Here is a 43322-nt window from a genome sequence, read left to right on the forward strand (position 1 = left end):
CGCGGGCCGGCCCGCGGGCCAGGGTGCCCGCCGTGCCGACCGCCTCGATGCGGTCGCCACCCAGCCTCACGTCCACCGTCCGCCCGTCGGTGAGCCGCGCTCCGCAGAGCACGAGGGCGCCCTGGTCGGGGGCGGGGGGAGGCTGTCGCTGACTGTCGGGCATCGGGCGCTCGGACTCCAGAGGCGGGGGGACACGGAGCAAGATCACGCAGCGTGTCCGAGCGTAGGGTCGGCGGCCGTGCGGACGGCGCAGGAGGGCAATAGTCGTACCGGCGTGGCACGGGGCTTCCGGAGGTGCCGGAGCGGCCCCGGAGGCCTGGGAGACGGCCCGCGATGGGCGGCCGGATACGGATTTGGGCGATCGGCGGCGGACCGTGTAATGTCTTCCTCGCTCGCCCCAATAGCTCAGTCGGCAGAGCGTCTCCATGGTAAGGAGAAGGTCAACGGTTCGATTCCGTTTTGGGGCTCTGGTGTGAGAGGTACCCGTCGCGAGGCGGGTTCCGATCTCATCAAAGCGGTGTAGCTCAGTCGGTAGAGCAAGCGGCTCATAATCGCTGTGTCACCGGTTCAAGTCCGGTCACCGCTACTGACAGTAGCCGATTGCGGGGTCGGTCCTTCGATCGGCTACTCTTACATGCGTTGAACTAGCCCATCCGTTCGTCCTAGGAGCACTCACGTGGCTGCCACCGACGTCCGCCCGAAGATCACGCTGGCCTGCGTGGAGTGCAAGGAGCGGAACTACATCACCAAGAAGAACCGGCGTAACAACCCGGACCGTCTTGAGATGAAGAAGCACTGCCCGCGTTGCAATGCGCACACCGCGCACCGCGAAACGCGATAAATCAGGCTCGTACTTGAGGCCGCCCCCAGCAGTATGGGGGGCGGCCTCAAGTCGTTTTTCCCAAGCACTCCGCTAGACCAGGAGGTACCGGGCCCATGGCGCTCGACCAGTCCTTCGTGGGGCGTACCTACCCGCCCACCGAGCCCTACGAGGTGGGCCGGGAGAAGATCCGCGAGTTCGCCGAGGCAGTCGGCGAAACCAACCCGGCGTACCGCGACCCGGAGGCCGCGAAGGCCTACGGGCACGCCGACGTGATCGCCCCGCCGACCTTCGTGTTCTCCATCACCTTCCGCGCCGCCGGACAGGTCGTCGAGGACCCCCAGCTCGGCCTGGACTACAGCCGTGTGGTGCACGGCGACCAGAAGTTCGCCTACACCCGCCCGGTGCGCGCCGGTGACCGGCTCACCGTCACCTCCACCATCGAGGCCATCAAGTCCATGGCGGGCAACGACATCCTGGACATCCGGGGTGAGGTGCACGACGCGTCCGGCGAGCACGTGGTGACCGCCTGGACCAAGCTGGTGGCCCGCGCGGCCGAGGAGGTCTGAGCAGCGATGACCGCGAAGATCGCGTACGACGACGTCGAGGTCGGCACCGAACTCCCGGCGCAGACCTTCCCCGTGACCCGCGCCACCCTCGTGCGCTACGCGGGCGCCTCCGGGGACTTCAACCCCATCCACTGGAACGAGCGGTTCGCCAAGGAGGTGGGCCTGCCGGACGTCATCGCGCACGGCATGTTCACCATGGCCGAGGCCGTCCGCGTCGTCACCGACTGGACCGGGGACCCCGCCGCCGTCGTGGAGTACGGCGTCCGCTTCACCAAGCCGGTCGTCGTGCCCGACGACGACAAGGGCGCGCTGATCGAGGTCGCGGCCAAGGTCGCAGCCAAGCTGGACGACAACACCGTCCGCGTCGACCTCACCGCGACCTGCGCGGGCCAGAAGGTGCTCGGCATGTCCCGGGCGGTCGTCCGGCTGGCCTGACCGACAGCGGCAGCAGTACAGCGGCAGAAGTGAGGGGCGTCCGGCAATGGCGGGCGCCCCTTACCGTTCCCCCCGGCCCCGTAGTCTTGCCTCCGTGCACGTACTCCACGACGCCCCCCTGGCCCCGCTGACCACCTTCCAGCTGGGCGGTCCCGCGACCCGGCTGGTCACCGCCACCACCGACGCCGAGGTGATCGACGCCGTCCGCGAGGCCGACGACAGCGGCACCCCGCTGCTGATCATCGGTGGCGGCTCCAACCTGGTCATCGGCGACAAGGGCTTCGACGGCACAGCCCTGCGCATCGCCACCCGTGGCGTCGAACTGCGCGGCACCACCCTGGAGCTGGCCGCCGGCGAGGTCTGGACCGACGCCGTCGCCCGCACCGTCGAGGCCGGGCTCGCCGGGATCGAGTGCCTGGCCGGCATCCCCGGCTCGGCGGGCGCCACCCCGATCCAGAACGTCGGCGCGTACGGCCAGGAGGTCTCCTCCACCATCACCGAGGTGACCGCCTACGACCGCCGAGCGGGGGAGACCGTCACGCTCACCGGCGAGGAGTGCGCCTTCTCCTACCGCCACAGCCGCTTCAAGGCCGACCCCGAGCGCTACGTCGTGCTCCGCGTCCGCTTCGAACTCCAGGACGCGGGCGGCCTGTCGGCGCCGGTCCGGTACGCGGAGACCGCGCGCGTGCTCGGCGTCGAGCCCGGCGACCGGGTGCCGCTGGCCGACGCCCGCGAGACCGTGCTGAGGCTGCGCGCGGGCAAGGGCATGGTCCTCGACCCCGAGGACCACGACACCTGGTCGGCCGGCTCCTTCTTCACCAACCCGATCCTGGACGAGGAGCGGTTCGCCGCCTTCCGGGAGCGGGTGCGCGAGCACCTCGGCGCGGACGCCGTACCGCCCGCCTACCCGGCAGGGGAGGGGCTCACGAAGACCTCCGCGGCCTGGCTGATCGACAAGGCCGGCTTCACCAAGGGGTACGGCACCGGACCCGCGCGCATCTCCACCAAGCACACCCTGGCCCTCACCAACCGGGGTGAGGCCACCACCGAGGACCTGCTCGCGCTGGCCCGCGAGGTCGTCGCCGGGGTCCAGGACGTCTTCGGCGTGACCCTGGTCAACGAGCCGGTGACCGTGGGCGTCAGCCTCTAGGGCCTCTCGTTTGGATCTTGCCGGGCTCGCGGGTTCTGGCACCACGCCTCGCGGCGTTGTCGTCGGTTGCCATGGCTCCGCCATGTCGCCCTCCTCCGCCTTGCGATGCACGGCACCAGACCCCGCTCCCTGATCCGGCCTGATCCAAACGAAAGACCCTAGTACGCCCCGGCTAGTACGCCACCCCGACGCCCCGCCGGACCGTCGCCGGGTCGCCGAGCGCCGCCAGCATCGCGTGCGCCACGTCGGCGCGGCCGATGGTCCGGCCGCCGCGCGGGAAGCCGCCGACCACCTTGCGGTAGCGACCGGTCAGGGGCCGGTCGAGCAGGCGCGGCGGGCGCACCGAGGTCCACTCGGCGGTGCTGCGGGCCAGCTCGGCCTCCGCCTCGCGCAGATCGGCGTAGACGTCCTTGAGGACCGCCGACACCACGGACCGCAGCGCGCGGTCCAGGGGTCCGTCGTCCTTAGGGGCCGGGCCCACCGGGGCGGCGCTGACGATCACCAGCCGGCGCACGTCCTCCGCCGCCATGGCGGCCAGCACCGCGCGGGTCAGCCGGGCCGTCACCCCCGCGGCCCTGCGGGACCGCGCCCCCAGCCCCGACAGGACCGCGTCCCGGCCCGCGACGGCGCCGCGCAGCGCCTCCGGGTCGGACAGGTCGGCCCGGACCACGTGCAGCCGCTCCCCGGTGACGGTGAGCCGGGCGGGGTCCCGGACGACGGCCGTCACCTCGTGCCCCGCCTCCAGGGCCTGCCGGACGATCTCGCCGCCCACACCGCCGGTGGCGCCGAACACGGTCAGCCTCATGCGCTCACCGGCTCGGACAGCCACGTGTCCACGCCCGCCAGCAGACGCTCCTTCGTCTCCGTGGGCGCCGCCGAGCCGCGCACCGACTGCCGGGCCAGCTCGGCGAGTTCGGCGTCGGTGAAGGCGTGGTGACGGCGGGCGATCTCGTACTGCGCCGCCAGCCGGGAACCGAACAGGAGGGGGTCGTCGGCGCCGAGGGCCAGCGGGACGCCGCTCTCGAACAGAGTGCGCAGGGGGACGTCCTCGGGCTTCTCGTAGACACCGAGGGCCACGTTGGAGGCCGGGCAGACCTCGCAGGTGATGCCCCGGTCCGCGAGCCGCTTCAGCAGGCGCGGGTCCTCCGCGGCGCGCACCCCGTGCCCGATCCGGGTGGCGTGCAGGTCGTCCAGGCAGTCGCGCACCGACGCCGGGCCGGTCAGCTCACCGCCGTGCGGCGTCGACAGCAGGCCGCCCTCGCGGGCGATGTGGAAGGCCCGGTCGAAGTCGCGGGCCATGCCGCGCCGCTCGTCGTTGGAAAGGCCGAAGCCGACGACGCCCCGGTCCGCGTACCGCACCGCGAGACGGGCCAGGGTGCGGGCGTCCAGCGGGTGCTTCATCCGGTTCGCGGCCACCAGCACCCGCATCCCGAGCCCGGTGTCGCGGGAGGCGGTGTCCACCGCGTCCAGGATGATCTCCAGCGCCGGGATCAGCCCGCCCAGCCGGGGGGCGTACGAGGTCGGGTCCACCTGGATCTCCAGCCAGCCCGAACCGTCCCGGACGTCCTCCTCGGCGGCCTCGCGGACCAGTCGTTGGATGTCCTCGGGCTCACGCACGCACGAGCGCGCCGCGTCGTACAGCCGCTGGAAGCGGAACCAGCCGCGCTCGTCGGTGGCCCGCAGTTTCGGCGGCTCGCCGCTGGTGAGGGCCTCGATCAGGGTCTCGGGCAGCCGGACGCCGTATTTGTCGGCCAGCTCCAGGACGGTGCCGGGGCGCATCGAGCCGGTGAAGTGCAGATGCAGATGGGCCTTGGGAAGCTCCGAGAGATCACGTACACGCTCCATCCAGAGATCCTGCCGCACCGGGAGGCCACACCGGTAGCCGGTTCCCCTTTAGTGGTCTTGCTCGCACACAGAAGCGGGGCGCGGCCTGCTCAGTCGAACAGGCCGCGCCCCGCTGGAGAAGGACCTCAGTCCCGCGCCTCCGCCAGCAGCTTCTGCATCCGGCTGACGCCCTCGATCAGGTCCTCGTCACCCAGCGCGTACGACAGCCGCAGGTAGCCCGGCGTGCCGAACGCCTCACCGGGGACGACCGCGACCTCGGCCTCCTCCAGGATCAGCGCGGCCAGCTCGACCGTGGTCGCGGGGCGCTTGCCCCGGATCTCCTTGCCCAGGAGGTCCTTCACCGACGGGTAGACGTAGAAGGCACCCTCGGGCTCCGGGCACAGCACGCCGTCGATCTCGTTCAGCATCCGCACGATGGTCCGGCGGCGCCGGTCGAACGCCTCGCGCATCTCCGCCACGGCCTTCAGGTCGCCGGAGACGGCGGCCAGCGCGGCGGCCTGCGCCACGTTGGAGACGTTGGAGGTGGCGTGCGACTGGAGGTTGGTCGCGGCCTTGACCACGTCCTTGGGACCGATGACCCAGCCCACCCGCCAGCCGGTCATGGCGTACGTCTTGGCGACACCGTTGACCACGATGCACTTGTCCCGCAGCTCGGGCAGGATCGCGGGCAGCGAGGTGAACGTGGCGTCGCCGTAGACCAGGTGCTCGTAGATCTCGTCGGTCAGCACCCACAGGCCGTGCTCGACGGCCCAGCGGCCGATGGCCTCCGCCTCGGCCTCGCTGTAGACCGCGCCGGTCGGGTTGGACGGCGAGACGAAGAGGACGACCTTCGTCTTCTCCGTGCGGGCGGCCTCCAGCTGCTCGACGGTGACGCGGTAGCCGGTCGTCTCGTCCGCCACGACCTCCACCGGGACCCCGCCCGCGAGCCGGATCGACTCCGGGTAGGTGGTCCAGTACGGGGCCGGGACGATGACCTCGTCGCCCGGGTCGAGGATCGCGGCGAACGCCTCGTAGATGGCCTGCTTGCCGCCGTTGGTCACCAGGATCTGCGAGGCGTCGACCTCGTAGCCCGAGTCCCGCAGGGTCTTCGCGGCGATGGCCGCCTTCAGCTCGGGCAGGCCGCCGGCCGGGGTGTAGCGGTGGAACTTCGGGTTCCGGCAGGCCTCTACGGCCGCCTCGACGATGTAGTCCGGGGTCGGGAAGTCGGGTTCACCGGCGCCGAAGCCGATCACCGGACGCCCGGCGGCCTTGAGGGCCTTGGCCTTGGCGTCCACGGCGAGGGTGGCGGACTCGGAGATCGCGCCGACTCGGGCGGAGACCCGGCGCTCGGTGGGAGGGGTTGCAGCGCTCATGGGCCCATCGTTCCAGACCGGAAACACAGCGGGCACACGGGTTTCACAGACTGAACAGCCCCGGGCGGCCGGCGGAACAAGGGTCCGAATCCGGGCCGCGGCCTGGACGATCTTCCACTCCGGGCGCCCGGCCGGGCACTTTCTGTTCGACGCCGGGCCGTGGAGCACGTACACTCATCCCTCGTTGGCCTCCAGCAGCCACCGCGTGTCCGCTCCACACTGGGCGGTCGGGCGGATGCGGTAGGTTGGGGGACACCAAAGGGTCGTAGCTCAATTGGTAGAGCACCGGTCTCCAAAACCGGCGGTTGGGGGTTCAAGTCCCTCCGGCCCTGCTACACACACCGCCAGGATGTGTGCGCATGTACGTACAGCAATGCACCGCCGTGCGGCTCTGAATTCACCGGGCGCGGCACGGCCACGATTCCGGGATCAGGTGAGGACGCATGACGGACGCCGTGGGCTCCATCGACACGCCTGATGCCCAGGACGAGCTGTCGGATGCCAAGAAGCCCCGCAAGGGCGGCAAGCGTGCCAAGAAGGGCCCGCTGAAGCGTCTTGCCACCTTCTACCGCCAGATCATCGCGGAACTCCGCAAGGTCGTCTGGCCGACCCGCAATCAGCTGACGTCGTACACGACCGTCGTGATCGTCTTCGTCGTCATCATGATTGGCTTGGTCACCGTGATTGACTATGGCCTCAACCACGCGGCCAAGTACGTCTTCGGCTGAGCCAAGAGCGAAGGGCGCCGTGGTACCGGCGCCTTTTTTCGCATGTTCCACCCCTATGTATCCAGGAAGAAGCAGCCATCGTGTCTGACCCGAACCTGAACGACGCCACCGAGCCTCGCCGAGAAACCGCCGAGGCGGTGGACGCCGAGCTCGACATCGTCGAGGGCGCGGACGAGCAGGACGAGTTCGAGGCTGCCGAGGCCGCTGCGGGCGAGCCCGCCGAAGCGGTCACCGAGGTCGAAGAGGACGTCGTCGAGACCGACGAGGCGGACGAGGCCGGCGATGTCGCCGAGACCGAGGACGCCGTCGAGGTCGTCGAGGAGGAGCCGGCCGAGCCGGTCGACCCCGTCGCCGCGCTCCGCGAGGAGCTGCGCACGCTGCCCGGCGAGTGGTACGTCATCCACACCTACGCCGGTTACGAGAACCGCGTGAAGACGAACCTGGAGCAGCGCGCCGTCTCGCTGAACGTCGAGGACTACATCTTCCAGGCCGAGGTGCCGCAGGAAGAGGTCGTCCAGATCAAGAACGGCGACCGCAAGACGATCAAGCAGAACAAGCTGCCGGGTTACGTCCTGGTCCGCATGGACCTGACGAACGAGTCCTGGGGCGTCGTCCGCAACACCCCCGGCGTCACCGGCTTCGTCGGCAACGCCTACGACCCCTACCCGCTGACCCTGGACGAGATCGTCAAGATGCTCGCCCCGGAGGCCGAGGAGAAGGCCGCCCGCGAGGCCGCCGAGGCCGAGGGCAAGCCCGCCCCGCAGCGCAAGGTCGAGGTCCAGGTGCTGGACTTCGAGGTCGGCGACTCGGTCACCGTCACCGACGGCCCCTTCGCCACCCTTCAGGCCACGATCAACGAGATCAACGCCGACTCGAAGAAGGTCAAGGGCCTCGTCGAGATCTTCGGCCGCGAGACCCCGGTCGAGCTGAGCTTCGACCAGATCCAGAAGAACTAGTTTTTCTGGTCACACGCTTCCGTGCAGGTCAGACGGGCTCTCGTAGCCGGTCTGACCTGCACGGTTTTTAGCCGCACATCTATACCCGCTATCGTTGTGCGGTATGCCTGCGTCCGGGTTGGTCCCCTTACGCGGGCAGGACCCGAATCGAAAGGACCCGGAGAGCTATGCCTCCCAAGAAGAAGAAGGTCACGGGGCTCATCAAGCTCCAGATCAACGCCGGTGCGGCGAACCCGGCCCCGCCGGTCGGCCCCGCGCTCGGTCAGCACGGCGTCAACATCATGGAGTTCTGCAAGGCCTACAACGCCGCGACCGAGTCGCAGCGTGGCTGGGTCATCCCGGTGGAGATCACGGTCTACGAGGACCGTTCCTTCACCTTCGTGACCAAGACCCCGCCGGCCGCGAAGATGATCCTCAAGGCCGCTGGTGTCGAGAAGGGCTCCGGCGAGCCGCACAAGACCAAGGTCGCGAAGATCACCGACGCGCAGGTCCGCGAGATCGCCACCACGAAGATGCCCGACCTCAACGCCAATGACCTGGACGCCGCGGCGAAGATCATCGCCGGTACCGCGCGCTCCATGGGCATCACGGTCGAGGGCTGAGCCCCACCTTCGTAGTTCCCCGCGGCTGCCGAACGGGCGGTCGCACGTGGTAGGGCCTGCTCGGCCCGTACACCACGACTCCTTTTTCAGAACACACAGGAGCAAGTTGTGAGCAAGCGCAGCAAGGCTCTCCGCGCTGCGGACGCCAAGGTCGACCGGGAGAAGCTGTACGCCCCGCTCGAGGCCGTCCGTCTCGCCAAGGAGACCTCCACGACCAAGTTCGACGGCACCGTCGAGGTCGCCTTCCGCCTGGGTGTCGACCCGCGCAAGGCCGACCAGATGGTCCGTGGCACCGTGAACCTCCCGCACGGCACTGGTAAGACCGCTCGGGTCCTGGTCTTCGCGACCGGTGACCGTGCCGAGGCCGCGCGTGCCGCCGGCGCCGACATCGTCGGTGCCGACGAGCTGATCGACGAGGTGGCGAAGGGCCGTCTGGACTTCGACGCCGTCGTCGCCACCCCGGACCTCATGGGCAAGGTCGGCCGCCTCGGCCGCGTCCTCGGCCCGCGTGGTCTGATGCCGAACCCGAAGACCGGCACCGTGACCCCGGACGTGGCCAAGGCCGTGACCGAGATCAAGGGCGGCAAGATCGAGTTCCGCGTCGACAAGCACTCGAACCTGCACTTCATCATCGGCAAGACGTCGTTCGACGACGACAAGCTGGTGGAGAACTACGGCGCGGCGCTGGAGGAGATCCTCCGCCTGAAGCCGTCCGCCGCCAAGGGTCGCTACATCAAGAAGGCCGCCATCAGCACCACGATGGGCCCCGGCATCCTGGTGGACCAGAACCGCACCCGCAACCTCCTCGTCGAGGAGGACCCGGCCGCCGTCTGAGCCTTCGCTCACCGGTAGCCGCGTCTGCGACGCGTGACGCAGGTCGAGGACCCCGCACCCCCTCCGGGTGCGGGGTCCTCCCCTTTTCCGCCTCCCCTCCCGGCCGGGAGCACCGCTGGGTTACGGTGCGGACAGGCGCGTAGAGGGGTGGGGGACCGGATGAGGAGCACGAACGTCCGCCGGGCGGGGTTCGCGGCGATGGCGCTGGCCCTGTCGACCCCGGCCGCGTGCGGCGAGGCCCACGACGCCGGCCAGGCCCGCTCGCTGGCCGCCCTGCGCTCCGCGGAGCACTCCACCGACCGCGCCGAGTCGGTCCGGGTGCGCTCCACGCTCAGCTACGGCAAGGCCGTCTCCCTGTCCTCGGACGGCGCCCTGCGCTGGCACGACGGGGTCACCGGCCACCTCACCATCCGCTACACCGGCGGCACCCTGGCGGCCGCGATGCGCAAGGCAGGCACCCCGTCCCTCCGGGCCCGCTACCTCCCGGACGCCTACTACGCGCGCATGAGCGACGCCTTCGCCAAGCGGGCCGGCGGCAGGCACTGGATCAAGTACGGGTACGCCGACCTGGCGCGCGGAGGCGACGGCTTCGGGATGTATCTGAAGGACCAGATGCGCAACACCACCCCCAACCAGTCGGTGAAGATGCTGCTGGCCTCCGGGGACGTGCGCCGGGTGGGCACCGAGCGGGTCCGGGGCGCCCGGGCCACGCACTACCGGGGCCGGGTCCGGGTGGCCGACCTGGCGGGCCGGGACAGCGGGCTCAGCGCGCGCGAGCTGGCCGGGCTGAAGCGGCAGCTCGACCAGGCCGGGGTGCGCACGGAGTCCGTCGACCTGTGGATCGACCACCGGAACCTGCTGGTGAAGAAGGTGGAGCGGGCCGACACCGCCCAGGGCAGCCTGGTCAGCACCGCCTACTACCGTGACTACGGGGTCCGTATCGCCGCCGAGGCGCCCCCGGCCTCCGACACCCGTGACTTCACGGAGCTGGCTGGCTCCAAGGGAGCCGCGGATAGCCGCTGAGCACCGGATTTGCCCGTCGGTGCCCGAGTCACGTACTCTCCTCGAGAAGCCAAAGACCGCTGGTCGTTGCCGCACGCTCACCTGAGGGTGTGGTGGCCGAAGGACCTACTGCAAAGTGGGCGACCCGCGCAGGTGTCAGTGGAAGAACTCCCGGAGCAGACGCGCTCACGCGTAGGCGCCCGGTCGAGTCCGCCCCGAGCGCCTGCGCCGGGGCGTTTCGTTTTTCCCAGTCTCCTCCTTCGGGTCCGCGCGGTCAGAATCACCCGGAAGGAGGCCGAGGCTCTATGGCGAGGCCCGACAAGGCTGCCGCAGTGTCCGAGTTGACGGAAGCGTTCCGCAACTCCACCGCTGCCGTGCTTACCGAGTACCGCGGTCTCACCGTGGCGCAGGTCAAGACCCTGCGCCGGTCGCTCGGTGAGAACGCCAAGTACGCCGTGGTGAAGAACACGCTGACCAAGATTGCGGCCAACGAGGCCGGGATCACCACGCTGGACGACCTGTTCAACGGTCCGACGGCTGTCGCCTTCGTCACCGGTGACCCGGTGGAGTCGGCGAAGGGTCTCCGTGACTTCGCCAAGGACAACCCGAATCTCGTCATCAAGGGCGGTGTCCTTGACGGCAAGGCGCTGTCCGCCGACGAGATCAAGAAGCTTGCGGACCTCGAGTCCCGCGAGGTTCTGCTCAGCAAGCTGGCCGGTGCCTTCAAGGGCAAGCAGTCCCAGGCTGCTCAGCTCTTCCAGGCGCTGCCCTCGAAGCTCGTCCGCACCGTGGACGCGCTCCGTGCCAAGCAGGCCGAGCAGGGCGGTGCCGAGTAATTCGGCTCGCTTTCTGACCCTTGCCGCATGAGGCGGCCGGGGTCGCAGCGGGCCGACGTACGCCCGCCACATCCAGTACATACGGCACCCGCCGATCGAGTGGAAGGACCGCCATCATGGCGAAGCTCACCCAGGACGAGCTGCTTGCCCAGTTCGAGGAGATGACCCTCATCGAGCTCTCCGAGTTCGTGAAGGCCTTCGAGGAGAAGTTCGACGTCACCGCCGCCGCCGCGGTCGCCGTTGCCGGCCCGGCCGCCCCCGGCGCCCCGGCCGAGGCTGCCGAGGAGCAGGACGAGTTCGACGTCGTCCTCACCGGCGCCGGCGACAAGAAGATCCAGGTCATCAAGGTCGTGCGCGAGCTGACCTCCCTGGGTCTGAAGGAGGCCAAGGACCTCGTCGACGGCGCCCCGAAGCCGGTCCTCGAGAAGGTCTCCAAGGAGGCCGCGGAGAAGGCTGCCGAGTCCCTCAAGGGCGCCGGCGCCTCCGTCGAGGTCAAGTAACACCTCACGGGGTTCAGCGAACCTCACCCGCGTGAGCGCGGCCTGAAGAGGCTGTAACGCGAACGCACCGAAGAGCGATCATCCATCCGGGTGGTCGCTCTTCGGCGTATCCGCGGGGGGACCACGGTTGCCTTGCACTCGTCGTGGCGGGGGGTATGGTGATCTTCGTTGTGTCTCCGGAAGGCCCCGTTCCGGCTGGGGGGCCTTGACGAACCGCACGCAGCGCGCAATTCTCAGGACGCGTCGTCACAACGATCCGAATCCGAGGCATGGATCGACGGCGAAGAGGGCAGGATCATCCTGCGTCGAGGGCAACGGGCCGAGGGCGTCGAAGACGAGGGCGTTGAGAAAAACGAGGGTCTCCGAAACCGGGACTGGACATCAGTGTGCCAAGTGGCTACACTGACCCTTTGCGCTGCCTGTTAGCTGTCCCCTGCCCGTCACCAGGGGTCTGCCCTCACTCGAGCACCGACGCCGAACTTCCCTGACCTGGGGTTTCCCGTCGTGAGCCTGAGAGAGGGACCGGTACGCGCGTAGTGAGTCCGAGCCCTCGGAAGGACCCCCTCTTGGCCGCCTCGCGCACTGCCTCGACCGCGAATACGAACAACGGCGCCAGCACTGCCCCGCTGCGCATCTCCTTTGCAAAGATCAAGGAGCCCCTCGAGGTTCCGAACCTTCTTGCGCTCCAGACCGAGAGCTTCGACTGGCTGCTCGGCAACGACGCCTGGAAGGCTCGCGTCGAGAAGGCTCTCGAGAACGGTCAGGACGTTCCCACCAAGTCCGGTCTGGAGGAGATCTTCGAGGAGATCTCCCCGATCGAGGACTTCTCCGGGTCGATGTCGCTGACGTTCCGCGACCACCGCTTCGAGCCGCCGAAGAACTCCATCGACGAGTGCAAGGACCGCGACTTCACGTACGCCGCGCCGCTCTTCGTCACCGCCGAGTTCACCAACAACGAGACCGGCGAGATCAAGTCCCAGACCGTCTTCATGGGCGACTTCCCGCTCATGACGAACAAGGGCACCTTCGTCATCAACGGCACCGAGCGTGTCGTGGTGTCGCAGCTCGTCCGCTCGCCGGGTGTCTACTTCGACTCCTCCATCGACAAGACGTCCGACAAGGACATCTTCTCCGCCAAGATCATCCCGTCCCGGGGTGCCTGGCTGGAGATGGAGATCGACAAGCGCGACATGGTCGGTGTCCGCATCGACCGCAAGCGCAAGCAGTCGGTCACCGTTCTGCTCAAGGCGCTCGGCTGGACGACCGAGCAGATCCTCGAGGAGTTCGGCGAGTACGAGTCCATGCGCGCCACCCTGGAGAAGGACCACACCCAGGGCCAGGACGACGCGCTGCTCGACATCTACCGCAAGCTGCGTCCGGGCGAGCCCCCCACGCGTGAGGCCGCGCAGACGCTGCTCGAGAACCTCTACTTCAACCCCAAGCGCTACGACCTCGCCAAGGTCGGCCGCTACAAGGTGAACAAGAAGCTCGGCGCCGACGCCCCGCTCAGCGCGGGTGTGCTCACCACCGAGGACGTCATCTCGACGATCAAGTACCTGGTCAAGCTGCACGCCGGTGAGACCGAGACGGTCGGCGACAGCGGTCAGTCGATCGTCGTCGAGACCGACGACATCGACCACTTCGGCAACCGTCGCCTGCGCAGCGTCGGTGAGCTGATCCAGAACCAGGTCCGTACGGGTCTCGCCCGTATGGAGCGGGTCGTGCGCGAGCGCATGACCACCCAGGACGTCGAGGCGATCACGCCGCAGACCCTGATCAACATCCGGCCGGTCGTCGCCTCCATCAAGGAGTTCTTCGGCACCAGCCAGCTGTCGCAGTTCATGGACCAGAACAACCCGCTGTCGGGTCTCACCCACAAGCGCCGTCTGTCGGCGCTCGGTCCGGGTGGTCTCTCCCGTGAGCGGGCCGGCTTCGAGGTCCGTGACGTGCACCCCTCGCACTACGGCCGCATGTGCCCGATCGAGACGCCCGAAGGCCCGAACATCGGTCTGATCGGCTCGCTCGCCTCCTACGGCCGGGTCAACGCGTTCGGTTTCGTCGAGACCCCGTACCGCAAGGTCGTCGACGGCCAGGTCACCGACGAGGTGGACTACCTGACCGCCGACGAGGAGGACCGCTTCGTCATCGCGCAGGCCAACGCCACGCTCAGTGACGACATGCGGTTCGAGGAGGCCCGCGTCCTGGTCCGCCGTCGTGGCGGAGAGGTCGACTACGTCCCCGGTGACGAGGTCGACTACATGGACGTGTCGCCGCGCCAGATGGTGTCCGTCGCCACCGCGATGATCCCGTTCCTCGAGCACGACGACGCCAACCGTGCCCTCATGGGCGCGAACATGATGCGCCAGGCCGTGCCGCTCATCAAGAGCGAGGCCCCGCTCGTCGGCACCGGCATGGAGTACCGCTCCGCCGTCGACGCCGGCGACGTGGTCAAGGCCGAGAAGGCGGGTGTGGTCCAGGAGGTCTCCGCGGACTACGTCACCACCGCCAACGACGACGGCACGTACATCACGTACCGCCTGCACAAGTTCTCGCGCTCCAACCAGGGCACGTCGGTCAACCAGAAGGTCATCGTCAACGAGGGCGACCGGATCATCGAGGGCCAGGTCCTCGCCGACGGTCCGGCCACCGAGAACGGTGAGATGGCCCTCGGCAAGAACCTGCTCGTGGCGTTCATGCCGTGGGAGGGTCACAACTACGAGGACGCGATCATCCTGTCGCAGCGCCTCGTGCAGGACGACGTCCTCTCCTCGATCCACATCGAGGAGCACGAGGTCGACGCCCGTGACACCAAGCTCGGCCCCGAGGAGATCACCCGGGACATCCCGAACGTCTCCGAGGAGGTCCTGGCCGACCTCGACGAGCGCGGCATCATCCGCATCGGCGCCGAGGTCACCGCGGGCGACATCCTCGTCGGCAAGGTCACGCCCAAGGGTGAGACCGAGCTGACGCCGGAGGAGCGTCTGCTCCGCGCGATCTTCGGTGAGAAGGCCCGTGAGGTCCGCGACACCTCCCTGAAGGTGCCGCACGGCGAGACCGGCAAGATCATCGGTGTCCGCGTCTTCGACCGCGAAGAGGGCGACGAGCTGCCGCCGGGCGTGAACCAGCTGGTCCGCGTCTACGTCGCGCAGAAGCGCAAGATCACCGACGGTGACAAGCTCGCCGGCCGCCACGGCAACAAGGGTGTCATCTCCAAGATCCTGCCGATCGAGGACATGCCGTTCCTGGAGGACGGCACCCCGGTCGACATCATCCTCAACCCGCTGGGTGTCCCGTCCCGAATGAACCCGGGACAGGTCCTGGAGATCCACCTCGGCTGGCTCGCCAGCCGCGGCTGGGACGTCTCCGGGCTCGGCGAGGACTGGGCGCAGCGCCTGCAGGTCATCGGCGCCGACCAGGTCGACCCCGGCACCAACGTCGCCACCCCGGTGTTCGACGGCGCGCGCGAGGACGAGCTGGCGGGTCTGCTGCAGCACACCATCCCGAACCGCGACGGCGAGCGGATGGTGCAGCCGACCGGCAAGGCGAGGCTGTTCGACGGCCGCTCCGGTGAGCCGTTCCCGGACCCGATCTCCATCGGGTACATGTACATCCTCAAGCTGCACCACCTGGTCGACGACAAGCTGCACGCCCGCTCGACCGGTCCGTACTCGATGATCACCCAGCAGCCGCTGGGTGGTAAGGCCCAGTTCGGTGGCCAGCGCTTCGGTGAGATGGAGGTGTGGGCGCTGGAGGCTTACGGCGCCGCCTACGCCCTCCAGGAGCTGCTGACCATCAAGTCCGACGACGTGACCGGCCGCGTGAAGGTCTACGAGGCCATCGTCAAGGGCGAGAACATCCCCGAGCCCGGCATCCCCGAGTCCTTCAAGGTGCTCATCAAGGAGATGCAGTCGCTCTGCCTCAACGTGGAGGTGCTGTCCAGCGACGGCATGTCCATCGAGATGCGTGACACCGACGAGGACGTCTTCCGCGCTGCGGAGGAGCTCGGCATCGACCTGTCCCGGCGCGAGCCGAGCAGCGTCGAAGAGGTCTGACGGGAGTCCGGCGGGGTCCTCTCTCCGAGGACCCCGCCGACCCCCAGGCCCCCGTTTCAGACCACAGACTTACGACACTGAGAGGGATTGACGCATAGTGCTCGACGTCAACTTCTTCGACGAGCTCCGGATCGGCCTGGCCACCGCGGACGACATCCGCCAGTGGAGCCACGGCGAGGTCAAGAAGCCCGAGACCATCAACTACCGCACCCTCAAGCCCGAGAAGGACGGACTCTTCTGCGAGAAGATCTTCGGTCCTACCCGGGACTGGGAGTGCTACTGCGGCAAGTACAAGCGTGTCCGCTTCAAGGGCATCATCTGTGAGCGCTGTGGCGTCGAGGTCACGCGCGCCAAGGTGCGCCGTGAGCGGATGGGCCACATCGAGCTCGCCGCTCCCGTCACCCACATCTGGTACTTCAAGGGCGTTCCGTCGCGGCTGGGCTACCTGCTCGACCTCGCCCCGAAGGACCTCGAGAAGGTCATCTACTTCGCCGCGTACATGATCACGTACGTCGACGAGGAGCGCCGTCAGCGCGACCTGCCGTCGCTGGAGGCCCACGTCTCCGTCGAGCGTCAGCAGATCGAGAACCGCCGCGACTCCGACCTGGAGGCCCGCGCCAAGAAGCTCGAGACCGACCTGGCCGAGCTGGAGGCCGAGGGCGCCAAGGCGGACGTGCGCCGCAAGGTGCGCGAGGGCGCCGAGCGCGAGATGAAGCAGCTCCGTGACCGCGCGCAGCGCGAGATCGACCGCCTCGACGAGGTGTGGAACCGCTTCAAGAACCTCAAGGTCCAGGACCTCGAGGGCGACGAGCTGCTCTACCGCGAGCTGCGTGACCGCTTCGGCACGTACTTCGACGGTTCGATGGGTGCCGCGGCGCTGCAGAAGCGCCTGGAGTCCTTCGACCTGGAGGAGGAGGCCGAGCGCCTCCGCGAGATCATCCGTACCGGCAAGGGCCAGAAGAAGACCCGTGCGCTCAAGCGCCTCAAGGTCGTCTCCGCGTTCCTGCAGACCTCCAACAGCCCCAAGGGCATGGTCCTGGACTGCGTCCCGGTCATCCCGCCGGACCTGCGTCCGATGGTGCAGCTGGACGGTGGCCGCTTCGCGACCTCCGACCTGAACGACCTGTACCGCCGTGTCATCAACCGCAACAACCGCCTGAAGCGGCTTCTCGACCTCGGTGCGCCCGAGATCATCGTGAACAACGAGAAGCGCATGCTCCAGGAGGCCGTGGACGCCCTCTTCGACAACGGTCGTCGTGGTCGCCCGGTCACCGGTCCCGGCAACCGCCCGCTGAAGTCCCTGAGCGACATGCTCAAGGGCAAGCAGGGTCGTTTCCGTCAGAACCTGCTCGGCAAGCGAGTCGACTACTCGGCGCGTTCCGTCATCGTCGTCGGCCCGCAGCTCAAGCTGCACCAGTGCGGTCTGCCCAAGGCGATGGCGCTGGAGCTCTTCAAGCCGTTCGTGATGAAGCGCCTGGTCGACCTGAACCACGCGCAGAACATCAAGAGCGCCAAGCGCATGGTGGAGCGCGGCCGCACGGTCGTGTACGACGTCCTCGAAGAGGTCATCGCCGAGCACCCGGTTCTGCTGAACCGTGCTCCCACCCTGCACCGCCTCGGCATCCAGGCCTTCGAGCCGCAGCTGGTCGAGGGCAAGGCCATCCAGATCCACCCGCTCGTCTGCACCGCGTTCAACGCGGACTTCGACGGTGACCAGATGGCCGTGCACCTGCCGCTCTCCGCGGAGGCGCAGGCCGAGGCCCGCATCCTGATGCTGTCCTCGAACAACATCCTCAAGCCCGCCGACGGCCGTCCGGTGACGATGCCGACCCAGGACATGGTCCTCGGTCTGTTCTTCCTCACCACCGACGGCGAACTCCGTGACACCAAGGGCGAGGGCCGCGCGTTCGGCTCCACGGCCGAGGCGACCATGGCGTTCGACGCCGGCGAGCTGGCCCTGCAGTCGCCGATCGACATCCGCTTCCCGGTGGGCACCATCCCGCCGCGTGGCTGGACGCCGCCGGCGCGCGAGGAGGGCGAGCCCGAGTGGCAGCAGGGGGACTCGTTCCGCCTGCGCACCACGCTGGGCCGCGCGCTCTTCAACGAGCTGCTGCCCGAGGACTACCCGTTCGTCGACTACTCGGTGGGCAAGAAGCAGCTCTCCGAGATCGTCAACGACCTGGCCGAGCGCTACCCCAAGGTCATCGTGGCGGCGACGCTCGACAACCTGAAGGCGGCGGGCTTCTACTGGGCGACCCGTTCCGGTGTCACCGTGGCCATCTCCGACGTCGTCGTTCCCGAGGCGAAAAAGGAGATCGTCAAGGGCTACGAGGCGCAGGACGAGAAGGTCCAGAAGCAGTACGAGCGCGGTCTGATCACCAAGGAAGAGCGCACGCAGGAGCTCATCGCGATCTGGACCAAGGCGACCAACGAGGTCGCCGAGGCGATGAACGCGAACTTCCCCAAGACGAACCCCATCTTCATGATGGTTGACTCGGGTGCCCGAGGAAACATGATGCAGATGCGGCAGATCGCCGGTATGCGTGGTCTGGTGTCGAACGCCAAGAACGAGACCATCCCGCGTCCGATCAAGGCGTCCTTCCGTGAGGGCCTGTCCGTGCTGGAGTACTTCATCTCCACGCACGGTGCCCGTAAGGGCCTGGCGGACACCGCCCTGCGTACCGCCGACTCGGGTTACCTCACCCGTCGTCTGGTGGACGTCTCGCAGGACGTCATCATCCGCGAGGAGGACTGCGGCACCGAGCGCGGCCTCAAGCTGTCGATCGCCGAGCGCGGCGCCGACGGTGTGCTGCGCAAGGCGGACAACGTCGAGACGTCCGTGTACGCGCGCTGCCTCGCCGAGGACATCGTCGTCGACGGCAAGGTGCTGGCCCCGGCCGGCACCGACCTGGGCGACGTGCTCATCGACGAGCTGGTCAAGCACGGCGTCGAGGAGGTCAAGACCCGCTCGGTCCTGACCTGCGAGTCCGCCGTCGGCACCTGCGCGATGTGCTACGGCCGTTCGCTGGCCACCGGCAAGCTGGTCGACATCGGTGAGGCGGTCGGCATCATCGCCGCCCAGTCCATCGGTGAGCCCGGTACCCAGCTGACGATGCGTACCTTCCACACCGGTGGTGTGGCCGGTGACGACATCACCCAGGGTCTGCCCCGTGTGGTCGAGCTCTTCGAGGCCCGTACCCCGAAGGGTGTCGCCCCGATCTCCGAGGCCTCCGGCCGCGTGCGGATCGAGGAGACCGAGAAGACCAAGAAGATCGTGGTCACCCCGGACGACGGCAGCGACGAGACGGCGTTCCCGATCTCCAAGCGTGCCAAGGTCCTGGTCCGCGAGGGCGAGCACGTCGAGGTGGGCCAGCAGCTCACCGTGGGTGCCACCAACCCGCACGACGTGCTGCGCATCCTGGGTCAGCGTGCCGTCCAGGTCCACCTGGTCGGCGAGGTCCAGAAGGTCTACAACTCGCAGGGTGTGTCGATCCACGACAAGCACATCGAGATCATCATCCGGCAGATGCTCCGCCGTGTGACGATCATCGAGTCCGGCGACGCCGAGCTGCTGCCCGGCGAGCTGGTCGAGCGCTCGAAGTTCGAGACCGAGAACCGTCGTGTGGTCCAGGAGAACGGACACCCGGCCTCCGGCCGCCCGCAGCTCATGGGTATCACCAAGGCGTCGCTGGCGACCGAGTCGTGGCTGTCCGCGGCCTCCTTCCAGGAGACGACCAGGGTCCTGACGGACGCGGCGATCAACGCCAAGTCCGACTCCCTGATCGGCCTCAAGGAGAACGTCATCATCGGTAAGCTCATCCCGGCCGGTACGGGTCTGTCCCGCTACCGCAACATCCGGGTCGAGCCGACCGAGGAGGCCAAGGCCGCGATGTACTCGGCCGTCGGCTACGACGACATCGACTACTCGCCGTTCGGCGCGGGCTCCGGCCAGGCCGTTCCGCTGGAGGACTACGACTACGGTCCGTACAACCAGTAGGCGAGCAGCCGCAAGGCGCTTGAACTGAAGGGCGGCATCCCCACCGGGGATGCCGCCCTTCGGCGTTTTCCCCCCGTCCGGCGGACATTTGGGCGCATGATGGAAGACCCCGGTCGGGGGTTGGGGAGGTGCTCCGTGTCGCATCCGTCGTCGCAACCGTCGTGGCAGCCGCCGCGCCCGCGGAACTGGCCCGCGGCGCCCCACCCAGGTGCCTGGCCCGGTCAGTTCCAGCCGCAGCCGCCCGCGTACTGGCCGGCGCCGCCCCAAGGGCCGGTCGGGGGAGCGGCGTTCATGCTGGCCTCGCACGCGGACCGGGAGCGGGCGGTGGACGTGCTGCGCGCCGGGTTCGCCGAAGGGCGGCTGGAGAAGGACGAGTTCGACCGCCGGGTCGGCCGGGTCCACGCGGCCCGTACGGTGGGGGAGCTGGCCCTGGTGGTGGCCGACCTGCCGCAGGGCCCGGTGCCGCATCCGGGGCCCGTGGCGGCCGTACCGCAGGTGTTCCTGGCCACACCGCGGCCGGCGCAGAACGGCAGGGCGGTCGGGTCCGCGGTGTGCGGGCTGCTGTGCCTGCTGACCGCGGGGCTCACCGGCATCCCGGCCGTGGTGCTCGGGCACACCGCCCGCGCGGAGATCCGGCGCACCGGTGAGGACGGTGACGGACTGGCTCTGACCGGCCTCGTTCTGGGGTGGCTGTCCGTCGGCGGCTGGGCGCTGTTCTGGCTGCTGCTGATCGCGGTGGACGTGCTGGCCTGACGGCGGGGCGATGACAGAGGTGTGGCGCGGTGTGTGCGCTACGTGAAATCGAAGATCGTTGACGGCGTTGGGACTTGACATGCCCTGTCCGCCACGGGGGGCCGCCTCGCATTTGTTTTGACCGAAGTCCGTGCGATAGGTACGCTCAGACCTTGTGCCTGGGGTGTGCCCTGGCTCCCGTGTGTGCCACTCACCGCACGGCGAGCCGTAAGCAGCCACCGAAATCCGCGCTCTTCCCTTTGCGGCGGGAGTCCGCGGGTTCGACACACCCGACCGCGTGGGTCGGAGTCGTTCCAGGTTAGCTTCACCATTCGGCACACAGAAACCGGAGAAGTAGTGCCTACGATCCAGCAGCTGGTCCGTAAGGGCCGGCAGGACAAGGTCGAGAAGAACAAGACGCCCGCACTCGAGGGTTCGCCCCAGCGTCGTGGCGTCTGCACGCGTGTGTTCACGACCACCCCGAAGAAGCCGAACTCGGCCCTGCGTAAGGTCGCGCGTGTGCGTCTGACCAGCGGCATCGAGGTCACGGCCTACATTCCGGGTGAGGGACACAACCTGCAGGAGCACTCCATCGTGCTCGTGCGCGGCGGCCGTGTGAAGGACCTGCCGGGTGTTCGCTACAAGATCATCCGCGGCTCGCTCGACACCCAGGGTGTCAAGAACCGCAAGCAGGCCCGCAGCCGCTACGGCGCCAAGAAGGAGAAGTAAGAATGCCTCGTAAGGGCCCCGCCCCGAAGCGCCCGGTCATCATCGACCCGGTCTACGGTTCTCCTCTGGTGACCTCCCTCATCAACAAGGTGCTGCTGAACGGCAAGCGTTCCACCGCCGAGCGCATCGTCTACGGCGCCATGGAGGGTCTGCGTGAGAAGACGGGCAACGACCCGATCATCACGCTGAAGCGCGCGCTGGAGAACATCAAGCCGACCCTCGAGGTCAAGTCCCGCCGCGTCGGCGGTGCGACGTACCAGGTGCCGATCGAGGTCAAGCCCGGTCGCGCCAACACGCTCGCGCTGCGCTGGCTCGTCGGTTACTCCCGCGCCCGTCGCGAGAAGACGATGACCGAGCGTCTGCTCAACGAGCTTCTCGACGCTTCGAACGGCCTCGGTGCGGCCGTCAAGAAGCGCGAGGACACGCACAAGATGGCCGAGTCCAACAAGGCCTTCGCGCACTACCGCTGGTAGTCGCTACCCACATCGAGACCGAGAGAAGACTGAAGCCTTATGGCTACCACTTCACTTGACCTGGCCAAGGTCCGCAACATCGGGATCATGGCCCACATCGACGCGGGCAAGACGACCACCACCGAGCGGATCCTGTTCTACACCGGTGTGTCGTACAAGATCGGTGAGGTCCACGACGGCGCCGCCACGATGGACTGGATGGAGCAGGAGCAGGAGCGTGGCATCACGATCACGTCCGCTGCGACCACCTGCCACTGGCCTCTCGAGGGCAGTGACTACACCATCAACATCATCGACACCCCGGGTCACGTCGACTTCACCGTCGAGGTGGAGCGTTCGCTCCGCGTGCTCGACGGCGCCGTGACGGTGTTCGACGGTGTCGCCGGTGTGGAGCCGCAGTCCGAGACGGTGTGGCGTCAGGCCGACCGTTACGGCGTGCCGCGTATCTGCTTCGTCAACAAGCTGGACCGTACCGGCGCCGAGTTCCACCGCTGTGTGGACATGATCTCGGACCGCCTGGGCGCCCAGCCGCTCGTCATGCAGCTCCCGATCGGTGCCGAGGCGGACTTCAAGGGCGTCATCGACCTGGTCCGCATGAAGGCGCTCGTGTGGTCCGCCGAGGCGGCCAAGGGCGAGATGTACGACACCGTCGACATCCCGGCCACGCACACCGAGGCCGCCGAGGAATGGCGCGCCAAGCTGGTCGAGGCCGTCGCGGAGAACGACGAAGAGATCATGGAGCTGTACCTGGAGGGCGAGGAGCCCACCGAGGAGCAGCTGTACGCCGCGATCCGTCGTATCACCATCGCGTCCGGCAAGTCCGAGGGCACCACGGTCACCCCGGTGTTCTGCGGTACCGCGTTCAAGAACAAGGGCGTCCAGCCCCTGCTCGACGCGGTCGTGCGCTACCTGCCGACCCCGCTCGACGTCGAGGCCATCGAGGGCCACGACGTCAAGGACCCCGAGGTCGTCGTCAAGCGCAAGCCGTCCGAGGACGAGCCGCTGTCCGCGCTCGCGTTCAAGATCATGAGCGACCCGCACCTGGGCAAGCTCACCTTCGTCCGGGTCTACTCGGGCCGCCTGGAGTCCGGCACCTCGGTGCTGAACTCCGTCAAGGGCAAGAAGGAGCGCATCGGCAAGATCTACCGCATGCACGCGAACAAGCGTGAGGAGATCGAGTCGGTGGGCGCCGGCGACATCGTCGCCGTCATGGGCCTGAAGCAGACCACCACCGGTGAGACGCTGTCCGACGACAAGAACCCGGTGATCCTGGAGTCCATGGACTTCCCGGCGCCGGTGATCCAGGTCGCCATCGAGCCCAAGTCCAAGGGTGACCAGGAGAAGCTGGGTGTCGCCATCCAGCGTCTCGCGGAGGAGGACCCCTCCTTCCAGGTCCACTCGGACGAGGAGACCGGCCAGACCATCATCGGCGGTATGGGCGAGCTGCACCTCGAGGTGCTGGTCGACCGCATGCGCCGTGAGTTCAAGGTCGAGGCCAACGTCGGCAAGCCGCAGGTCGCGTACCGCGAGACGATCCGCAAGGGCGTCGAGCGTCACGACTACACCCACAAGAAGCAGACCGGTGGTACCGGTCAGTTCGCGAAGGTGCAGATCGCGATCGAGCCCATCGAGGGCGGCGACGCGTCGTACGAGTTCGTGAACAAGGTCACCGGTGGCCGCATCCCGAAGGAGTACATCCCTTCGGTGGACGCCGGTGCGCAGGAGGCCATGCAGTTCGGCATCCTGGCCGGCTACGAGATGACGGGCGTCCGCGTCATTCTTCTCGACGGTGGCTACCACGAGGTCGACTCCTCCGAGCTCGCCTTCAAGATCGCCGGTTCGCAGGCCTTCAAGGAGGCCGCGCGCAAGGCTTCGCCCGTGCTCCTCGAGCCGATGATGGCCGTCGAGGTCACCACGCCCGAGGACTACATGGGTGAGGTCATCGGCGACATCAACTCCCGCCGTGGCCAGATCCAGGCCATGGAGGAGCGGGCCGGTGCCCGCGTCGTGAAGGGCCTCGTGCCCCTCTCGGAGATGTTCGGCTACGTCGGAGACCTCCGCAGCAAGACCTCGGGTCGCGCAAGCTACTCGATGCAGTTCGACTCCTACGCCGAGGTTCCCCGGAACGTCGCCGAGGAGATCATCGCGAAGGCCAAGGGCGAGTAACGCACCCCGTTTACACGCTTTAGGCTTGACACCGACCGCCGGGGTCGGACCACTCGGAAAGATCCCGGCGGGCGGCATCCCAGCAAAGATCACCTGGCGCCGATGAGTAAGGCGTACCAGAACCACTCCACAGGAGGACCCAGTGGCGAAGGCGAAGTTCGAGCGGACTAAGCCGCACGTCAACATCGGCACCATCGGTCACATCGACCACGGTAAGACGACCCTCACGGCCGCCATTACCAAGGTGCTGCACGACGCGTACCCGGACCTGAACGAGGCCTCGGCCTTCGACCAGATCGACAAGGCTCCTGAGGAGCGCCAGCGCGGTATCACCATCTCGATCGCGCACGTCGAGTACCAGACCGAGACGCGTCACTACGCCCACGTCGACTGCCCCGGTCACGCGGACTACATCAAGAACATGATCACCGGTGCCGCGCAGATGGACGGCGCGATCCTCGTGGTCGCCGCCACCGACGGCCCGATGCCGCAGACCAAGGAGCACGTGCTCCTGGCCCGCCAGGTCGGCGTTCCGTACATCGTCGTCGCCCTCAACAAGGCCGACATGGTGGACGACGAGGAGATCCTGGAGCTCGTCGAGCTCGAGGTCCGTGAGCTCCTCTCCGAGTACGAGTTCCCGGGCGACGACCTGCCGGTCGTCAAGGTCTCGGCGCTCAAGGCGCTCGAGGGCGACAAGGAGTGGGGCAACACCGTCCTCGAGCTCATGAAGGCCGTGGACGAGAACATCCCGCAGCCCGAGCGTGACGTCGACAAGCCGTTCCTGATGCCGATCGAGGACGTCTTCACGATCACCGGTCGTGGCACCGTCGTCACCGGTCGTATCGAGCGTGGTGTCCTCAAGGTCAACGAGACCGTCGACATCGTGGGCATCAAGCCGGAGAAGACCACCACCACGGTCACCGGCATCGAGATGTTCCGCAAGCTGCTCGACGAGGGCCAGGCCGGTGAGAACGTCGGTCTGCTGCTCCGCGGCATCAAGCGCGAGGACGTCGAGCGCGGCCAGGTCATCATCAAGCCCGGTTCGGTCACCCCGCACACCGAGTTCGAGGCCCAGGCCTACATCCTGTCCAAGGACGAGGGTGGCCGCCACACGCCGTTCTTCAACAACTACCGCCCGCAGTTCTACTTCCGCACCACGGACGTGACCGGCGTCGTGACCCTCCCCGAGGGCACCGAGATGGTCATGCCGGGCGACAACACTGAGATGACCGTTTCGCTCATCCAGCCCGTCGCCATGGAAGAGGGCCTGAAGTTCGCCATCCGCGAGGGTGGCCGCACGGTGGGCGCCGGCCAGGTCACCAAGATCGTCAAGTAAGTACTCCTTGCTTGAGGGTCGTTGACTGACCCGGAGAGGCCCGCACGACTTCGGTCGCGCGGGCCTCTCTGCTGTTCCGTCAGCGGGGCGTACAGCCACGCCCAGGCGCCCTGCGGGGCGTTGCGATGGGGGAGTGGGCCGGGACCCCGGGGGGGCGACTTCAACTGCCCGTGAGCGGACGGCCGTGGACGACGCCGGTCCACCCGGCCGCTGTTTCCGTCGGTTCGTCCTGCTTTGCGGCCGGTTCGCCTTCGTCCGGCGGGAGTTGAGGGGGAGACCGAGGGCGCGGGGAGTTTGACCTGCGTCACTATCGGGGTAATCTACTCGGCTCGATTGGCCAGGGGGGTAGGCCATATGGCAGACTGTCCGAGTTGCTCGGTCGAGTGTTGATGCTGCGCGCCTCCCGCCGGGAGGACCGGAAGCGAGTCCCACAGTACTCGTCAACCCCCTGGGGTTGGACGTACGGGAATCTTCCGGGAAGCGTGGGCGCAATACCGACCAGGCGCCCGGTGGGCCTTCCGCCCCCGGTCCGCGGTTCCGGCAGGGCCGTGTGCATTCCCTGGAGGGATGTCCCAGTGATGGGCATTTGCGTCAGCGGCAGTGCGACACGCCCGACCGCGTGGGTCGGAGAGAAGGCAGTGTGAAACTGCCGGGTTCCAGAGCGTGAGAGAAGACAGGACTACTGAGTAGCCATGGCGGGACAGAAGATCCGCATCCGGCTCAAGGCCTACGACCACGAGGTCATCGACTCCTCGGCGAAGAAGATCGTCGAGACGGTGACCCGCACTGGTGCGTCGGTCGCGGGCCCGGTGCCGCTGCCCACTGAGAAGAACGTGTACTGCGTCATCAAGTCGCCGCACAAGTACAAGGACTCGCGCGAGCACTTCGAGATGCGCACGCACAAGCGCCTGATCGACATCCTCGACCCGACGCCCAAGACCGTTGACTCCCTGATGCGACTCGACCTCCCGGCCGGTGTCGACATCGAGATCAAGCTCTAAGGGTCGGTGATCTGAGAATGGCTAAGCAGATCAAGGGCATCCTGGGCGAGAAGCTCGGCATGACGCAGGTGTGGGACGAGAACAACCGTGTTGTTCCGGTCACCGTCGTCAAGGCCGGCCCCAACGTCGTCACCCAGGTCCGTACGAACGACGTCGACGGCTACGAGTCGGTCCAGATCGCCTTCGGCGAGATCGACCCGCGCAAGGTGAACAAGCCCCTCAAGGGCCACTTCGCCAAGGCCGACGTCACCCCGCGCCGCCACCTGGTGGAGCTCCGCACCTCCGACGCCAGCGACTACACGCTGGGCCAGGAGATCACTGCCGAGGTCTTCGAGTCGGGCGTCAAGGTCGACGTCACCGCGAAGAGCAAGGGCAAGGGCTTCGCCGGTGTCATGAAGCGCCACAACTTCAAGGGTGGCAAGGCGTCCCACGGTGCCCACCGTGTGCACCGCATGCCCGGTTCCATCGGTGGCTGTGCCACCCCCGGTCGTGTCTTCAAGGGCATGCGCATGGCGGGTCGCATGGGCAACGAGCGGGTCACCACCCAGAACCTGACCGTTCACGCCGTTGACGCGGAGAAGGGCCTGCTCCTCATCAAGGGCGCGGTTCCTGGTCCGAACGGCGGCCTCGTCCTGGTCCGCACCGCGGCCAAGGGGGCCTGAGGACTATGAGCACCATTGACATTCTGTCGCCCTCCGGCGACAACGCCGGGACCGTAGAGCTCCCGGCCGAGATCTTCGACGTCGAGAAGATCAGCGTTCCGCTGCTTCACCAGGTCGTCGTCGCGCAGCTTGCCGCCGCCCGTCAGGGCACGCACAAGGTCAAGCGTCGTGGCGAGGTCCGCGGTGGCGGTAGGAAGCCCTACCGTCAGAAGGGCACCGGCCGCGCGCGCCAGGGTTCGACCCGTGCGCCGCAGTTCGCCGGCGGTGGCGTCGTCCACGGCCCCACGCCGCGTGACTACTCGCAGCGGACCCCGAAGAAGATGAAGGCCGCGGCCCTGCGCCACGCCCTCACCGACCGGGCCCGCAACGCTCGTATCCACGTCATCACCGGCGTGGTCGAGGGCGACACCCCCTCCACCAAGGCCGCGAAGAGCTTCCTCGGCAAGGTCAGCGAGCGCAAGAACGTGCTCCTGGTCATCGAGCGCTCCGACGAGGCCGCGCTGCTTTCCGCGCGCAACCTGCCCCAGGTCCACATCCTGGAGCCGGGCCAGCTGAACACGTACGACGTTCTCGTCTCGGACGACGTGGTCTTCACCCAGGCCGCTTTCGAGTCCTTCGTGTCCGGCCCGAAGGCCAATGACACCGAAGGGAGCGAAGCCTGATGGCTACGCGCCACCCGAGCATCGCCTCGAAGGCCGCCAAGGCCGCCAAGGCCGCGCGCGTCGCCAAGGCGAAGCGTCACGCCACCGAGGGCAAGAACACCGTCGAGACCCCGCTGAGCAAGTCCTTCACGGACCCCCGTGACGTGCTGCTCAAGCCGGTCGTCTCGGAGAAGAGCTACGCGCTCCTCGACGAGGGCAAGTACACGTTCATCGTCGCCCCCAACGCCAACAAGACCCAGATCAAGCAGGCCGTCCAGGCGGTCTTCGACGTCAAGGTCACCGGGGTCAACACGATCAACCGCCAGGGCAAGCGCAAGCGCACGAAGACCGGTTTCGGTCAGCGTGCCGGCAGCAAGCGCGCGATCGTGACCCTCGCCGAGGGCGACCGTATCGACATCTTCGGCGGTCCGACCGCCTGACGGCGGTCTGGATCGTCCGATATCGGACGAGGACTGAGAAATGGGAATCCGCAAGTACAAGCCGACTACGCCGGGCCGTCGTGGCGCCAGCGTCGCCGACTTCGTCGAGGTCACGCGGTCCACGCCGGAGAAGTCGCTGGTCCGCCCCCTGCACAGCAAGGGCGGCCGTAACAACGCCGGTCGTGTGACCGTTCGCCACCAGGGTGGCGGACACAAGCGCGCCTTCCGAGTGATCGACTTCCGTCGTCACGACAAGGACGGCGTGCCGGCGAAGGTCGCGCACATCGAGTACGACCCCAACCGCACCGCGCGCATCGCGCTGCTGCACTACGCGGACGGCGAGAAGCGCTACATCCTCGCCCCGCGCAACCTGCAGCAGGGCGACCGCGTCGAGAACGGTCCGGGCGCCGACATCAAGCCGGGCAACAACCTGGCGCTCCGCAACATCCCGGTCGGTACCACGATCCACGCGATCGAGCTCCGTCCCGGTGGCGGTGCCAAGTTCGCCCGCTCCGCCGGTGCGTCCGTGCAGCTCCTTGCGAAGGAGGGCTCCATGGCCCACCTCCGCATGCCGTCCGGCGAGATCCGTCTCGTCGACGTGCGCTGCCGCGCCACCGTCGGTGAGGTCGGCAACGCCGAGCAGAGCAACATCAACTGGGGTAAGGCCGGCCGTAAGCGGTGGCTGGGCGTTCGCCCGACCGTCCGTGGTGTGGTCATGAACCCGGTCGACCACCCGCACGGTGGTGGTGAGGGCCGGACCTCCGGTGGTCGCCACCCTGTGTCCCCGTGGGGCAAGAAGGAAGGCCGTACTCGTTCGCCCAAGAAGGCGTCGAACAAGTACATCGTCCGCCGCCGCAAGACGAACAAGAAGCGCTAAGGACGGGTTGAGATGCCTCGTAGCTTGAAGAAGGGGCCCTTCGTCGACGACCACCTGATCAAGAAGGTGGACGTCCAGAACGAAGCCGGCACCAAGAACGTCATCAAGACCTGGTCCCGTCGCTCGATGATCGTCCCGGCGATGCTGGGCCACACGATCGCGGTGCACAACGGCAAGACCCACATCCCGGTGTTCGTCACCGAGTCGATGGTCGGCCACAAGCTCGGCGAGTTCTCGCCGACCCGCACCTTCCGCGGCCACGTCAAGGACGACCGGAAGTCGAAGCGCCGCTAGTAGCGGATCGCATTCAGACACGTAAGTAACTGAGAGGGACAACCATGGAAGCCAGGGCCCAGGCGCGGTACATCCGCGTTACGCCCATGAAGGCCCGCCGCGTGGTGGACCTTATCCGTGGCATGGATGCCACGGAGGCTCAGGCTGTTCTGCGATTCGCTCCGCAGGCAGCCTCCGTGCCGGTCGGCAAGGTGCTCGACAGCGCCATTGCCAACGCCGCGCACAACTACGACCACACCGACGCCGACAGCCTCTTCATTTCCGAGGCCTACGTCGACGAGGGCCCGACCCTGAAGCGGTTCCGGCCGCGCGCCCAGGGCCGTGCCTACCGGATCCGCAAGCGGACCAGCCACATCACCGTGGTCGTCAGCAGCAAGGAAGGAACCCGGTAATGGGCCAGAAGGTAAACCCGCACGGGTTCCGGCTCGGTGTCACGACCGACTTCAAGTCGCGTTGGTACGCCGACAAGCTGTACAAGGACTACGTCAAGGAAGACGTGGCCATCCGTCGCATGCTGACGCAGGGCATGGAGCGCGCGGGCATCTCCAAGGTGGAGATCGAGCGCACCCGTGACCGTGTCCGCGTGGACATCCACACCGCGCGTCCGGGCATCGTCATCGGCCGCCGTGGTGCGGAGGCCGACAAGATCCGCGGTCAGCTCGAGAAGCTGACGGGCAAGCAGGTCCAGCTGAACATCCTCGAGGTCAAGAACCCCGAGACGGATGCCCAGCTCGTGGCCCAGGCCGTCGCCGAGCAGCTTTCCTCGCGTGTCTCCTTCCGCCGTGCCATGCGTAAGAGCATGCAGTCGGCGATGAAGGCCGGCGCCAAGGGCATCAAGATCCAGTGCGGTGGCCGCCTCGGTGGCGCCGAGATGTCCCGCTCGGAGTTCTACCGCGAGGGCCGTGTGCCCCTGCACACGCTCCGCGCGAACGTGGACTACGGCTTCTTCGAGGCCAAGACGACCTTCGGACGCATCGGCGTGAAGGTCTGGATCTACAAGGGCGACGTCAAGAACATCGCCGAGGTCCGCGCCGAGAACGCTGCGGCCCGTGCGGGTAACCGCCCGGCCCGTGGCGGCGCCGACCGCCCGGCCCGTGGTGGCCGTGGCGGCGAGCGTGGCGGGCGCGGTCGCAAGCCGCAGCAGGCTGCCGGCGCCGAGGCCCCCAAGGCCGAGGCTCCCGCTGCCGCCGCTCCGGCTGAGAGCACCGGAACGGAGGCCTGACCGTCATGCTGATCCCCCGTAGGGTCAAGCACCGCAAGCAGCACCACCCGAAGCGCAGTGGTATGGCCAAGGGTGGCACGCAGGTCGCGTTCGGCGAGTACGGCATCCAGGCGCTGACCCCGGCGTATGTGACGAACCGTCAGATCGAAGCGGCTCGTATCGCCATGACCCGCCACATCAAGCGTGGCGGCAAGGTCTGGATCAACATCTACCCGGACCGTCCCCTCACCAAGAAGCCTGCCGAGACCCGCATGGGTTCCGGTAAGGGTTCCCCGGAGTGGTGGATCGCCAACGTCAAGCCCGGACGCGTCATGTTCGAGCTGTCGTACCCCAACGAGAAGATTGCGCGTGAGGCCCTCACTCGTGCGGCCCACAAGCTGCCGATGAAGTGCCGGATCGTCAAGCGCGAGGCAGGTGAAGCGTGATGTCGGCCGGTACCAAGGCGTCCGAGCTGCGCGAGCTGGGCAACGAGGAGCTTCTTGCGAAGCTCCGCGAGGCCAAGGAAGAGCTGTTCAATCTCCGCTTCCAGGCGGCGACTGGCCAGCTCGAGAACCACGGCCGTCTGAAGGCGGTCCGCAAGGACATCGCGCGGATCTACACCCTGATGCGCGAGCGTGAGCTGGGCATCGAGACGGTGGAGAACGCATGAGCGAGAAGAACGTGACTGAGAACGCAGAGGCCCGCGGCTTCCGCAAGACCCGTGAGGGTCTCGTCGTCAGCGACAAGATGGACAAGACCGTCGTCGTCGCCGTCGAGGACCGCGTGAAGCACGCGCTGTACGGCAAGGTCATCCGCCGTACGAACAAGCTCAAGGCCCACGACGAGCAGAACGCCGCCGGCGTCGGCGACCGTGTCCTCCTCGCGGAGACCCGGCCGCTGTCCTCGACGAAGCGCTGGCGCATCGTCGAGATCCTCGAGAAGGCCAAGTAATTCCTGCGGGGAAAATCCCGCAGGACAGTTCCGCCAGGCTCGGCCGGGGTTCCCGTTCCCTTGAGAACGGGCCCCCGGCCGGGAACCGGCAGACAAACAGGAGATAGACGTGATCCAGCAGGAGTCGCGGCTGCGTGTCGCCGACAACACTGGTGCGAAGGAGATCCTTTGCATCCGTGTGCTCGGTGGCTCCGGTCGCCGCTACGCGGGCATCGGTGACGTCATCGTCGCCACCGTCAAGGACGCGATCCCCGGCGGCAACGTGAAGAAGGGTGACGTCATCAAGGCGGTCATCGTTCGCACCGTCAAGGAGCGCCGCCGTCCGGACGGCTCGTACATCCGCTTCGACGAGAACGCCGCTGTCATTCTCAAGAACGACGGCGACCCTCGCGGCACCCGTATCTTCGGCCCCGTCGGCCGTGAGCTGCGCGAGAAGAAGTTCATGAAGATCATCTCGCTCGCGCCGGAGGTGCTGTAAGCATGAAGATCAAGAAGGGCGACCTGGTCCAGGTCATCACCGGTAAGGACAAGGGCAAGCAGGGCAAGGTCATTGCCGCTTACCCGCGCGACGAGCGTGTCCTGGTCGAGGGTGTCAACCGGGTCAAGAAGCACACCAAGGCCGGCCCCACCGCCAGCGGTTCGCAGGCGGGCGGCATCGTCACGACCGAGGCGCCCATCCACGTCTCCAACGTCCAGCTGGTCGTTGAGAAGGATGGCAACAAGGTCGTCACGCGTGTCGGCTACCGCTTCGACGACGAAGGCAACAAGATCCGCGTTGCCAAGCGGACGGGTGAGGACATCTGATGGCTACCACCACCACTCCGCGTCTGAAGACGAAGTACCGCGAGGAGATCGCGGGCAAGCTGCGTGACGAGTTCAAGTACGAGAACGTCATGCAGATCCCCGGCCTCGTCAAGATCGTGGTCAACATGGGTGTGGGCGACGCCGCCCGCGACTCCAAGCTGATCGAGGGCGCCATCCGCGACCTCACCACGATCACCGGTCAGAAGCCGGCCGTCACCAAGGCCCGCAAGTCCATCGCGCAGTTCAAGCTGCGCGAGGGTCAGCCGATCGGTGCCCACGTCACGCTCCGTGGCGACCGCATGTGGGAGTTCCTGGACCGCACCCTGTCGCTGGCGCTTCCGCGCATCCGCGACTTCCGCGGCCTGTCCCCCAAGCAGTTCGACGGCCGTGGCAACTACACCTTCGGTCTCACGGAGCAGGTCATGTTCCACGAGATCGACCAGGACAAGATCGACCGCGTCCGGGGTATGGACATCACCGTGGTCACCACGGCGACCAACGACGCTGAGGGCCGCGCGCTCCTTCGTCACCTCGGCTTCCCGTTCAAGGAGGCGTGAGCGAGATGGCGAAGAAGGCTCTTATCGCTAAGGCTGCTCGCAAGCCCAAGTTCGGTGTGCGTGGCTACACGCGCTGCCAGCGCTGCGGCCGTCCGCACTCCGTGTACCGCAAGTTCGGCCTCTGCCGCGTGTGCCTTCGTGAGATGGCTCACCGTGGCGAGCTGCCGGGCGTGACCAAGAGCTCCTGGTAATCCCCTTAAACAGGGATTCCTGAAGCTCTCGGTAAGCAACTGGGTCGACAGAGGCCCGCCCCCACATGCCGTAGGCTTGCGGGGTCGGGCGTCTGTCGCGCCCGTACGACTTACTACGCCGTAGGTCCACCGCGCCGCACCCGTCCCGTCCCGGATCGGGGAGAGGGATGGCGCACCAGGAAACCCCGGCGAGAGAGGCCGAAGGCCAATTCATGACCATGACTGATCCGATCGCAGACATGCTTACGCGTCTGCGGAACGCGAACTCGGCATACCACGACTCCGTGACGATGCCGTCCTCGAAGATCAAGTCTCACATCGCAGAGATCCTCCAGCAGGAGGGCTTCATCACGGGCTGGAAGGTCGAGGACGCCGAGGTCGGCAAGAACCTCGTCCTGGAGCTGAAGTTCGGCCCCAACCGTGAGCGCTCCATCGCGGGGATCAAGCGCATCTCCAAGCCCGGTCTCCGGGTTTACGCGAAGTCCACCAACCTGCCGAAGGTGCTCGGCGGCCTGGGCGTGGCGATCATCTCCACGTCGCACGGTCTCCTCACCGACAAGCAGGCCGGCAAGAAGGGCGTGGGTGGGGAAGTCCTCGCCTACGTCTGGTAACGGAAGGGAACGGAGGAAACAGCTATGTCGCGTATTGGCAAGCTCCCCATCACGGTTCCCGCCGGCGTGGACGTCACCATCGACGGCCGTACGGTCGCGGTCAAGGGCCCCAAGGGCTCGCTGACCCACACCGTCGTCGCGCCGATCGACATCGTCAGGGATGAGGACGGCACCCTCGCGGTGACCCGTCCCAACGACGAGCGTCAGAACAAGGCCCTGCACGGCCTGTCCCGCACGCTGGTGGCGAACATGATCACCGGCGTGACCCAGGGTTACGTGAAGAAGCTCGAGATCAGCGGTGTCGGTTACCGCGTCACGGCCAAGGGCTCGAACCTCGAGTTCGCGCTCGGCTACAGCCACCCGATCGTCGTCGAGGCGCCCGAGGGCATCACCTTCAAGGTGGAGAGCCCGACCCGCTTCCAGGTCGAGGGCATCGACAAGCAGAAGGTCGGCGAGGTTGCGGCCAACATCCGCAAGCTGCGCAAGCCCGACCCGTACAAGGCCAAGGGTGTCAAGTACGAGGGCGAAGTCATCCGCCGCAAGGTCGGAAAGGCGGGTAAGTAAGCCATGGCATACGGACAGAAGATCCTCAAGGGCGACGCCTACAAGCGCGCCGCGATCAAGCGCCGCCACATCCGGATTCGCAAGAACATCTCCGGTACGGCGGAGCGTCCGCGTCTGGTCGTGACCCGTTCCAACCGTCACATCGTGGCGCAGGTGATCGACGACCTCAAGGGCCACACCCTGGCCTCCGCGTCCACGCTGGACGCGTCGGTCCGGAGCGGCGAGGGCGACAAGTCGGCGCAGGCCAAGCAGGTCGGCGCCCTGGTCGCCGAGCGTGCCAAGGCCGCCGGCGTCGAGGCTGTCGTGTTCGACCGTGGTGGCAATCAGTACGCCGGGCGCATCGCCGCCCTGGCGGACGCCGCCCGCGAAGCCGGCCTGAAGTTCTGAGCCGGTTCCGTAGCTAGCGGAAACAGAGAGAGGTAATTCCAATGGCTGGACCCCAGCGCCGCGGTGGCGGTGCCGGTGGCGGCGAGCGGCGGGACCGGAAGGGCCGTGACGGCGGCGCAGCCGCCGCCGAGAAGACCGCTTACGTTGAGCGCGTTGTCGCGATCAACCGTGTCGCCAAGGTTGTGAAGGGTGGTCGTCGCTTCAGCTTCACCGCGCTGGTCGTGGTGGGCGACGGTGACGGCACCGTGGGTGTCGGTTACGGCAAGGCCAAGGAGGTGCCGGCCGCCATCGCCAAGGGTGTTGAGGAGGCCAAGAAGCACTTCTTCAAGGTCCCCCGTATCCAGGGCACCATCCCGCACCCCATCCAGGGTGAGAAGGCTGCCGGCGTCGTGCTGCTCAAGCCCGCGTCCCCGGGTACCGGTGTTATCGCCGGTGGTCCGGTGCGTGCCGTGCTCGAGTGCGCCGGTATCCACGACATCCTGTCGAAGTCCCTGGGCTCCGACAACGCGATCAACATCGTGCACGCCACCGTGGCGGCCCTCAAGGGCCTGCAGCGTCCCGAGGAGGTCGCGGCCCGCCGCGGTCTGCCGCTCGAGGACGTCGCCCCCGCGGCTCTGCTGCGTGCGCGTGCCGGGGCTGGTGCGTAATGGCACAGCTCAAGATCACGCAGGTCAAGTCCTACATCGGCAGCAAGCAGAACCACCGTGACACCCTGCGTTCCCTTGGTCTCAAGGGGATCAACACGCAGGTCGTCAAGGAGGACCGCCCCGAGTTCCGCGGCATGGTGCACACCGTCCGCCACCTCGTGACGGTCGAGGAGGTCGACTGATCATGGCGGAGCAGAACCCGCTCAAGATCCACAACCTCCGTCCGGCCCCCGGCGCCAAGACCGCGAAGACCCGTGTCGGTCGTGGTGAGGCGTCGAAGGGTAAGACGGCCGGTCGTGGTACCAAGGGCACGAAGGCCCGTTACCAGGTTCCGGAGCGCTTCGAGGGTGGCCAGATGCCCCTCCACATGCGTCTTCCGAAGCTGAAGGGCTTCAAGAACCCGTTCAAGACCGAGTTCCAGGTCGTGAACCTCGAGAAGCTGGCCGCGCTCTACCCCGAGGGTGGCGAGGTCACCGTCGAGGGTCTGGTGGCCAAGGGTGCCGTTCGCAAGAACAGCCTCGTCAAGGTCCTGGGCCAGGGCGAGATCTCCGTGGCGCTGCAGGTGACGGTCGACGCCGTCTCCGGTTCCGCCAAGGAGAAGATCACCGCTGCCGGCGGTACGGTCACCGAGCTGGTCTGAGGCCCTCAAGGGTCCCTCAAGGTCACTCGATGACACAGACGATCCCGACCGGGGATACCCCACACTGGGGTATCCCCGGTCGGTCGTTCCTAGGGGGGCGGTGTCGCCGGTAAGGTGGGTGCGCTGTTCTCTTCCACTTATTCGTCGAACCTCTAGACCGTCACCCTTGACGCACTTGCGCGGGGGTCGCAGGAGGCACCGTGCTCACCGCGTTCGCCCGGGCGTTCAGGACGCCCGACCTGCGCAAGAAGCTGCTCTTCACGCTGGCCATCATCGTGGTCTATCGGGTCGGTACCCACATCCCGATCCCCGGCGTCAATTACAAGGCCGTCCAGACCTGCGTGACCGAGGCCTCCGGCAACCAGGGCCTGTTCGGTCTGGTCAACATGTTCAGTGGTGGAGCGCTGCTCCAGATCACGATCTTCGCCCTCGGCATCATGCCGTACATCACGGCGAGCATCATCCTTCAGCTCCTCACCGTGGTGATCCCGCGTCTGGAGGCCCTCAAGAAGGAGGGTCAGTCCGGCACCGCGAAGATCACGCAGTACACCCGCTACCTGACCGTGGCGCTCGCCATCCTGCAGGGCACCGGCCTGGTGGCCACCGCCCGCAGCGGCGCGCTGTTCAGCGGCTGCACGGTCGCCGGGAACATCGTCCCGGACCAGGCGATCTTCACCACGATCACCATGGTGATCTGCATGACCGCCGGTACGGCGCTGGTGATGTGGCTCGGTGAGCTGATCACCGACCGCGGCATCGGCAACGGCATGTCGATCCTGATGTTCATCTCGATCGCCGCGACCTTCCCGTCCGCGCTGTGGGCCATCAAGAAGCAGGGCACGCTGGCCGGCGGCTGGATCGAGTTCGGCACCGTCATCCTGGTCGGCCTGGTCATGGTCGCGCTCGTGGTCTTCGTGGAGCAGGCCCAGCGCCGCATCCCGGTGCAGTACGCGAAGCGCATGATCGGCCGCCGGTCCTACGGGGGTACGTCGACGTACATCCCGCTGAAGGTCAACCAGGCCGGTGTGATCCCGGTCATCTTCGCCTCGTCGCTGCTCTACATCCCGGCGCTGATCGCGCAGTTCGCCGGCGGCGACTCGGGCTGGAAGCGCTGGATCACGGCGAACCTGACCAAGGGCGACCACCCGATCTACATCTCGCTGTACTTCCTTCTCATCGTGTTCTTCGCGTTCTTCTACGTGGCGATCTCCTTCAACCCCGAGGAAGTCGCCGACAACATGAAGAAGTATGGTGGCTTCATTCCGGGTATCCGGGCAGGCCGGCCGACCGCTGAGTACCTGAGTTACGTGCTCAACCGGATCACCTGGCCGGGCTCGCTGTATCTGGGTCTGATCGCTCTCGTACCGACGATGGCGTTGGTTGGCTTCGGAGCAAGTCAGAACTTCCCCTTCGGCGGGACCAGCATCCTGATCATCGTGGGTGTCGGACTCGAGACGGTGAAGCAGATCGAGAGCCAGCTCCAGCAGCGCAATTACGAAGGGTTCCTCCGCTGATGCGTATCGTCCTCGTCGGGCCGCCGGGTGCCGGTAAGGGAACGCAAGCCGTCCGTCTCGCCGAGAAGCTGGGCGTACCGCACATCTCCACGGGCGACCTGTTCCGCGCCAACATCTCTCGGCAGACGGAGCTGGGCAAGCTGGCCAAGTCCTACATGGACGCGGGCAACCTCGTCCCGGACGAGGTCACCATCGCCATGGCCAAGGACCGCATGGAGCAGCCGGACGCCAGGAACGGCTTCCTGCTCGACGGCTTCCCGCGCAATGTCTCCCAGGCCCAGGCGCTGGACGAGCTGCTGCAGAGCGAGGGCATCAAGCTGGACGCCGTCCTGGACCTGGAGGTCCCGGAGGAAGAGGTCGTCAAGCGGATCGCCGGCCGGCGCATCTGCCGCAACGACTCCTCGCACGTCTTCCACGTGACGTACAGCGGGCCGAAGAAGGAAGGCGTCTGCGACGTCTGCGACGGCGAGCTGTACCAGCGCGACGACGACTCCGAGGACACCGTCCGCAAGCGGCTCGAGGTCTACCACTCGCAGACCGAGCCGATCATCGACTACTACAAGGCGCAGGGGCTCGTCGTGACGATCTCCGCCCTGGGCCCGGTGGACGAGATCACCAAGCGGGCGCTGGAGGCTCTCAAGCGCGAGAAGGCCGGCAGCGAGTAAGACCCCCCCGGTCCTTCCGGCCGCGGTGCCCGCCCTGGGCGCCGCGGCCGTAGTGTTGTGCAGGTAACCCAGTCGGTGACGAGTGACGGAGAGCGCAGGCCCCCCATGGTGCAGATCAAGACCCCCGAGCAGATCGCGAAGATGCGGGCGGCGGGCCTGGTCGTCGCCGCGATCCACGCGGCCACCCGCGAGGCTGCGGTGCCCGGCGCGTCCACCAAGGACCTGGACGACGTGGCGCGCAAGGTGCTGGACGAGCACGGCGCGAAGTCGAACTTCCTCGGGTACGGCGGGTTCCCCGCGACCATCTGCACCTCGGTCAACGACGTGGTGGTGCACGGCATCCCCTCCGAGAACGTCGTCCTGAACGACGGCGACATCATCTCCATCGACTGCGGCGCCATCGTGGACGGCTGGCACGGTGACGCGGCCTACACCGCCTTCGTCGGCTCGGGGCACGCGCCGGAGCTGGTCGAGCTGTCGCGGGTGACCGAGGAATCGATGTGGGCGGGGATCGCCGCGATGAAGCCGGGCAACCGGCTGGTCGACATCTCCCGCGCGATCGAGACCTACATCCGCCGGCAGCCGAAGCCGGGCGGCGGCAAGTACGGCATCGTCGAGGACTACGGCGGCCACGGCATCGGCACCGAGATGCACATGGACCCGCACCTGCTGAACTACGTCGAGCGGCGCCGCGGCAAGGGCCCCAAGCTGGTCCCCGGCTTCTGCCTCGCCATCGAGCCCATGGTCTCCCTCGGCACCCCCCGCACGAAGGTCCTCGAGGACGACTGGACGGTCATCACCACCGACGGCACCTGGTCCTCCCACTGGGAACACTCGGTGGCGCTCACCGAGCAGGGCCCTCTGGTCCTGACCGCCCCGGACGGCGGCAAGGCGAAGCTCGCGGAGTACGGCGTCACGGCCGCTCCTGATCCGCTCGCCTGAGGGGAGGCCCCGCGCCGCGACCGCCGGTCGGAGGCCGGCGCCGCCGCTCGAAGCTTGTGAGGCGCCTCGGCGCCGAAACCCGCGAGAGGGGCGTCGAGAATGGGTCGACTGGACGGTCATCACCACCGACGGCACCTGGTCCTCCCACTGGGAACACTCGGTGGCGCTCACCGAGCAGGGTCCCCTGGTCCTGACCGCCCCGGACGGCGGCAAGGCGAAGCTCGCGGAGTACGGCGTCACGGCCGCTCCTGATCCGCTCGCATAACGATCAGTGGTATGGGGCAGAATTCTTCGATTCGTTTTTCCGGGTGGCCTGACGTAGACTGACTCGTCGGCTCTCGTGCACCCGCATGTCCGCATGCGCCCGCAAGGGAAAGGTGTGGGAGTCGATCAAGGTAGTCGATTCGAAGGGCGAAGCGTGGCCAAGAAGCAAGGTGCCATCGAGATCGAGGGCACTGTCGTCGAGTCTCTGCCGAACGCCATGTTCAAGGTCGAGCTCCAGAACGGCCACCAGGTCCTGGCACACATCAGCGGCAAGATGCGTATGCACTACATCCGCATCCTCCCTGACGACCGGGTCGTGGTGGAGCTGTCTCCGTACGACCTGACGCGTGGCCGGATCGTCTACCGGTACAAGTAGATCTTGCCCGCATCCCGGCTCGCGCCGGGGTGATGGCACTGACCCGGAGAACCTCACCCCATGAAGGTCAAGCCGAGCGTCAAGAAGATCTGCGACAAGTGCAGGGTGATCCGCCGTCACGGCCGGGTCATGGTCATCTGCGACAACCCGCGCCACAAGCAGCGCCAGGGCTGACGCACGGCCGAACCCTCTGCACTCATCGCAGAGTTTCGCGCGACGCAAGCTGAATTGTTCATACGCAGAGCCCGAGCCAACCAGCTCGACACCCTCGGTCGGAGGCCGAGGACCCGGTTCGTACCTCATACGGCGGCCGGGAGCCGGTTCTGTGGAAGACCTCCGAAGAATCACCAGGAGCCATTGAATGGCACGCGTTTCCGGTGTTGACATCCCGCGCGAAAAGCGCGTGGAGGTCGCCCTCACCTACGTGTTCGGCATCGGCCGGACCCTCTCCCAGGAGACGCTGGCTGCGACCGGCGTCGACCCGAACACCCGCGTCCGCGACCTGAGCGAAGAGCAGCTCGTCGCGATCCGCGAGTACGTGGACAGCAACATCAAGACCGAGGGTGACCTCCGTCGCGAGATCCAGGCCGACATCCGCCGCAAGGTCGAGATCGGTTGCTACCAGGGTCTCCGTCACCGTCGCGGCCTGCCCGTCCGCGGTCAGCGCACCAGCACCAACGCCCGCACCCGCAAGGGCCCGCGTCGCGCCATCGCCGGCAAGAAGAAGCCGGGCAAGAAGTAGTCCTCAGCGGACAACGCTTCATCAGCGGTCTTCGCTGTAGGACCGACCACCTCCCCGTAGGAGTTTGTAGATGCCCCCCAAGGGACGTCAGGGCGCTGCCAAGAAGGTGCGCCGCAAGGAAAAGAAGAACGTCGCTCACGGCCACGCGCACATCAAGAGCACGTTCAACAACACGATCGTCTCGATCACGGACCCGTCCGGCAACGTGATCTCCTGGGCCTCCGCCGGCCACGTCGGCTTCAAGGGTTCCCGGAAGTCGACGCCGTTCGCCGCGCAGATGGCCGCCGAGTCGGCTGCCCGCCGCGCCCAGGAGCACGGCATGCGCAAGGTCGACGTGTTCGTCAAGGGTCCGGGTTCCGGTCGTGAGACCGCGATCCGCTCCCTGCAGGCCACGGGCCTCGAGGTCGGCTCCATCCAGGACGTCACCCCGACCCCGCACAACGGCTGCCGCCCGCCGAAGCGCCGCCGCGTCTGACGCACAGCGCTCCGCTGCTGGTTTAGCGGTTCCGGGCGGTACGGCTCCTCACGGGGCCGTGCCGCCCGTACCCTTGCAGTACCAAGTCGGGCGTCAAATAGCGGGCGCCCCTGACTGAAGGATTCACACATGCTGATCGCTCAGCGTCCCTCGTTGACCGAAGAGGTCGTCGACGAGTTCCGCTCCCGGTTCGTGATCGAGCCGCTGGAGCCGGGCTTCGGTTACACCCTCGGCAACTCCCTCCGCCGTACCCTGCTCTCCTCGATCCCCGGTGCCGCTGTCACCAGCATCCGGATCGACGGCGTCCTGCACGAGTTCACCACCGTGCCGGGTGTCAAGGAGGACGTCACCGACCTGATCCTCAACATCAAGCAGCTGGTCGTCTCCTCGGAGCACGACGAGCCGGTCGTGATGTACCTGCGCAAGCAGGGTCCGGGTCTGGTCACCGCCGCCGACATCGCGCCCCCGGCCGGTGTCGAGGTGCACAACCCCGACCTCGTCCTCGCCACGCTCAACGGCAAGGGCAAGCTGGAGATGGAGCTGACCGTCGAGCGCGGTCGCGGCTACGTCTCCGCCGTGCAGAACAAGCAGGTGGGCCAGGAGATCGGCCGTATCCCGGTCGACTCCATCTACTCGCCGGTTCTCAAGGTCACGTACAAGGTCGAGGCCACGCGTGTCGAGCAGCGCACCGACTTCGACAAGCTGATCGTCGACGTCGAGACCAAGCAGGCGATGCGTCCCCGTGACGCCATGGCCTCCGCCGGTAAGACCCTGGTCGAGCTGTTCGGTCTCGCGCGCGAGCTGAACATCGACGCCGAGGGCATCGACATGGGTCCGTCCCCGACGGACGCCGCCCTGGCCGCCGACCTGGCGCTGCCGATCGAGGAGCTCGAGCTCACCGTTCGGTCGTACAACTGCCTCAAGCGTGAGGGCATCCACTCCGTGGGTGAGCTCGTCGCCCGCTCCGAGGCCGACCTGCTCGACATTCGCAACTTCGGTGCGAAGTCCATCGACGAGGTCAAGGCCAAGCTCGCGGGCATGGGCCTGGCGCTCAAGGACTCGCCCCCCGGGTTCGACCCGACCGCCGCTGCCGACGCGTTCGGCGCGGACGACGACGCGGACGCGGGTTTCGTGGAGACCGAGCAGTACTGAGCGCTTTGCGGGGAGGCCGTACTGCGTCCGCGGACCGGCTGTGGCCGGTCGCGCAGTTCCCCGCGCCCCTTCCGAGCGGGCCCCTTCCGGGCCTGCTCGGATCTCCGACGAGCAACCGCTCGCTCGGATACTGACCTCGGTACCTGACACGGCCGGGGCAGAACACTAGGAGAAACATCATGCCGAAGCCCTCCAAGGGTGCCCGTCTGGGCGGCAGCGCCGCGCACGAGAAGCTGCTGCTCGCGAACCTCGCGAAGAGCCTCTTCGAGCACGGCCGCATCACCACCACCGAGGCGAAGGCGCGCCGTCTGCGCCCGTACGCCGAGCGTCTGGTCACCAAGGCGAAGAAGGGCGACCTTCACAACCGCCGTCAGGTGCTCCAGGTGATCACGGACAAGAGCGTCGTCCACACGCTCTTCGCCGAGATCGGCCCGCGCTACGAGAACCGCCCCGGTGGTTACACCCGCATCACCAAGATCGGTAACCGCCGTGGCGACAACGCGCCCATGGCTGTCATCGAGCTGGTCGAGGCGCTGACGGTCGCGCAGCAGGCCACCGGTGAGGCCGAGGCCGCCACCAAGCGCGCGGTCAAGGAGTCCGAGGAGGCGAAGGTCGAGCAGACCGAGGCCACCGAGGCTCCCGCCGAGGAGTCCAAGGACGCCTGAGGCTGACGCCTGAGAGAGCGGGTCCGTCCCTGTGGGGGCGGGCCCGCTTTCACGTTTTCCCCCAGCACGGCGCCTTGAGAGGATTCCCGCGTGAGTGACGAAGCACAGCCCGGCCATGTCCGTATCCGCCTCGACCTGTCCTACGACGGCACCGACTTCCACGGGTGGGCCAAGCAGGCCGGCGGCCGGCGGACCGTACAGGGCGAGATCGAGGACGCCCTGCGCACGGTGACCCGGTCGAAGGAGACGTACGAGCTGACGGTGGCCGGGCGGACGGACGCCGGGGTGCACGCGCGGGGCCAGGTCGCCCATGTCGACCTGCCGGAGCCGGTGTGGGCCGAGCACCGGGAGAAGCTGCTGAAGCGGCTCGCCGGCCGGCTGTCCAAGGACGTACGGGTCTGGTCCCTGACCGAGGCCCCGCCCGGCTTCAACGCCCGGTTCTCCGCCGTCTGGCGGCGCTACGCGTACCGCGTCACCGACAACCCCGGCGGTGTCGACCCGCTGCTGCGGAACCATGTCCTGTGGCACGACTGGCCCTTGGACGTGGACGTGATGAACGAGGCGGCCCGCGCCCTGCTGGGCGAGCACGACTTCGCGGCGTACTGCAAGAGGCGCGAGGGCGCGACCACCATCCGCACCCTGCAGGAGCTGAGCCTGGTGCGCGGCGCGGACGGTGTGATCACGGCCACCGTGCGCGCGGACGCCTTCTGCCACAACATGGTGCGCTCGCTGATCGGCGCCCTGCTGTTCACCGGTGACGGGCACCGGGGGCCCGAGTGGCCGGGCAAGGTGCTGGCGGCCGGGGTGCGGGACTCCGCGGTGCACGTGGTGCGGCCGCACGGGCTGACCCTGGAGGAGGTCGGCTACCCCGCCGACGAGCTGCTGGCCGCCCGGAACAAGGAGGCGCGCAACCGGCGCTCGCTGCCGTCGGCGGGGTAGCCGACC

52 protein-coding genes, 3 tRNA genes and 2 pseudogenes are annotated in these 43322 nt (G+C 67.5%); 53 read left to right on the top strand and 4 right to left on the bottom strand.

From position 1 onward, the window contains the following. Positions 1-163: pseudogene (locus CCN33_RS32620) on the bottom strand (hydrolase); the annotation flags it as partial. 231 nt (positions 164-394) lie between these two features. Here CCN33_RS32620 and CCN33_RS00540 point away from each other — a divergent pair. The 6 genes from CCN33_RS00540 (at position 395) to CCN33_RS00565 (ending at position 2974) form a co-directional block, all read left to right on the top strand. Beyond that, a tRNA-Thr gene (locus CCN33_RS00540) sits at positions 395-467 on the top strand. Positions 468-513: 46 nt separating this feature from the next. Further along, positions 514-586: transfer RNA gene (locus CCN33_RS00545), tRNA-Met, on the top strand. Between the two features lie 90 nt (positions 587-676). After that, a complete protein-coding gene (gene rpmG, locus CCN33_RS00550; RefSeq protein ID WP_003948671.1) occupies positions 677-841 on the top strand; it encodes a 50S ribosomal protein L33 in 165 nt (54 codons plus the stop codon). Positions 842-936: 95 nt separating this feature from the next. Then, the gene (locus CCN33_RS00555; RefSeq protein ID WP_086689979.1) at positions 937-1389 is read left to right on the top strand and encodes a MaoC family dehydratase N-terminal domain-containing protein; all 453 of its coding nucleotides are present in this window, start codon (positions 937-939) and stop codon (positions 1387-1389) included. Between the two features lie 6 nt (positions 1390-1395). Next, positions 1396-1824, top strand: coding sequence for a MaoC family dehydratase (locus CCN33_RS00560; RefSeq protein WP_086689981.1), 429 nt, complete (start codon positions 1396-1398; stop codon positions 1822-1824). Between the two features lie 94 nt (positions 1825-1918). Next, entirely contained in the window at positions 1919-2974 is a 1056-nt protein-coding gene (locus CCN33_RS00565) for a UDP-N-acetylmuramate dehydrogenase (RefSeq protein ID WP_107483877.1), read from the top strand. A 172-nt stretch (positions 2975-3146) separates the two neighbouring features. Here the strand turns inward: CCN33_RS00565 and CCN33_RS00570 are convergent, their stop codons facing one another. The 3 genes from CCN33_RS00570 to CCN33_RS00580 form a co-directional block, all read right to left on the bottom strand. After that, on the bottom strand, positions 3147-3779 hold the full coding sequence (locus tag CCN33_RS00570) for an NAD(P)-dependent oxidoreductase (RefSeq protein WP_086690012.1): 633 nt from the start codon (positions 3777-3779) through the stop codon (positions 3147-3149). Next, positions 3776-4819 carry an adenosine deaminase gene (locus CCN33_RS00575; RefSeq protein WP_086689985.1) on the bottom strand — a complete coding sequence of 348 codons (1044 nt, stop codon included), beginning with the start codon at positions 4817-4819 and terminating at the stop codon, positions 3776-3778. Before CCN33_RS00575 ends, CCN33_RS00570 begins: the two co-directional genes overlap by 4 nt. A 125-nt stretch (positions 4820-4944) precedes the next feature. Further along, positions 4945-6171, bottom strand: a complete 1227-nt coding sequence (locus CCN33_RS00580; RefSeq protein ID WP_086689987.1) for a pyridoxal phosphate-dependent aminotransferase — start codon at positions 6169-6171, stop codon at positions 4945-4947. A gap of 259 nt (positions 6172-6430) precedes the next feature. Here CCN33_RS00580 and CCN33_RS00585 point away from each other — a divergent pair. The 47 genes and pseudogenes from CCN33_RS00585 (at position 6431) to truA (ending at position 43316) form a co-directional block, all read left to right on the top strand. Further along, positions 6431-6503, top strand: a tRNA-Trp gene (locus tag CCN33_RS00585). A gap of 111 nt (positions 6504-6614) precedes the next feature. Beyond that, positions 6615-6899 (top strand): preprotein translocase subunit SecE, encoded by a 285-nt coding sequence (secE, locus tag CCN33_RS00590; protein ID WP_030811625.1) that lies wholly within the window; start codon positions 6615-6617, stop codon positions 6897-6899. Positions 6900-6979: 80 nt separating this feature from the next. Beyond that, on the top strand, positions 6980-7855 hold the full coding sequence (nusG, locus tag CCN33_RS00595) for a transcription termination/antitermination protein NusG (RefSeq protein WP_086689989.1): 876 nt from the start codon (positions 6980-6982) through the stop codon (positions 7853-7855). A 167-nt stretch (positions 7856-8022) separates the two neighbouring features. Then, a complete protein-coding gene (rplK, locus tag CCN33_RS00600; RefSeq protein ID WP_030811629.1) occupies positions 8023-8457 on the top strand; it encodes a 50S ribosomal protein L11 in 435 nt (144 codons plus the stop codon). A 108-nt stretch (positions 8458-8565) separates the two neighbouring features. Further along, the gene (gene rplA, locus CCN33_RS00605; RefSeq protein ID WP_030811632.1) at positions 8566-9291 is read left to right on the top strand and encodes a 50S ribosomal protein L1; all 726 of its coding nucleotides are present in this window, start codon (positions 8566-8568) and stop codon (positions 9289-9291) included. 159 nt (positions 9292-9450) lie between these two features. Further along, on the top strand, positions 9451-10314 hold the full coding sequence (locus tag CCN33_RS00610) for an SCO4651 family lipoprotein (protein WP_086689991.1): 864 nt from the start codon (positions 9451-9453) through the stop codon (positions 10312-10314). A 284-nt stretch (positions 10315-10598) separates the two neighbouring features. Beyond that, entirely contained in the window at positions 10599-11129 is a 531-nt protein-coding gene (gene rplJ / locus CCN33_RS00615; protein ID WP_086689993.1) for a 50S ribosomal protein L10, read from the top strand. A gap of 116 nt (positions 11130-11245) precedes the next feature. Beyond that, a complete protein-coding gene (gene rplL / locus CCN33_RS00620; protein WP_086689995.1) occupies positions 11246-11629 on the top strand; it encodes a 50S ribosomal protein L7/L12 in 384 nt (127 codons plus the stop codon). A gap of 566 nt (positions 11630-12195) precedes the next feature. Next, a complete protein-coding gene (gene rpoB / locus CCN33_RS00630; RefSeq protein WP_086689997.1) occupies positions 12196-15681 on the top strand; it encodes a DNA-directed RNA polymerase subunit beta in 3486 nt (1161 codons plus the stop codon). Between the two features lie 97 nt (positions 15682-15778). Further along, positions 15779-19678 (top strand): DNA-directed RNA polymerase subunit beta', encoded by a 3900-nt coding sequence (locus CCN33_RS00635; protein WP_086689999.1) that lies wholly within the window; start codon positions 15779-15781, stop codon positions 19676-19678. A 291-nt stretch (positions 19679-19969) separates the two neighbouring features. Then, positions 19970-20431: a DUF1707 and DUF4190 domain-containing protein gene (locus tag CCN33_RS00640; RefSeq protein ID WP_086690001.1), complete on the top strand. Its 462-nt coding sequence runs from the start codon at positions 19970-19972 to the stop codon at positions 20429-20431. Between the two features lie 336 nt (positions 20432-20767). Next, positions 20768-21139 carry a 30S ribosomal protein S12 gene (gene rpsL / locus CCN33_RS00645; protein WP_003948652.1) on the top strand — a complete coding sequence of 124 codons (372 nt, stop codon included), beginning with the start codon at positions 20768-20770 and terminating at the stop codon, positions 21137-21139. A gap of 2 nt (positions 21140-21141) precedes the next feature. Then, on the top strand, positions 21142-21612 hold the full coding sequence (gene rpsG, locus CCN33_RS00650) for a 30S ribosomal protein S7 (protein WP_003992340.1): 471 nt from the start codon (positions 21142-21144) through the stop codon (positions 21610-21612). Positions 21613-21651: 39 nt separating this feature from the next. Further along, entirely contained in the window at positions 21652-23778 is a 2127-nt protein-coding gene (fusA, locus tag CCN33_RS00655; RefSeq protein WP_030811652.1) for an elongation factor G, read from the top strand. 142 nt (positions 23779-23920) lie between these two features. Next, a complete protein-coding gene (gene tuf, locus CCN33_RS00660) occupies positions 23921-25114 on the top strand; it encodes an elongation factor Tu (RefSeq protein ID WP_030811655.1) in 1194 nt (397 codons plus the stop codon). Positions 25115-25806: 692 nt separating this feature from the next. Then, entirely contained in the window at positions 25807-26115 is a 309-nt protein-coding gene (gene rpsJ / locus CCN33_RS00665) for a 30S ribosomal protein S10 (protein WP_003948644.1), read from the top strand. Positions 26116-26132: 17 nt separating this feature from the next. Continuing rightward, a complete protein-coding gene (gene rplC, locus CCN33_RS00670) occupies positions 26133-26777 on the top strand; it encodes a 50S ribosomal protein L3 (RefSeq protein WP_030811658.1) in 645 nt (214 codons plus the stop codon). Positions 26778-26782: 5 nt separating this feature from the next. Beyond that, positions 26783-27439, top strand: a complete 657-nt coding sequence (rplD, locus tag CCN33_RS00675) for a 50S ribosomal protein L4 (protein ID WP_030811662.1) — start codon at positions 26783-26785, stop codon at positions 27437-27439. Beyond that, positions 27439-27858 carry a 50S ribosomal protein L23 gene (gene rplW / locus CCN33_RS00680; RefSeq protein WP_030811665.1) on the top strand — a complete coding sequence of 140 codons (420 nt, stop codon included), beginning with the start codon at positions 27439-27441 and terminating at the stop codon, positions 27856-27858. The genes rplD and rplW overlap by 1 nt, the downstream gene beginning before the upstream one ends. A 40-nt stretch (positions 27859-27898) precedes the next feature. Continuing rightward, positions 27899-28735 carry a 50S ribosomal protein L2 gene (gene rplB, locus CCN33_RS00685; RefSeq protein ID WP_086690003.1) on the top strand — a complete coding sequence of 279 codons (837 nt, stop codon included), beginning with the start codon at positions 27899-27901 and terminating at the stop codon, positions 28733-28735. 12 nt (positions 28736-28747) lie between these two features. After that, positions 28748-29029 (top strand): 30S ribosomal protein S19, encoded by a 282-nt coding sequence (rpsS, locus tag CCN33_RS00690; RefSeq protein ID WP_003948639.1) that lies wholly within the window; start codon positions 28748-28750, stop codon positions 29027-29029. 44 nt (positions 29030-29073) lie between these two features. Continuing rightward, positions 29074-29421 (top strand): 50S ribosomal protein L22, encoded by a 348-nt coding sequence (gene rplV / locus CCN33_RS00695; protein WP_003974262.1) that lies wholly within the window; start codon positions 29074-29076, stop codon positions 29419-29421. After that, the gene (rpsC, locus tag CCN33_RS00700; RefSeq protein WP_030811675.1) at positions 29421-30251 is read left to right on the top strand and encodes a 30S ribosomal protein S3; all 831 of its coding nucleotides are present in this window, start codon (positions 29421-29423) and stop codon (positions 30249-30251) included. The genes rplV and rpsC overlap by 1 nt, the downstream gene beginning before the upstream one ends. Before the next feature lie 5 nt (positions 30252-30256). Continuing rightward, entirely contained in the window at positions 30257-30676 is a 420-nt protein-coding gene (gene rplP / locus CCN33_RS00705) for a 50S ribosomal protein L16 (RefSeq protein WP_030811678.1), read from the top strand. Next, complete coding sequence (gene rpmC, locus CCN33_RS00710) at positions 30676-30900, top strand: 50S ribosomal protein L29 (protein WP_007494763.1); 225 nt, start codon at positions 30676-30678, stop codon at positions 30898-30900. Before rplP ends, rpmC begins: the two co-directional genes overlap by 1 nt. After that, positions 30897-31181 (top strand): 30S ribosomal protein S17, encoded by a 285-nt coding sequence (gene rpsQ, locus CCN33_RS00715; protein ID WP_030811683.1) that lies wholly within the window; start codon positions 30897-30899, stop codon positions 31179-31181. Before rpmC ends, rpsQ begins: the two co-directional genes overlap by 4 nt. Positions 31182-31290: 109 nt before the next feature. Then, a complete protein-coding gene (rplN, locus tag CCN33_RS00720; protein WP_003992364.1) occupies positions 31291-31659 on the top strand; it encodes a 50S ribosomal protein L14 in 369 nt (122 codons plus the stop codon). Between the two features lie 2 nt (positions 31660-31661). Next, the gene (rplX, locus tag CCN33_RS00725) at positions 31662-31985 is read left to right on the top strand and encodes a 50S ribosomal protein L24 (protein WP_018543913.1); all 324 of its coding nucleotides are present in this window, start codon (positions 31662-31664) and stop codon (positions 31983-31985) included. Next, positions 31985-32542 carry a 50S ribosomal protein L5 gene (gene rplE, locus CCN33_RS00730; RefSeq protein WP_007494758.1) on the top strand — a complete coding sequence of 186 codons (558 nt, stop codon included), beginning with the start codon at positions 31985-31987 and terminating at the stop codon, positions 32540-32542. The genes rplX and rplE overlap by 1 nt, the downstream gene beginning before the upstream one ends. A gap of 5 nt (positions 32543-32547) precedes the next feature. Beyond that, the gene (locus CCN33_RS00735) at positions 32548-32733 is read left to right on the top strand and encodes a type Z 30S ribosomal protein S14 (protein WP_003948630.1); all 186 of its coding nucleotides are present in this window, start codon (positions 32548-32550) and stop codon (positions 32731-32733) included. 212 nt (positions 32734-32945) lie between these two features. After that, positions 32946-33344: a 30S ribosomal protein S8 gene (gene rpsH, locus CCN33_RS00745; RefSeq protein ID WP_030811690.1), complete on the top strand. Its 399-nt coding sequence runs from the start codon at positions 32946-32948 to the stop codon at positions 33342-33344. A gap of 24 nt (positions 33345-33368) precedes the next feature. Next, a complete protein-coding gene (gene rplF / locus CCN33_RS00750; RefSeq protein ID WP_030811694.1) occupies positions 33369-33908 on the top strand; it encodes a 50S ribosomal protein L6 in 540 nt (179 codons plus the stop codon). Positions 33909-33911: 3 nt separating this feature from the next. Then, positions 33912-34295 (top strand): 50S ribosomal protein L18, encoded by a 384-nt coding sequence (gene rplR, locus CCN33_RS00755; protein ID WP_030811697.1) that lies wholly within the window; start codon positions 33912-33914, stop codon positions 34293-34295. A 41-nt stretch (positions 34296-34336) separates the two neighbouring features. Next, positions 34337-34942, top strand: coding sequence for a 30S ribosomal protein S5 (rpsE, locus tag CCN33_RS00760; protein WP_007494753.1), 606 nt, complete (start codon positions 34337-34339; stop codon positions 34940-34942). After that, complete coding sequence (gene rpmD / locus CCN33_RS00765) at positions 34942-35124, top strand: 50S ribosomal protein L30 (RefSeq protein ID WP_003974250.1); 183 nt, start codon at positions 34942-34944, stop codon at positions 35122-35124. The genes rpsE and rpmD overlap by 1 nt, the downstream gene beginning before the upstream one ends. A 2-nt stretch (positions 35125-35126) precedes the next feature. Then, complete coding sequence (gene rplO, locus CCN33_RS00770; protein ID WP_031180865.1) at positions 35127-35582, top strand: 50S ribosomal protein L15; 456 nt, start codon at positions 35127-35129, stop codon at positions 35580-35582. 200 nt (positions 35583-35782) lie between these two features. Further along, entirely contained in the window at positions 35783-37096 is a 1314-nt protein-coding gene (gene secY, locus CCN33_RS00775; protein ID WP_086690005.1) for a preprotein translocase subunit SecY, read from the top strand. Then, entirely contained in the window at positions 37096-37761 is a 666-nt protein-coding gene (locus tag CCN33_RS00780; RefSeq protein WP_086690007.1) for an adenylate kinase, read from the top strand. The genes secY and CCN33_RS00780 overlap by 1 nt, the downstream gene beginning before the upstream one ends. Before the next feature lie 105 nt (positions 37762-37866). Beyond that, complete coding sequence (gene map, locus CCN33_RS00785) at positions 37867-38703, top strand: type I methionyl aminopeptidase (RefSeq protein ID WP_086690009.1); 837 nt, start codon at positions 37867-37869, stop codon at positions 38701-38703. 106 nt (positions 38704-38809) lie between these two features. Continuing rightward, positions 38810-38968, top strand: a pseudogene (locus CCN33_RS30870) (type I methionyl aminopeptidase); the annotation flags it as partial. Positions 38969-39121: 153 nt separating this feature from the next. Beyond that, positions 39122-39343, top strand: a complete 222-nt coding sequence (gene infA / locus CCN33_RS00790; protein ID WP_003948620.1) for a translation initiation factor IF-1 — start codon at positions 39122-39124, stop codon at positions 39341-39343. Positions 39344-39403: 60 nt separating this feature from the next. After that, on the top strand, positions 39404-39517 hold the full coding sequence (gene rpmJ / locus CCN33_RS00795) for a 50S ribosomal protein L36 (protein ID WP_003974245.1): 114 nt from the start codon (positions 39404-39406) through the stop codon (positions 39515-39517). A 187-nt stretch (positions 39518-39704) separates the two neighbouring features. Next, on the top strand, positions 39705-40085 hold the full coding sequence (gene rpsM / locus CCN33_RS00800) for a 30S ribosomal protein S13 (RefSeq protein WP_018543922.1): 381 nt from the start codon (positions 39705-39707) through the stop codon (positions 40083-40085). Positions 40086-40155: 70 nt separating this feature from the next. Then, a complete protein-coding gene (rpsK, locus tag CCN33_RS00805; protein WP_003956432.1) occupies positions 40156-40560 on the top strand; it encodes a 30S ribosomal protein S11 in 405 nt (134 codons plus the stop codon). A gap of 129 nt (positions 40561-40689) precedes the next feature. Continuing rightward, complete coding sequence (locus tag CCN33_RS00810; protein WP_003966937.1) at positions 40690-41712, top strand: DNA-directed RNA polymerase subunit alpha; 1023 nt, start codon at positions 40690-40692, stop codon at positions 41710-41712. 179 nt (positions 41713-41891) lie between these two features. Beyond that, complete coding sequence (gene rplQ, locus CCN33_RS00815; RefSeq protein WP_030811710.1) at positions 41892-42377, top strand: 50S ribosomal protein L17; 486 nt, start codon at positions 41892-41894, stop codon at positions 42375-42377. Between the two features lie 90 nt (positions 42378-42467). Then, a complete protein-coding gene (truA, locus tag CCN33_RS00820; protein ID WP_086690010.1) occupies positions 42468-43316 on the top strand; it encodes a tRNA pseudouridine(38-40) synthase TruA in 849 nt (282 codons plus the stop codon). Positions 43317-43322: the final 6 nt, after the last annotated feature.

The sequence above is a fragment of the Streptomyces recifensis genome, assembly GCF_002154615.1.
Classification (GTDB): Bacteria; Actinomycetota; Actinomycetes; order Streptomycetales; family Streptomycetaceae; genus Streptomyces; species Streptomyces griseoluteus.

Excerpts from the sequence above, each read along its gene's own strand:
- CCN33_RS00555 (WP_086689979.1), top strand. The coding sequence starts at position 937 with ATGGCGCTCGACCAGTCCTTCGTGGGGCGTACCTACCCGCCCACCGAG.
- CCN33_RS00560 (WP_086689981.1), top strand. The coding sequence starts at position 1,396 with ATGACCGCGAAGATCGCGTACGACGACGTCGAGGTCGGCACCGAACTC.
- CCN33_RS00570 (WP_086690012.1), bottom strand. The coding sequence starts at position 3,779 with ATGAGGCTGACCGTGTTCGGCGCCACCGGCGGTGTGGGCGGCGAGATC.
- CCN33_RS00575 (WP_086689985.1), bottom strand. The coding sequence starts at position 4,819 with ATGGAGCGTGTACGTGATCTCTCGGAGCTTCCCAAGGCCCATCTGCAT.
- CCN33_RS00580 (WP_086689987.1), bottom strand. The coding sequence starts at position 6,171 with ATGAGCGCTGCAACCCCTCCCACCGAGCGCCGGGTCTCCGCCCGAGTC.
- secE (WP_030811625.1), top strand. The coding sequence starts at position 6,615 with ATGACGGACGCCGTGGGCTCCATCGACACGCCTGATGCCCAGGACGAG.
- rplK (WP_030811629.1), top strand. The coding sequence starts at position 8,023 with ATGCCTCCCAAGAAGAAGAAGGTCACGGGGCTCATCAAGCTCCAGATC.
- CCN33_RS00610 (WP_086689991.1), top strand. The coding sequence starts at position 9,451 with ATGAGGAGCACGAACGTCCGCCGGGCGGGGTTCGCGGCGATGGCGCTG.
- rplJ (WP_086689993.1), top strand. The coding sequence starts at position 10,599 with ATGGCGAGGCCCGACAAGGCTGCCGCAGTGTCCGAGTTGACGGAAGCG.
- rplL (WP_086689995.1), top strand. The coding sequence starts at position 11,246 with ATGGCGAAGCTCACCCAGGACGAGCTGCTTGCCCAGTTCGAGGAGATG.
- CCN33_RS00640 (WP_086690001.1), top strand. The coding sequence starts at position 19,970 with ATGCTGGCCTCGCACGCGGACCGGGAGCGGGCGGTGGACGTGCTGCGC.
- rpsG (WP_003992340.1), top strand. The coding sequence starts at position 21,142 with ATGCCTCGTAAGGGCCCCGCCCCGAAGCGCCCGGTCATCATCGACCCG.
- fusA (WP_030811652.1), top strand. The coding sequence starts at position 21,652 with ATGGCTACCACTTCACTTGACCTGGCCAAGGTCCGCAACATCGGGATC.
- rpsJ (WP_003948644.1), top strand. The coding sequence starts at position 25,807 with ATGGCGGGACAGAAGATCCGCATCCGGCTCAAGGCCTACGACCACGAG.
- rplC (WP_030811658.1), top strand. The coding sequence starts at position 26,133 with ATGGCTAAGCAGATCAAGGGCATCCTGGGCGAGAAGCTCGGCATGACG.
- rplD (WP_030811662.1), top strand. The coding sequence starts at position 26,783 with ATGAGCACCATTGACATTCTGTCGCCCTCCGGCGACAACGCCGGGACC.
- rplW (WP_030811665.1), top strand. The coding sequence starts at position 27,439 with ATGGCTACGCGCCACCCGAGCATCGCCTCGAAGGCCGCCAAGGCCGCC.
- rplB (WP_086690003.1), top strand. The coding sequence starts at position 27,899 with ATGGGAATCCGCAAGTACAAGCCGACTACGCCGGGCCGTCGTGGCGCC.
- rpsS (WP_003948639.1), top strand. The coding sequence starts at position 28,748 with ATGCCTCGTAGCTTGAAGAAGGGGCCCTTCGTCGACGACCACCTGATC.
- rplV (WP_003974262.1), top strand. The coding sequence starts at position 29,074 with ATGGAAGCCAGGGCCCAGGCGCGGTACATCCGCGTTACGCCCATGAAG.
- rpsC (WP_030811675.1), top strand. The coding sequence starts at position 29,421 with ATGGGCCAGAAGGTAAACCCGCACGGGTTCCGGCTCGGTGTCACGACC.
- rplP (WP_030811678.1), top strand. The coding sequence starts at position 30,257 with ATGCTGATCCCCCGTAGGGTCAAGCACCGCAAGCAGCACCACCCGAAG.
- rpmC (WP_007494763.1), top strand. The coding sequence starts at position 30,676 with ATGTCGGCCGGTACCAAGGCGTCCGAGCTGCGCGAGCTGGGCAACGAG.
- rpsQ (WP_030811683.1), top strand. The coding sequence starts at position 30,897 with ATGAGCGAGAAGAACGTGACTGAGAACGCAGAGGCCCGCGGCTTCCGC.
- rplX (WP_018543913.1), top strand. The coding sequence starts at position 31,662 with ATGAAGATCAAGAAGGGCGACCTGGTCCAGGTCATCACCGGTAAGGAC.
- rplE (WP_007494758.1), top strand. The coding sequence starts at position 31,985 with ATGGCTACCACCACCACTCCGCGTCTGAAGACGAAGTACCGCGAGGAG.
- CCN33_RS00735 (WP_003948630.1), top strand. The coding sequence starts at position 32,548 with ATGGCGAAGAAGGCTCTTATCGCTAAGGCTGCTCGCAAGCCCAAGTTC.
- rpsH (WP_030811690.1), top strand. The coding sequence starts at position 32,946 with ATGACCATGACTGATCCGATCGCAGACATGCTTACGCGTCTGCGGAAC.
- rplF (WP_030811694.1), top strand. The coding sequence starts at position 33,369 with ATGTCGCGTATTGGCAAGCTCCCCATCACGGTTCCCGCCGGCGTGGAC.
- rplR (WP_030811697.1), top strand. The coding sequence starts at position 33,912 with ATGGCATACGGACAGAAGATCCTCAAGGGCGACGCCTACAAGCGCGCC.
- rpsE (WP_007494753.1), top strand. The coding sequence starts at position 34,337 with ATGGCTGGACCCCAGCGCCGCGGTGGCGGTGCCGGTGGCGGCGAGCGG.
- rpmD (WP_003974250.1), top strand. The coding sequence starts at position 34,942 with ATGGCACAGCTCAAGATCACGCAGGTCAAGTCCTACATCGGCAGCAAG.
- rplO (WP_031180865.1), top strand. The coding sequence starts at position 35,127 with ATGGCGGAGCAGAACCCGCTCAAGATCCACAACCTCCGTCCGGCCCCC.
- CCN33_RS00780 (WP_086690007.1), top strand. The coding sequence starts at position 37,096 with ATGCGTATCGTCCTCGTCGGGCCGCCGGGTGCCGGTAAGGGAACGCAA.
- map (WP_086690009.1), top strand. The coding sequence starts at position 37,867 with ATGGTGCAGATCAAGACCCCCGAGCAGATCGCGAAGATGCGGGCGGCG.
- rpmJ (WP_003974245.1), top strand. The coding sequence starts at position 39,404 with ATGAAGGTCAAGCCGAGCGTCAAGAAGATCTGCGACAAGTGCAGGGTG.
- rpsM (WP_018543922.1), top strand. The coding sequence starts at position 39,705 with ATGGCACGCGTTTCCGGTGTTGACATCCCGCGCGAAAAGCGCGTGGAG.
- rpsK (WP_003956432.1), top strand. The coding sequence starts at position 40,156 with ATGCCCCCCAAGGGACGTCAGGGCGCTGCCAAGAAGGTGCGCCGCAAG.
- CCN33_RS00810 (WP_003966937.1), top strand. The coding sequence starts at position 40,690 with ATGCTGATCGCTCAGCGTCCCTCGTTGACCGAAGAGGTCGTCGACGAG.
- rplQ (WP_030811710.1), top strand. The coding sequence starts at position 41,892 with ATGCCGAAGCCCTCCAAGGGTGCCCGTCTGGGCGGCAGCGCCGCGCAC.